Below are 56,445 nucleotides of genomic sequence, written 5' to 3'. Positions count from 1 at the left end.
GTCGCCAAACGAGCTTTTGGCTTCGTTCTTGGACGATTGAAAACCCTCGCGCGCTTCCGCCTCGTTCCAGGCGATGCGCATGCCCTTGCCGCCGCCACCGGCGGACGCCTTGATCATCACGGGATAGCCGATCCCCGAGGAAATCTTCACCGCCTCGTCCGCATCGGCAATCAGGCCCATATGGCCCGGCACGGTCGAAACGCCCGCTTCGGCAGCGATCTTCTTCGATGTGATCTTGTCGCCCATCGCCTCGATCGCGCCGACCGGCGGACCGATGAAGATGACGCCTTCCTTCTCCAGCCGTTCGGCAAAGCCGCGATTTTCTGAGAGGAAGCCATAGCCGGGATGGACAGCATCGGCGCCCGTCTGCTTGATCGCATCGATGATCTTGTCGATCACCAGATAGGACTGGGCGGAAGGGGCCGCACCGATATGGATGGCCTCGTCGGCCATTTTCACATGCATGGCGTCGCGGTCAGCATCGGAATAGACGGCGACGGTGGCAATGCCGAGCTTCTTCGCCGAGCGGATGACGCGGCAGGCGATTTCACCGCGATTGGCAATGAGGATCTTCTTAATCATCTTGGTCCTTCTCGCGCCTCGGCGCGAATTTTGATTCATACGGCATCAGCCAGATCGCGGACGCGGTCACCGCGCCGCCGAACAGGAGCGCCATTGGGAAGGCAATAAGCAGGATCGGCAGGATCGGATTTCGTGCATGGGCGATCAACGTGCCGATGCCACCGATATTGAACGCGATGATGAGTGCCGCCGCCGCGCAACCGATAATCACCCCGGCGATGGCGTTGATGCCCATGAATTTGAGCATCTGCCAATGGTCGCGCTTGGCGGCCTCTGGAGTCATTTCAGGTTTGGCGGCGGCCATCTCGGGTCTCACAGAGGCATCGTGTCGTGCTTGCGCCAGTGGCTGTCCTGCTTCTTCGAGCGGAGCATGGCGAAGGCCCGGGCAAGGCGTTTGCGCGAGGAATGCGGCCAGATCACCTCGTCGATGAAGCCGCGTTCGGCCGCGACGAAGGGGTTGGCGAAGCGGTCCTCATATTCCTTTGTGCGGGCGGCGATCTTTTCCGGATCCTTGAGTTCGGAGCGGTAGAGGATCTCGGTGGCGCCCTTGGCGCCCATCACAGCGATTTCAGCCGTCGGCCAAGCATAGTTGACATCGGCACCGATGTGCTTGGAGGCCATGACGTCATAGGCGCCGCCATAGGCCTTGCGGGTGATCAGCGTCACCATCGGCACCGTGGCCTGGCTATAGGCGAACAACAGCTTGGCGCCATGCTTGATGATGCCGCCGTATTCCTGCGATGTTCCCGGCAGGAAGCCCGGCACGTCGACCAGCGTCAGCAGCGGAATGTTGAAGGCATCGCAGAAGCGGACGAACTTTGCGGCCTTGCGCGAGGCATCGATATCGAGGCAGCCGGCTAGCACCATCGGCTGGTTGGCGACGACGCCGACCGTCTGGCCTTCCAGCCGGATGAAGCCGGTGAGGATGTTGCCTGCAAAGGCCTGCGCGATTTCGTGGAATTCGCCTTCATCAGCGATGGCGAGGATCAACTCGCGCATGTCGTAGGGCTTGTTGGCACTGTCAGGGATCAGGCTGTCGAGGCGTGCCTCAAGCCGATCCGGATCGTCGAAGAACGGTCGCACCGGAGCCTGCTCGCGATTGTTGAGCGGCAGGAAATCGAACAGGTCGCGGACTTTCAGCAGCGCTTCGATGTCATTGTCGAAAGCGCCGTCGGCGACCGAGGATTTTGTCGTGTGCGTTTTGGCCCCGCCGAGATCCTCGGCCGTGACGATCTCGTTGGTGACGGTTTTGACGACATCCGGGCCTGTCACGAACATGTAGGAGCTATCGCGCACCATGAAGATGAAGTCGGTCATGGCGGGGGAATAGACCGCGCCGCCGGCGCAGGGGCCCATGATCACCGAGATCTGCGGCACGACGCCAGAGACTTCGGCATTGCGGCGGAAGACCTCGGCGTAACCTGCAAGCGATGCGACGCCTTCCTGAATGCGGGCGCCGCCGGAATCGTTGAGCCCGATCACCGGGGCGCCATTGCGGGCGGCCATATCCATGATCTTGCAGATTTTCTGCGCGTGGGTTTCCGAAAGCGAGCCGCCGAGAACGGTAAAGTCCTGGGAGAAGACATAGACGAGGCGGCCGTTGATCGTGCCCCAGCCGGTCACCACGCCATCGCCCGGCACCTTTGTTTCTGCCATGCCGAAATCGGTTGCGCGGTGGGTGACATACATGTCGTATTCTTCAAACGAGCCCTCGTCGAGCAGCACGTCAAGTCGTTCGCGCGCCGTCAGCTTGCCTTTGGCATGCTGAGTGTCGATGCGGGTCTGGCCGCCGCCAAGGCGCGCCGCGGCGCGCCGGGATTCGAGTTGCTCGAGGATTTCTCGCATTTGTTTCCGCCCATGCAAAACAGCGGCTTTACGGCCGCATCGGATGGTTCAGGTTGTAACCCCGATCACGGGCGAAAAGAACTGTTGAATAGGCGAATGTGTGTTATTTACATAGACGACCAATGAATTTTGCGAAGTTGCGAAGATGGCTATCGGTAAGCTCTATATCGGCCGCAAGGTCCGTGATCTCCGGCAGGAAAACCGCGCCACGCAGGCGCAATTCGCCGAGCGGATCGGCATTTCGATCTCCTACCTCAACCAGATCGAGAACAATCAACGTCCAGTTTCGGCAGCGGTGCTGCTGGCGCTTGCGGAGAAATTCAAGATCGATCTCTCCGAATTGTCAGGCGGCGAGGGTGATCGGCTGATCTCGGCGCTTTCCGAAGCGCTGACGGATCCGCTGTTCGATTCCTATTCGCCGAGCCTGCAAGAACTGAAGCTCGTGGCGCAGAATGCGCCCGGCATTGCGCATGCGTTGATCGCGGCGCACCAGGCCTACCGGCATAATTCCGAACAACTCGCCAGTATCGACGACACGCTTGGACGCGGCGCGGGGCTGACGGAAAATACGCCCTACGAGGAGGTGCGCGACTTCTTTCACTTCGTCGACAACTATATCCATGAACTGGATACGATGGCCGAGAAGCTGGCGGAAGAGATCGGCATCGGCGACAACGATCCGAGTGCTGTGCTGTCCGCCTATCTCGAGCGCCAGCACGGCGTGCGGATCGTTAGAAATGTCAGCGACGACGATATCATCCGCTCTTACGACCATCAGGCGCGCGTCTTGATGCTCAACGCCTATCTGCCGGCACCGACACGCGATTTCCAGATCGCGCTGCAGATTGCCCAGTTGCATGCGGGCGAGCTTGTGGACCAGATCGCCAGCAATGCCGGTTTTCGCACAAGGGAAGCCTATGAGGTCTGCCGCATCGGGCTGCACAATTATTTCGCCGGGGCGCTGATCCTGCCCTATCGTCGATTCATGGATACCGCCCGCGACGTGCGCCATGATCTCGATCTGCTGTCGGCACGATTCGGCGCAAGCCTGGAGCAGGTCTGCCACCGGCTGTCGACATTGCAACGGCCGGGTATGAAGGGGGTGCCGATCTTCTTTGCTCGCCTCGACCGCGCCGGCAACATCACCAAGCGCCACAGCGCCGCCAAGCTGCAGTTTGCCCGCTTCGGCGCGGCCTGTCCGCTGTGGAACGCACATCAGGCCTTCGAGATGCCGGGCCGCATCAACCGCCAGCTCGCCGAAACCCCCGATGGCGCACGCTATCTCTGTCTTTCGATGCAGGTGTCAAAGGGCGGGCGCGGCTTTCGCCAATCCCAGCAGCACCATGCCTTGGCGCTCGGCTGCGAGGTCTCCTATGCCGACAATTTCGTCTATGCCGACGATATGGATCTGGGAAACCGCGCCGCCTTCGACCCGATCGGCATCTCCTGCCGCATCTGCGAGCGAACGAAATGCGCCAGCCGCGCCATGCCGCCGCTCAAGGGCAGGCTGGTGATCGACCATGAGAAGCGGGCCGTGCTGCCTTATGGGCTGAAGGAGAATTGACGGCAATTGCCCTACTGCCCTGCCTGGCATACCAGGAAACTGGCGTTCCTTTGAACAGATGAGTGTACAGCTTGCTCCCTCTTCTCCCCAGCGGGGAGAAGTGCCGAGCTTTGCGAGGCGATGAGGGGAGCGGCAACCGCCGAGCTGGCCCCCTCATCCGACCCTTCGGGCCACCTTCTCCCCGATGGGGAGAAGAGGAGGCTTGCGGCGATGCCCGCGATCTACCTCTCCCCTTGTGGGAGAGGATACGAAGGCCGGGTGAACGCAGTGAACCCCTGGCCGAAGTTGGTGAGGGGTAAGAGGTGAGCCTCTACCCCTCACTCCCCGTAGGGAATCCAGACATTCTTCACGTCCGTAGCCCGACGCAGGAACAGCGGGCCTTCGCCTTGGACGGGATCCATCCAGTCGAACGCCTTGCCATAGTCGGTAAAGACGCGCTTGAGATTGCCGGTCGAAGCCTTTTCTGCCATGGCAGACAGGGCCGGCGAGCCGAAGGCCCAGAGCGCGTCGACATCGTTGTGGCTGGCAAGCGCCTTGCCGAGTTCCACCGCCGAGCCGGTGACGATGTTGAGCACGCCGCCCGGAACGTCTGACGTTTCCAGCACGGTGTAGAAATCCGTGGCCGACAGCGGATAAGGCTCGCTGGGGACGGCAACGACGCGGTTGCCGACCGCGATCAGCGGCGCGACAAGGCTGATGAAGCCGAGCAGCGGCGCTTCCGGCGGGCAGATCACCCCGACGACGCCCTGCGGCTCAGGCAGCGCCAGCGCCACACCGCGCAGCGGTGGTGTGTGGACGAGGCCTTCATATTTGTCGGCCCAGGCGCCATAGGTGAAGAGGCGCGAAATCGACATGTCGACTTCAGCCTTGGATGAGGATGCCGAACGGCCAGTCTGTGCCATGATGCGGGCGGCGAATTCGTCCTCACGGGACGCCAGGTTTTCGGCAATGTAATAGAGGATCTGGGCGCGGTTGTGCGCCGTCGCACCCGCCCAGCTTGAGGCAGCCTGTGCTGCGGCCACCGCGTTGCGGATGTCCTTGCGGTTGCCCTCGCCAACTTCGCCGACGACCTTGCCCTTGGGTGACAGGATCGGACGGGAGTAATTGCCATCGGGCCGTGCCTGCTTGCCGCCGACATAGAGCTTGGCCGTGCGGTCAATCAGCGGTGCGGCGAAATCGCCGGCAGTGGTCTTGAGCTGCGGCGCCGCTATCTCTGCGCGCGGCTTCAAGTTGGCCCAGGCCTTCGGCTTGAGATATTCATAGGCGCCCTCTTTGCCGCCCTCGCGGCCGAAGCCGGATTCCTTTTTGCCGCCGAACCCGGCAGACGCATCGAAGAGATTGGTGGCATTGACCCAGACGACGCCGGCCTGCAGCTTGGCTGCAACATGCAGCGCAAGCCCGATCGTCTCGCTCCAGACCGATGCGGCCAAGCCGTAACGGGTGTGATTGGCGAGCTGTACAGCTTCTTCCGGCGTGCGGAAGGTCATGGACACGGCGACCGGTCCGAAGATTTCCTCGGTGGCGACGATCGAGGTCGGCTGTACATTGGCGAGCAGCGTCGGCTTGTAATAGGAGCCGACCTTGGGCAGTTCGATGTCGCTCTGATAGAGCTCGGCGCCTTCGCTCACACCCTGGTTGACCAACGCCTCGATGCGTTTCAGCTGCACGGGCGCGACGATGGCGCCCATGTCGATCGCCTTGTCCAGCGGATGGCCAACACGCAGCGTCTGCATGCGGCGGCGGAGGCGAGCGTGGAATTTGGGTGCTATACCTTCCTGGACGAGCACCCGGGAACCGGCGCAGCAGACCTGGCCCTGGTTGAACCAGATGGCATCGACCACGCCTTCGACCGCGCCATCGATATCGGCGTCATCGAAGACGATGAAGGGTGATTTGCCGCCGAGTTCGAGCGTCAGCGACTTGCCAGAGCCGGCGGTCTTTTCGCGGATGATGCGACCGACTTCCGTCGAGCCGGTAAAGGCGATCTTGTCGATGCCCGGATGGTCGACAACCAGCGCGCCGGTCTCGCCTTCGCCGGTGATGACGTTGAGAACACCCGGCGGCAGGCCGGCAGCGGCGGCAAGCTCGGCAAACAGCAGCGCCGTCAGCGAGGTGAATTCGGCGGGCTTCAGCACCACCGTGTTGCCGAGCGCCAGAGCAGGTGCGACCTTCCAGGCAAGCATCAGCAGCGGAAAATTCCACGGGATGATCTGGCCGACGACGCCGACGGGATTGTGGTCGGAAAACTCGGTTTCCTGCAGCTGCGCCCAACCGGCATGATGATAGAAGTGGCGGGCGGCGAGCGGGATGTCGATGTCGCGGGTTTCGCGCACCGGCTTGCCGTTGTCGATTGCTTCGACGACGGCGAGCAGGCGGCCGTGCCGCTGGATCATGCGGGCAAGCGCATAGAGGTGGCGGGCGCGCTGGTGGCCGGAAAGCTTGGACCATGGGCCTTGCGCCTTGCGGGCGGCAGCGACAGCCAGATCGACGTCTTCGGCAGAGCCGATGGCAAGGGTCGCCAGTTGCGCGCCGGTGGCCGGCTCATGAGTGACAAAGGTCTTGGCCGACGTCGACGGGCGGAAATCGCCGTTGATGAAATGGCCGAAGGAGGCGCCGTAGCGCTTCAGCCAGTCGCGGGCTTCGGTATCGGCTTCGGGTGCGGGTCCGTATGACATCTGGTCGAAATAGGTTGCTACTGACATGGTCATCATCCAATCGGGTGTCTGGCGAAGGAGGAGTAGGCTCCTGTCACGTGATGCTCGAGCTGGCGCTCGATGTCGGCGAGCAGGCTCGAAGCGCCGATGCGGAAAAGATCCGGCTCCAGCCATTCGCGGCCCAGCTCGTCCTTCATCAGGAACTGGTAGTTCAGCACGTCCTTGGCGGTCGAAATGCCGCCGGCAGGCTTGTACCCAACCTTGAAGCCGGTGCGTTCCTCGTATTCGCGGATCATGCGGATCATGATCAGGGTGACGAGCAGGGTGGCGTTGACGCCTTCCTTGCCGGTCGAGGTCTTGATGAAATCGGCGCCGGCCATCATGCAGACGAGCGAAGCGCGCGCCACGTTGCGCAGCGTCTTGAGGTCGCCGGTCGCCAGGATCGCCTTGACATGGGCCTCGCCGCAGGCGGCGCGATATTCCTGCATTTCCTTGTACAGCGCTTCCCAGTTGCCGGTCAGCACATGCTCGCGGGTGATGACGATATCGATTTCTTTCGCGCCATCGGCGACCGATGCTTCGATCTCCTTCAGCTTGGTCGCATGCGGCGAAAGGCCAGCGGGAAAGCCGGTGGAGACAGCGGCGACCGGAATGCCGGTGCCGTCCAGCGCCTCGACAGCGGTCGAAACAAAGCGGTGATAGACGCAGACTGCGCCGGTGGTGATCCTGCGGTTGCCCATGCCGAGCGCTTCGAGAATGTCGGGGCGAACCGGATTGGCGGCCTTGGCACAGAGACGCTTGACGCGTCCGGCCGTATCGTCGCCGTTCAGCGTCGTCAGGTCGATGCAGGTCAGCGCCTTCAGCAGCCAGGCGGCCTGCGCATCCTTCTTGACCGTGCGGCGGCCGGGTAGCGTCGCCACGCGGCGTTCGCCGGCAGAGAGATTGACCCGTTGGTCCATCACCCAGCCGAGATCGAGCTCCATGCCGGGATTGCGCGGCCAGCCGTGATTGGCGGTGTGCGCTGGGTTGTCGATTGCAGTCTTGTCCACGTCAGCCTCCCGGCCCTGTTCGAGCGGAACAGTGTTTGTTATCATTTTATCAGATTGTTGTTATTTTTGCACCAAAACGGTGATCCGTCAAGCGACATTCTCGTCGTGGACAAAGGCGTCAATGCGGCACTAGCCGAGATCTTCAGGCTGCCAGGCGCCGTCTTCGGTATAGATCGCGTCGAATTCCTCTGTCTTGGCAAAGAAGGCGGGGCGGATGCGGCCGATCTTGCTGGTGTCGAGCACAAGTACCTTTTTACGGGAGACGGCCATGGCCTTGCGCTTTATCTCCGCCTCGTGGAAATGCACGCAGGTTGCGCCGCGCTCTTCGTCCAGTCCCGCCGCCGACAGGAATGCGGTGTTGACGCCCAGTTGATCGAGCAGCTCCAGCGCAAAGGCGCCGGAAAACGAAGCCGAGGCGGGGTGATAGAACCCACCCAGCATGATCAGCCGCATGTTCGGCTTGGCGGCGATTTTTTCGGCGATGTTGAGGGCATAGCAAGCCACCGTCAGTGGCATCGAGTCCGGCAGCATGTCGGCCAGATGCATCAGCGTCGAGCCGCAATCGACGAAAATCGTATCCTCGGCGCGAAGGTGATCCAGCGCATGCGTGCAGGCCTGGCGCTTGGCCTGCGCATGCTTGTCGGACGCGATCGACAGTTCATAGGGCTGTTCGGGCTCGACGGCCTGGGCAGGCATGATGTGCCCGCCAAGGTAGGCGAAGCGGTCAGCCTCGCCGGATATGTCACGGCGGATGGTCATTTCGGAAACGCCCAGCGCCCTGGCTGCGTCCTTGAGGTGAACGACGCCGCGTTCGCCAATCAGCGCCGCAAGTGCATCGAGTCGTTCCGTGCTGCGTGCCATGTCGCGCATCCTCCGGCTGTGACGATAGCCGGAGCATGCAGGGATTTTTGTGAGACGTCAACGAAAAATGTTAACAACATAACAAATCCGTGTGATCGGACAGCGGTGTTCAGGAAAGCTTGTAGCGTGCGTTGAGCTCTTTGAGGCCGCGTGCAAGCACTGCAGCGTCGGAGCCGATGGCGATCATAGTCGCGCCGATTTCCAGATAGCGCTTCACATAGTCGGGATCGCCCATGTAGACGCCGGCGGCCTTGCCATGGGCGCGGATGCGGATGATGGCATCCTCGATCACTGCCTGGACTTCCGGTGCGAACGGGTTGCCGGGAAAGCCCATGTCGGCGGCCAGATCGGAGGGGCCTATGAACACGCAATCGACGCCGTCGGTGGTGGCGATCGCATCGAGCGCTGCCATGCCGGCGCGGCTTTCGATCTGCAGCATCAGGCAGATCTGGCTGTCGGCGGTCGCCATGTAATCGGTGATGTTGCCGAAGTTCGAGGCCCGCGCCCCTGATGCACCGACGCCGCGAATGCCATGCGGCGGATAGCGCACCGCCCGCACCAGCTTCTCGGCCTGCTCGCCGCTTTCGACCATCGGAATCAACAGCGACTGGGCGCCGATATCGAGCAACTGCTTGATGAGATGCGTCTCGCCAACCGGTGGGCGCACCGCAATCGAGGAAGACGATCCTTTCAGGACCTGCAGCTGCGCCATAATCGTCATGATGTCGTTGGGCGCATGTTCGCCATCGATCATCAGCCAGTCAAACCCGGTATATCCCGCAAGTTCGGCGACATAGGGACTGGTCAGCGACAGCCACAGGCCGGTGGTGGCCTGGCCGGCGTTCAGCATAGCCTTCAGGCGGTTTTCGGGAACGGGCATCGGAATACTCCTGGATCAGGAAAGCAGGGTCTTGAGACTCAGGCTGTGGTCGTCCGCCTGCGCCCGCGTCAGGGTCTTTCCACCTTCGAGCAGTCGGCGGCAGATCATGTAGGTTGCGCCGTCATTGAGGCAATCGGCGGCCAGAAACTCGTCGCCACGGAAATAAAAGTGCGATTTGGCGCCTTCGCGCGCGCCGGGCCGGCTGATGACATGGTCATAGCCGATGTTGAGGCCGGCAATCTGCAGCTTGAGATCGAACTGATCGGACCAGAACCACGGCACGGGCTTGTAGGCAACATTGCCTCCCATGATGTTTTCGGCTGCCGCAATGCCCATATCATGGGCATTCTGGACGGATTCGAGCCGGATCATCGTTCCCTTGTAGGGGAAGGAAGCGCAGTCGCCGATCGCATAGATGGAAGGATCGGAGGTTTCGAGCCGGCCGTTGACCACGATGCCGTTCTCGACCACCAGGCCTGCGGCTTCGGCAAGCGCGGTATCCGGAAACACGCCGATGCCGGTGACGACGAAATCGGCAGCGATGAACGAGCCGTCGGACAGTTCCAGACCGATTGCCTTGCCGTTTTCGCCGACGATGCGGGTAATGCTGGCATTTTCGAAAATGCGGACGCCGTGAGACTGGTGCAACGTGCGGACATCGTCTGCGGTTTCCGTACAAGCAACACGCTTGAGAATGCGGTCGGCGGCCTCGACGACGGTCACGGTGACGCCCTTCTTGGCGGCTTCCGAGGCAGCTTCCAGGCCGATATAGCCGCCGCCGATGACCACAAGGCGCGCGCCTTCGGTCATCCGGTCCATCAGCGTCAGAGCGTCCTCCAGATCGCGCATGACGAAGACGTTTTCGAGGTTGCCACCGATTGCTTCTGGCAGGCGCCGGGGCCTGGCCCCAGTCGCCAGCACCAGATTGTCGTAGGTGAGCACCGTGCCATCAGACAGATCGACGGTCTTTGCGAGGCGGTGGATTGTTTTGACGGTCGTGCCGGAGCGAAGCCCGATCTTGTTGGTTTCGTACCAGTCATCGGGCCGCAGCAGGATTTGCTCGAGCGTAACCTTCTTCGACATGAATGCCTTGGAAAGCGGAGGCCGCTGATAGGGCAGGCCGCGGTCGCTGCTGACGACGGCAATCTCCGCATCCGGCGAAAGCTTGCGGAGGTCGGCGGCCAGTGACAGTGCGGCATGGCTGCCGCCGATGATAAGAGTTTTCATAAGCCCCCCGAATTCCCTTCACGAACAAGCCTTCGCTTGAACATGATTTCCGGCTTGTTGGCAAGAAGTGCGTCTTGGCGCGACAGTCTATGTATCGCTTTGCGGCGAGTGTTTGGCGCCGGCGATCGTCAGGGCGATTTCGTTTGCCGTCAGCATGGCGGCGATATCGGCAGGCGGGGCTGCATTGGTGACAAGTCGCGTATAGGTCCGCGGATCGTCGATGATGATCGGTGCGGTATGCCCGAACTTGCCGGCATCCGCGACGACAACGCGCTGCTCGGCCTGTCGCGCCGCTGCGCGCGAAAACTCGGCCTCCTCCATATCCTGCAGCATAAAGCCGTTCTTTGCGTCAATCGCCGTGACCGACAGGATGGCGTAGCGCACATTGAAGCGCCTGACGAAACTGACGGCTTCGATGCCGAATGCTCCGCCATCGTGGGAGCGAAGCGCACCGCCGGCAAAGAACACCCGATTGTTGTTGCGCGCCGCGAGCGCGTTGGCAACCGACAGCGAGTTGGTGACGACGAACAGGTTCTGATGTTTCTGCAATGCGACGGCAATAAAGGCGGTCGTCGATCCGACGTCGAGGAAAAGCGAATCTCCGTTGGCGATCATCGAGGCCACTTCGGCGGCGATCACCCGTTTTGCCTCGGGGTTTTCGTTCATGCGGAAATGCAGCGGCTGCTCGCTTGCATGGCCCTTGAGATGCACGCCCCCATGCACCTTGGTCACCAGCCCGGCCTCCTCCATCAGCTTCAGATTGCGTCTGATGGTTTCCTCGGAAACGTTCAGCCGCTCGGCGAGGAACTGGATGCGGCTCGAGCCACCTGAGAGCCTGAGTTCATCGAGTATTTCCCGTTCTCTATGATTGGCATGCTGGTTCGTTCGTTCGGTTGTTTGCATGCCCCCTCCAGTCGCGGGCTTCAGCAAATGCCTGCCTGCATACGTTTCTAGAATTATTCTAAATACAACAAATTACCAAGAATACGCATCTTTATGTGGTTATTGCTTGACGCGAATTTGGAATTCGGGGAATCTATAGGCCTGATCGTCGAAGCCGCAAGAATAGCTTAATGCAAGCCTTACTTAAAGCTTAACGCCGACAGTTGCATTTGCATCTTTGTGCCGGGGAGGGGTCTGATGAATGCACCGGAAGATCGGATACGCAATCTTGGCATCTGGCAGGGGGCGATTTCGATCGAGCCGCTTTCGGGCGGCATGACAAACCGCAATTATCTGGTGAAGGATCATGCCCGCACCGTCGCCGTGCGTTTCGGCGAGGATATCCCTGTCCACATGATCAACAGGGCAAACGAGCTTGCCGCAAGTCGGGCGGCGCATGCGGCGGGCATCTCGCCTGCCATCCTGCATCATGCGCCGGGAATCCTGGTGATGGAGTATCTGCAGGCGAAAACGCTCACGCCCGCCGACATCGACGATCCGGCCATGCTCGGGCGTATCGTCAAACTGATACGCGCCTGCCACCTCGACATTCCCAAGCATTTCCGCGGTCCGGCCATGATCTTCTGGGTGTTCCAGGTGATCCGCGATTACGCCAACACGCTGAAAGACGGGCAAAGCCCCTATGTGTCTGACCTGCGCTTCCTGCTCGAGAAGACAGAGGCCCTGGAAGCGGCGGCTGGGCCGTTCAGCATCGTTTATGGCCACAACGATCTGCTGGCGGCCAACATTCTCGACGATGGAAAACGGCTGTGGCTGATCGACTGGGATTATGCCGGCTTCAATTCGCCGCTGTTCGATCTCGGCGGCCTCGCCTCGAACAATTCGCTTGGCGAAGACCGGGAGATTTCGCTGCTGGAAGCCTATTTCGAGGTGCCGGTCAACGACGCGCTCTGGCGGCGTTATCAGGCAATGAAATGCGCCTCGCTGCTGCGCGAGACGATGTGGAGCATGGTGTCGGAAATCCATTCGACAATCGGCTTCGACTACAAGAGCTACACGGCTGAAAACCGCTCGCGCTTCGACGGCGCTTGGGCCTCCTTTCAAGAACTTTGAGGATATGTGATGAAGGAACTTCCTTCCAGTGCAAAGGTCGTCGTCATTGGCGGCGGTATTATCGGGTGTTCGACCGCCTACCACCTCGGCAAGCTCGGGCTGACCGACACGGTGCTGCTCGAACGCAAGAAGCTGACATCGGGCACGACGTTCCATGCGGCCGGCCTTGTCGGGCAGTTGCGCACCAGCGCCAACATCACCCAGTTGCTCGGCCATTCGGTCAGCCTTTACAAGATGCTGGAAGCCGAAACCGGGCTCGGTACCGGCTGGAGGATGAATGGCGGGCTGAGGCTGGCCTGCAACAGCGAGCGCTGGACCGAGGTCAAACGGCAGGCGACGACGGCCCATTCCTTTGGACTGGAAATGCATCTGCTGACGCCAAAGGAAGCGCAGGACCTCTGGCCGCTGATGCAGGTCGATGACGTCGTCGGCGCCGCCTTCCTGCCGACCGATGGACAGGCCAATCCATCTGACATTACCCAGGCGCTGGCCAAGGGCGCGCGGATGGCGGGCGTTTCGATTTTCGAGGACACCGAGGTCATCGATCTGGAGATCGACAAGGGGAAAATCCGCGCCGTCATCACCGAGCGCGGCCGGATCGAGTGCGAAAAGGTCGTGGTTTGCGCCGGACAATGGACGCGGGCGTTTGGTGCCCGGTTCGGCGTCAATGTGCCGCTGGTTTCGGTGCAGCATCAGTACATGATCACCGAGGCCTTCGGCGTGCCTTCCAACCTGCCGACACTGCGCGACCCGGACCGGCTGACCTATTACAAGGAAGAGGTCGGTGGCCTGGTGATGGGCGGCTATGAGCCCAACCCGATCGGCTGGGCCGAGAACGGTATTCCGGAAGGCTTCCACTATACCTTGCTCGACAGCAATTTCGATCATTTCGAGCCGATCATGGAACTGGCGCTCGGCCGCGTGCCGGCGCTCGAGACCGCCGGCATCAAGCAGCTGCTCAACGGACCCGAAAGCTTTACGCCCGATGGCAACTTCATCCTCGGCGAGGCGCCGGAACTGAAGAACTTCTTCGTCGGTGCGGGCTTCAACGCCTTCGGCATCGCCTCGGGCGGCGGCGCGGGCATGGCGCTTGCCGAATGGGCGGTGAAGGGCGAGGCGCCTTACGATCTCTGGCCTGTCGATATCAGGCGCTTCGGCCGGCCGCATTTCGACACCGACTGGGTGCGCACCCGCACTTACGAGGCCTATGGCAAGCACTATACGCTGGCCTGGCCGTTCGAGGAAAACCAGTCCGGTCGGCCGGCGCGCAAGTCGCCGCTTTACGCTAGCCTGAAGGCACAGGGCGCATGCTTCGGCGAAAAGCTCGGCTGGGAGCGGCCCAACTGGTTTGCCGACCTGTCGACGGGTGAGAAGGCCGAGGATGTCTATTCCTTCGGCCGGCAGAACTGGTTCGATGCCGTCGGCCGCGAACACCGGGCGGCGCGCGAAGCCGCCGTGCTTTTCGACCAGACGTCGTTTGCGAAATTCGCATTGAAGGGGCGCGATGCGGAAGCCGCGTTGCAATGGATCGCCGCCAACAATGTCGGCAGAAAGCACGGCACGCTCACCTATACCCAGATGCTCAACGACAAGGGCGGCATCGAGTGCGACCTGACCTGCGCGCGGATCGCCGAGGACGAGTATTACATCGTCACCGGCACCGGCTTTGCGACGCACGACTTCGACTGGATCGCCCGTAACATCCCGGATGGCCTGAACGCCTCGCTGGTCGATGTCACGTCGGCATGGACGGTGTTGTCGCTGATGGGACCGAAGGCGCGCGATATTCTGGCGTCGGTCACGTCGGCCGATGTGTCCAGTTCTGCCTTGCCGTTCGGTCAGTTCCGGACAATCGGCATAGCGGGTGCCCCGGTCAGGGCGCTGCGCATCACCTATGTCGGCGAACTAGGCTACGAATTGCATCTGCCGGTCGAATATGCAGGGGCGGTCTACGCACTGCTGATGGAGAAGGGTGCGGCGGCCGGATTGGTCAATGGCGGCTATCGGGCGATCGAGAGCCTGCGGCTGGAGAAATTCTATCGCGCCTGGGGCTCCGATATCGGCCCGGATCATACGCCGGTCGAGGCCGGGCTGTCCTGGGCGGTGAAGATGAAATCCGGCATCGCCTTCCGGGGGCGCGAGGCAATCGAGAGGCAGCTAAAAAGCGGCGTGAAGAAATTCCTCGCCTGCTTCACGGTCGAGGATCCCGATGTCGTGCTGCTCGGTCGCGAGACGATCTACCGCAATGGCCAGCGGGCCGGCTGGCTGACCTCGGGCGGTTTCGGCTACACGATCGGCAAGTCGATCGGTATCGGCTATGTCAGGGATCCGAATGGGGTTACGGCCGAGCACGTGCTCTCCGGCGACTACGAGCTGGAAGTCGCCACCGAGCGGGTCAAGGCAAAGGTTTCGATCCAGCCGCTCTATGACGCGGAAAGCGGGCGGGTGAAGATGTAGGCGGCGCCTATGCCATGCCGAGGATATCGCTGCGGTGTTCCTGCATTTTCAGGAACACCCGATAATCGCGGTCATGGGCGGTGAAACGCTGCGGATCCGGTTTGACGACGGTTGCCTGGCGGGCCATTGCGCCGCAGGCATCCACCAGCGACGGATACCAGTCGGCCGCACTCGCTGCGGTCATGGCGGTGCCCAGCAGCATCGCTTCCTCGCCTGCCGATATCGCAACGTTGCGTCCAGTGACATCCGCATAGAGTTTGATGAGGTGGGCGTTCTTCGCATGGCCGCCACCCAGACACAGGGTGTTCATTGCGGGCTCGGAACCGTCAAGCATGTCGAGAACCTGTCTGACGCCGAACGCAATCGATAGCATCGTGCGATAATAGAGTGCGCAGAAACCGTCGAACGAGCCGTCGAGGGTCAGGCCGTGGATTACGCCGAGGCCACGGGCGTCGCCGATCGGCGTGCGGTTGCCGTGAAAATCTGGAAGGATATGGATGCCGCTTCCGAGTGACAGGCCATGTGTTTCCTGAAGCTCGGTGATGCGGCAAAGGATTGTCTCATGCAGATCGGCAGCCGGTTCCTTTCCCAGGTGGGTGCGGACGATGTGATCGAGCAGCGCGCCCGTCGCCGACTGGCCGCCTTCAAGGACCCACCACCCTTCCAGCGCCGCGCCGAAATACGGGCCCCAGAACGAACGAAGGAACTGCGGCTTACGCGCCATGCGCATGACGCAGCTTGAAGTTCCGCCGATCAGGCCGACCGCAGACGCATCGTCCGGTCGGGCGCCAGTCAGCGCTAGCAGGCCCGCGAAGGCATCGACCATTCCGGCGCTTACCCTGCAGGTTTTCGGCAAGCCGAACTGCGCTGCCGCTTGGCCCGAGAGTGTGGCAATGGACTTGCCCGGTGCAATGTTTTCTGCAGGGATTGCTGCCTTTGTCGCCAGATCGGCTAACCCGGCGCTGGCGAGAAGATCGGTGTCCCAGCCGTTTTCGGCATGGGCGAGATAGTTCCATTTGGTCGCGAGCGTCGATGTGGAACGCGTCTTCTTGCCTGTGGCGCGAAAGGTCAGATAATCGGCGAGATCGAGGATCGTGCCTGCTTTTGCCCATATCCCGGGCAGATGCGTCTTGACCCACATGATCTTGGGCAGTTGCATTTCGGGGGAGACAATCTCGCCTGAATAGGCAAGCGCGGGCTGGCCGCTTGCCGTGAGCTGATCGGCTTCAGCCGTCGCGCGATGATCGAGCCAGGCAATGGTGTCCCATCCGGCTGCGCCATTTGCGGCGATGCTTAGCGACTGATCCTTGTCGTCCAGAAACACCAGAGAGCATGTCGCGTCAAAGCCGATGGCATCGACCGCGCGCCGGTCAATTGCAGATTGGTCGAGCGCTTCTTGCACGCTGCCGACAACCGCGCGCCAGATGTCTTCGGAACTATGCTCGGCGTTGGCAGGTGTTTGCCGGTTCATAAGGATGGGTCGGGCGGCGCGCGCCCGCAGTTTTCCCGAGCGGTCATAGACGCCCGCCCGTGCGCTGCCGGTGCCGACATCGACTGCGACGACGAATTCCCCCATGTCTCCTCAGGCCCTCAGCGTATCGATCAATCCGGGTAGAGCGGTCATATCATCAAAAATCGCTGCTGGCTCTAGGGACACGACCATTTCGCGGAGATTGGAGATTTCGGCATGCGATCCGCCGGTGAAGGCGAACACATGCATGCCGGCTGCATGTGCCGCCTTGATCCCGGCGGGGCTGTCTTCGATGACGATGCACTGCGACGGCGCAAAGCCCATGCTTTGCGCCGCATGCAGAAACAGATCCGGTGCCGGCTTGCCCTTGCTGACCATGGTCGCACTGAAGATATTGGGTTCGAAGAAATCGATCAGGCCAGTCTTTTTGAGGGAAAGGCGGATACGTTCGGGCTGGCTGGAAGAGGCGACGCAACGGGTATAGGGGGAATTTTCCAGAAGCTCCCTGATCCCGCGTATTGGCTGCAATTCCGCCTGGAAGCGCGCAAACAGCTCGCGGCGCATCGCTTCTATGTGCTCCTGGCCGAGCGAGATCGAGAATTCATCGGCGATCAGCCGGGTAATTGTCGCCATGCTCTTGCCGAGAAACTGTTGATAGGCCCGGCTTTCTGAAACGTTGACGCCGGCATTTGCCAGGGTATCGCGCAACACGCTGAACGAGATCGGCTCGCTGTCAACCAGCACGCCATCGCAATCGAAGATGATGAGATGAGAGGCGGGGGCGGCCATAGCTCAGCCCATCGCCAGCGGCTTGGCCATCGATGGATACACCCGGGGCCCTATCCTGTTTCCGTACCTCGACTGCATGTCATACTCCCAGACTTCCTTCCAGATAGGCAGACAAAGTCTCTCTCGTTCCCCTGTCCCACAGAGAGGTCAGGGCACGGGTGAATCGCTTCTGGAAAATTTCAGCTTTGCCAACATCACCGAAGATCTCGCCGAGTTCAAGGAAGGCGAGGGGGTAATCTTTTGCCCGTAGCGCAGCCGCGTGCAGTCGGTCGGCGCTGGCATCGTTGAACTCGATCTTTTGGCCGCTATCGGAGGTGCCGGCGAAATACCGGCACCAGAGCGCCGAGACCAGTGAAAGGCCGGTGATGTCGCCGCCGCGCTTCAGCCGGTCGGCTGTCGAGGGCAAAATGAATTTCGGCTGGCGGTTCGATCCATCCTGACAAAGCCGGGGAATCGTGTCGCCGATCTTGGGGTTGGCGAAGCGGCGTTCGATCAGACTGAAATAGTCGTTGAGGTCGGTTTCGGGCACCGGCGGCACGCAGGGGATGATCTCCGACATTTCGAGCTTGCCGAGAAAATCGCGGATCAGGGGCTCCTGCATCGCTTCATGAACGAAATGGATGTCGAGTAGTGCCGCCGGATAGGCGATGGCGGCATGGCCGCCGTTGAGGATGCGGATCTTCATCAGCTCAAACGGGGCGACATCATCGACAAAGGTGACGCCGACCTTTTCGAGCGCCGGGCGTCCGGCGGTGAACTTGTCCTCCATCACCCATTGCTTGAATTCCTCGCAATAAACCGGCCAGTGGTCGGCGATATTGAAGACCTCCTCGCAATGATCGATTTCGCGACTACCAGTCGCAGGCGTGATGCGATCGACCATGGAGTTGGGGAAAGCGACGGTTTTCTCGATCCAGTCGGCAAAGGATGGATCGGAGAGCTTTGCAAGGCCGACCACGGCATGTTCCGTTACATGGCCATTGCCGGGAATGTTGTCGCAGGACATGACGGTGAAGGGAACAATACCGCGCTCGCTGCGCAGTTTGAGGCCGGCGAGAATAATGCCGAACACCGTCTTCGGATTGGCCGGGTTGGCGGCATCGGCGACGATAGCCTGATGTGCGGGGTCGAATGTGCCGGAGGCCGGGTTGATGAAATAGCCGCCTTCGGTGATCGTCATCGAGACGATGCGGATGGCGGGATCGGCGAGCTTCTCGATTGTCGCCCTGGGATTGGCGGGATCGAGGAAGTCGATCATGGCGCCGGTAACGCGCGCCTCGGATCTGCCGACATCCTGTTCGACCACGGTCGTGAGATAATCCTGTGCCATGAGCTTGTCGCGCATTGCGCTGTCGTAGCTGGTGACGCCCGCGCCGATGATCGCCCAGTCGTGATCGACGCCGAGATTGAACAGGTCATCGAGATAGACAGCTTGATGTGACCGGTGAAAATTGCCAATTCCGAAATGGACAATGCCGGCTTTCATATCGCTGCGCTGGTAGTTGGGGATCGCAGCCTTGGCCTGGATATGGCGGAGGTTGTCTAGCGATAGGGCGTTGCTCATGGCATCTTTTCCTGTGTGCTGCGGACGAGGTCAGCTCATCCAGTTGCCGCCATCGACATTGTAGGTCTGGGCGACGATGTAGTCGGCTTCGCGGGAGGCCAGGAAAATGGCCATGCCGGCGAGATCCTCGGCCGTTCCCATGCGTCCGAAGGGCACGGCCTCGCCGACAAGCTTCTTCTTTTCGCCGAGCGGGCGGTTTTCGTATTTGGCAAACAGCGCATCAACCCCTTCCCAGTGCTCGCCATCGACGACACCCGGGGCAATGGCGTTGACGTTGATCCTGTGCTTGATGAGGTCGAGCCCTGCCGACTGGGTCAGCGAGATGACTGCGGCCTTGGTCGCGCAGTAGACTGCCACCAAAGCTTCGCCGCGCCGTCCGGCCTGGCTGGCCATGTTGATGATCTTGCCGCCATTGCCGCGCCGGATCATCGATCGCGCCGCTGCCTGCATCGTAAACAGCGCGCCGGAGACGTTGATGGCAAACAGCGTGTCAAAACTCTTGCGAGTGATCTCGACGATTGGCGCCAGATCGAACAGGGCGGCGTTGTTGATGAGAATGTCCAAGCCGCCAGTACGTGCCTCTACCGCTGCGATTGCCGCATCAATCGATGCTTGATCAGTTACGTCAAGCCGGACGGCATAAGCCGATGATCCAAGTTCGGATGCCGTTTTTTCCGCTCGTTCGAAGTCGATATCGGCGATGGCGACGGTGGCGCCCTCGTGGATATAGGCCTCCGCAAACGCACGCCCGATGCCGCGCGCCGATCCGGTGATCAGCGCCGATTTCCCTTTTAGCCGGTTCATCGGATGGCCAAGCCTTTCTCATCAAACCTGTGGATCCGGCTGGGATCCGGCGTGATGTAGACCTTGTCTCCAAAGCGTATGTCGGTATCGCCGGGCGCGCGCACGGTTATCATGCCTGCACCGTCGGTCCTTACGTGAATGAACGTGTCCGAGCCGAGATGCTCGGTGACCCCGGCTGTGCCGCTCAGTTTTCCTTCGGTCTTGGAAACGGTCAGATGCTCTGGGCGAAGGCCGATGGTCGCAGCGCCATATGGCTTTGCGATTTCCCCCGACACCAGGTTCATTTTCGGCGAACCGATAAAGCCGGCGACGAACAGGTTATCAGGCTTGTGGTAAAGCTCCATCGGCGAACCGACCTGCTCGATATTGCCGGCATTCAGCACGACGATCTTGTCGGCCATGGTCATGGCTTCGACCTGGTCGTGGGTGACGTAGATCATCGTCGTCTTCAGCTGATGATGCAATTCGCTGATTTCCAGCCGCATGTTGCCTCTCAGGGCGGCATCGAGGTTGGACAGGGGTTCGTCGAACAGGAAGGCGGACGGCTCGCGGACGATGGCACGCCCGATTGCGACGCGCTGGCGCTGGCCGCCGGAAAGCTGGCCCGGACGGCGGTCGAGATAGCTGGTGAGGTTGAGGACGCGCGCGGCGTCCTGCACCTTCTTGTCGATCGCCGCAGGCGCCATCTTTGCCATCTTCAGGGGAAAGGCAATGTTCTTGTAGACGCTCATATGCGGATAGAGCGCGTAGGACTGGAACACCATTGCCAGCCTGCGCTTGGCGGGTGCCGCGCCGGTCACGTCTCGCCCGTCGATCTCGATCGTGCCCGAAGTCGTGTCCTCGAGGCCGGCGATCAGGCGCAGCAATGTCGACTTGCCGCATCCGGACGGACCGACGAAGACCACGAACTCGCCGTTGTTGATCGTCAGGTCGATGCGGGGAATGACCGCGACATTGCCGAAGGACTTGTTGACATTCTTGAGCTGGATATTTCCCATATTTCCCTCCCGTCCGACCTCGGTCGGCGCTTGATTACTTGACGGCGCCGAATGTCAGGCCACGCACCAGCTGCTTCTGCGAGAACCACCCCATGATCAGGATCGGGGCGATCGCGAGCGTCGAGGCCGCGGACAATTTCGCCCAGAACAGGCCCTGTGGGCTCGAGAACGAGGCGATGAAGGCCGTTAGAGGTGCGGCGTTGGTGGTCGTCAGACGGATCGTCCAGAATGCTTCGTTCCAGGCAAGGATGATGTTGAGCAACATGGTCGAGGCGATGCCCGGCACGGCCATGGGGGTCAGGACGTAGACGATCTCGCCCCAGAGGGATGCGCCGTCCATCCGCGCTGCTTCCAGGATCTCGCCCGGAATTTCGCGGAAATACGTGTAGAGCATCCAGACGACGATCGGCAGGTTGATCAAGGTCAGCATCACCATCAGGCCGATGCGGCTGTCGAGCAGGCCGAAATCGCGAAACAGCAGGTATATCGGCACAAGCACGGCGACCGCCGGCATCATCTTGGTGGAGAGCATCCACATCAGGATGTCCTTGGTCTTCTTGGTCGGCGAAAAGGCCATCGACCAGGCCGCCGGCACCGAGATCAGCAGCGCCAGCAGCGTCGAGCCGACCGACAGGATCACTGAATTCATGAAGGGTTTGAAGTAATCCTTCTGGGTCTGCACCTCGACATAGCTTTCGAACGTCCCCGAGGGGATCAGTTTGAAGCCCTGGATCGCCTCGGTTTCGGACTTAAAGCTGGTGATGATCGTGTAGAGGATCGGAAAAAAGATCACGAGTGCGATGATCCATGCGGCGATCGTGAAGGCTGCAGTCCTTCTGACTGAGGTGGCGCGGGCCATGGTTTTCCCCCTATTTGTCCAGGTTCTTGCCAACGGCGCGCATCAAGAAGAAGGCAACGATGTTGGCGAGGATGACGGCGATGATGCCCCCGGCTGAAGCGCCGCCGATGTCGTAGCCGAGAAGCGCGGTGCGGTAGATCAGGAAGGGCAGGTTGGTGGAGGCATAGCCGGGGCCGCCATTGGTGGTGACGAGGATCTCGGCATAGATGCTCAGCAGGAAGATCGTCTGAATCAGGATCACCACGGTGATCGACCGCGCCAGATGTGGCACCGTCAGGTAGATGAACCTGTTAACGAAGCCCGCGCCATCCATCTCGGCGGCTTCCTTTTGCTCGCCATCAAGCGATTGCAGTGCGGTCAGAAGGATCAGGGTGGCGAACGGCAGCCACTGCCAGGAGACAATGATGATGATCGAAAGCAGCGGGTACTGACCGAACCAGTCAACCGGGTTGAGGCCGAGCGCACGGTTGATATCGGCAAGCACGCCATATTGTGGGTGCATGATCATGTTCTTCCACACCAGCGCCGCAACCGGCGGCATGACGAAGAAGGGCGAGATGATCATGATCCGCACGATGCCCTGTCCCCACATCGGCTGGTCGAGCAGCAGCGCGATGGCGATACCGCCGATCACTGTGATGAACAGAACGCCGACGACGATGACCAGCGTGTTCCAGATGGACTGGAAAAAGGCCGGATCGGTGTAGAAGAACTTGTAGTTGAAGAGGCCGGCGAAGCTGACATTGGCCGGATTGAGGAGGTTGTAGTTCTGAAACGAGAACCACAGCGTCATCGCCAGTGGTACGATCATCCAGATCAGAAGCAGGCCAACCGATGGCGCCATCATGAAGCGGGCCAGTGTTCGCGTCTGTTGTGTTGCCATTGAATTGCTCCTCCCCCTGATGCTGGGCGAGCGCGTCCCGCCAAAGGCAGGCCAGCGCACCAGCGTATTTTTAGGCGCATGCTCGAAAGTCGGCGGGAAGGGCTGCCCGGACCAGGCCGGGCAGCCAAGTTGGCCTTGGGAGCCTTACTTTATGTAGCCGGCGCGGGTCATCTCGCGCACGGATACCTGCTGGGCCTGGGCCAGTGCGTCGTCGACGCTCATCTGGCCGGCCAGAGCTGCTGAGAAGAGCTGCCCGACTGTCGTGCCGAGGCCCTGGAATTCCGGGATCGCCACGAACTGCACGCCGACATAGGGAACCGGCTTGACGGACGGCTTTGTCGGATCGGCGGAGTTGATGCTGGCGAGCGTCATCTTCGCGAAGGGAGCTGCCTTCTGGTATTCCGGGTTGTTGTAGAGCGAGGTGCGCGTACCCGGAGGAACGTTGGCCCAACCTTCCTTGGCGGCGACGAGATCGAGATAGCCCTTGCCGGTTGCCCAGGCGACGAACTTCTCCGCACTCGCTGCTTTCTGCGTGCCAGCCGGAATGGCGAGCGACCAGGCCCAGAGCCAGTTGCCGCGCTTGCCCAGGCCGGTGTCGGGCGCCAGCGCATAGCCGACCTTGTCGGCCACCGTCGAATCCTTCGGGTTGGACACGACTGAGGCGGCCACCGTGGCATCGATCCACATGCCGCATTTGCCCTGCTGGAACAGCGCCAGATTCTCGTTGAAACCGTTGGACGAAGCACCCTGCGGGCCGGCATCGTTCATCAGTTTCACATAGGTATCGAGCGTGTTCTTCCATTCCGGCTGGTCGAACTGCGGCATCCATTTTTCATCGAACCAGCGCGCACCGAAGGAGTTCGACATGGCAGTGAGGAAGGCCATGTTCTCACCCCAGCCGGCCTTGCCGCGCAGGCAGACGCCGTTGATGCCGGCACTGCGGTCGGTCATCTTGCGGGCGGCTTCGCCGATGAACTCCCACGTCGGGGCATCCGGCATGGTCAGCCCGGCTTTTTCCATGAGGTCCTTGCGGTACATCACCATGGAGCTTTCGCCATAGAAGGGTGCGGCAAACAGCTTGCCGTCCATGGACAGGCCGCCGCGGATAGCCGGCAGAATGTCATCGACGTCATAGTCGGCGCCGAGCTTGTCGAGCGGCAGAAGCCAGCCCTGCTTGGCCCAGATCGGAGCTTCATAGGTGCCGATCGTCATGACGTCATACTGGCCGCCCTTGGTGGCGATGTCGGTCGTGACGCGTTCGCGCAGCACGTTTTCTTCCAGGGTGACCCATTCCAGCTGAATATCGGGATTCTTGGTGGTGAAGTCATCGGTCAGCTTCTGCATGCGGACCATGTCACTATTGTTGACGGTCGCGATCGTTATCGTTTCGGCGCTTGCCATGCCGAACATGGCGATTGCCGAGCATGCACCCAGCAAAATCGTTCTCAATGTCATGATCTTCCTCCCAGAAGAAAAATGAGCAAATGCTATGCTCTTGGGCATTTATTCGCCTGTCGTTGCAATCTGTCAAGCAGGAATCGTTTTTGCGCCGCAGCAATGGACTGCAGGGCAGGGGCGATTGCGCGGTGAAACAGGGGAACAACGGAATGCCGCGGACAGGGGCTGGAAGCCACTGTCAGGCGCTAAGTATAGGAAATAGCCTAGATATCAGGCGGCCGCGGAAAGCAGCTTTTCCGCTGTCTCTTCGTCGGTTATCAGACCGTTGATCAGCCCGCCGCGGATTGCGCCGCGGATGCCGGCAAGCTTGCGCGGGCCCTTGGCGGCGGCGATGACCAGCGAGCGGTCGCGAGGCGGGATGGGAGCGGACGCCACCCGGCCGTTGGTCAGTCCCTCGAGCATTCGGCCGGCGGCATCGAAAGACCATCCAACGATCTCGCCGGCGGCGCCGGCATTCTGCAGCGCGGTCAGTTCCGATTTGGTGATGAAGCCGTCGACGAACAGCGGCGCGTCGTCGGAAAAATCGCCGATGCCGACAAAGGTGACATCGGCCTTCTTGGCGAGTTCCAGCGTCGGCCGCACCATGGCCTGGGCATGCAGCATCTCGCGTTCGCCCGCCGAGGAGGCGATGACCGGAAGCGGCATCGGGAAGGACCGGACATTGACCGAGTCCGACATGGTAAAGACGACGTTGTAGAAGGCGGCGGAGCCGTCCGGGGCGATATTGCCGGTCAGTGACACGACCTTATGCTGGCGGCAATCCATGCGTGGCAGCAGTTCCACCGCTGCCTTCAGCGTTCGGCCCGTGCCGACGGCAATCAGGACAGGTTCCTCGCGGCGCAGCCAGCGCTCCAGTTCCGCGCTTGCCGATTCGGCAACGCCGGTAATTGTCGAGTCGGAGCCCGGATCGGTGGGGACCACGTCGACGAATTTCAGCTCGAAGCGTTCGCGCAGGCGATTGGAGAGTTCGAGGCAGTTGGCGATCGGATGGTCGATCTGCACCCGCACCAGCCCTTCGGAACGGGCCAGCGACACAAGACGCTGCGCGGTCTGCCTGCTAACGCCGAGTTTCGAAGCGATCTGGTCCTGGGTATTTCCTGCCACGTAATAGAGCCATCCCGCGCGTGCGGCATCGTCGAGGCGGCTGGATCTCTTGGTCATGGGGGCGGGCAGGCTCCGGTTATGCGCTTGCGATATTATGGGTCTCTCCGACTTTCTGCCAGAGGGACACCAAAAATTCCTGCCGGGCGCTTGGAATCGGCGAAGGAAACCGTAACCTGAGCCAGGGGAATCACCAACGGAAAGCCAGTTGCATGCGGGTTCTGATTGTAGAGAATTTCGGTGCCACCGACCACGGCCAGGTCGGGGTGGCACTGGGGGAAGCCGGTGCGGAAATCGATGTCCGCAAGCCCTATGAAGGCGAAGCATTGCCGGATGGGCCGGATGAGCACGATGCGATCGTGGTCTTCGGCGGCGAACAGAGCGCCATGGATGATCATATCCATCCGTATCTGCCTGCCCTTGCAACATTGATGCGCGATTTCGGCGAAGCGGACAAATCCGTGCTCGGCATTTGTCTCGGAAGTCAGGTTCTGGCGCGCGCCTATGGTGCGAAGAATCTGCTCGGCGCGGCGCCGGAGTTCGGTTGGCATTTGATCGAAGTTAACGAAACAGCAAAAAGCGACCCTGTGCTCGGCGGTATTGCTACCGGTTTTCCGATCTTCCAGTGGCACAGCGATACGTTCACGCTGCCGGAGGGCGCGGTGCTGCTTGCTTCAAACAGTGCCACGCCCAATCAGTGCTTCCGGATTGGCCGCGCCTCCTACGGCACGCAATTTCACTTCGAGGCAAACCAGGAGGTGGTGGCCGCGTGGAAATCGGGATTTGCCGCGACGATCGAAAGAACCGCACCCGGCTGGCTTGCGGATTATCCCGATCATGCCGAAAAGCATGGCGCTGAAGCCGATGCGACGGGCCTCGCCATCGCCCGTGCCTGGGTCGCGACGATCGGCGGTCGCTAGGTTCAGACTGGGCCGGGCCTCAGGTGTCAATCGGGTATATGCTCGGGCGGGCCGCCAAAATTGCATTGGCTCCGGCATTTCAGTGCCATGCTGATAGAGTTCCGTGTTTTGCACGTCTTTCGGCAGACGTCGTTTTCCGATTTCCTTCAGGAGATGCTATGCAATCCGGACGATTCTCTTAAGAGCCGACCCAACAAGTCCGGAAAGTCCGTCCAGCCTTTATGCCCCAGAAAGTCACCATAAACCGTCTGACCCTCAGCGCATTCCGCAACTACGACCATGCCTCGCTCAATCTCGACGGCCGTCATGTTGTGCTGACGGGCGAGAACGGTGCGGGCAAGACGAATCTGCTGGAGGCAATTTCTTTCTTTTCGCCGGGGCGTGGCCTGCGCCGTGCGGTCTACGCGGATGTCGGCAAGCAGGGCGCGGATGCCGGCTTTTCGATTTTTGCCGAGGTCGACGGCATGGATGGCACTGTCGAGATCGGCACCGGGCTGTTGCCTGGTTCGGAAACAGCATCGCGCCGGGTGCGGATCAACGCAACAGACGCTAAGTCGGCCGACGAGTTGCTCGATCACCTGCGTATCCTGTGGCTGACACCGGCCATGGATGGGTTGTTCACCGGCGGGGCATCGGACAGACGACGCTTCATCGACAGGCTTGTCCTGTCGCTCGACCCCACCCATGGCCGTCGCGCCTCGGATTTCGAGCGCAGCATGAAGATGCGCAACAAGCTTCTCGAGGAAGGGCGCTACGACGCGGACTGGATCGGTGCGATCGAAAAACAGATGGCTGGTCTCGGCGTGGCCATGAAGATGGCGCGCAGCGAACTTGTTTCCCTGCTTGCCCATTTGGCCGATCGCGACGGATCGGGCTCGGCATTTCCGTCCGCCGACCTGTCATTGACGGGGTTTCTGGATGGAATGGAGGGATTGCCTGCGCTCGACCTGGAGGATCAATATATCGAGCTTCTGCAGCAGGGACGCTATCGTGACCAGGCGGCCGGCCGTACGCTAGAGGGGCCTCACAGGACGGACCTGAATGTCCTGCACCGGGACAAGAAGATCGAAGCCGGCCTTTGTTCCACCGGCGAACAGAAGGCGTTGCTGACGGGCCTGGTGCTTGCCCATGCGCAATTGACCGCCAACCTGACAGGCGCTGCGCCCATCCTGTTGCTCGATGAAATCGCCGCCCATTTCGATATGCGACGCAGGGCCTCGCTCTTCGATCTCATAGACCAGCTTGGCGGGCAGGCCTTCATGACCGGCACCGACCGGCACCTTTTTGAAGCGCTCGGCGAACGGGCTTTGCAGCTGACGGTTTCGAACGGATCGATCAACGTTTCGTCCTGATTGTCAGGGTCTTTAATGCGCTGGACGCATGATGCCACTTCGCGATGAAGGGCCTTGAATAACAAATTCCTACATTAGGAAATTTAAATTCACCTGCAGGTGGGCCCTTCATTGAAAAGCCACATTTGCATCGCCAGATGCTGTTTATCGGTAGCCGGTGCCCCTTTGGCTACCTTTCTCCGGGATCTGGCAAGTCCCCCGCCGACCCGGAACGCGAGCAAGGACGCCCCTTATCTTTGTTCGCCTTAAATGAGACCGTCATGGCGCTGCCCTCCGGCCATGACGGTCTTCTCGTTTCCAGGTTGCATTTTCGTTCAAAAAAGCGTGGTGCCATAGCCGACAATTTTTCCGCTTTCGACAATCGGCGCGGGTAGGATTCCATCTGAAACGGCAAGGATCGGCAGCAGGATAGGCCCGATTTTCAGGTAGCCGACGGGTTCGCCTCTACGCACTGCGCGAGGAAATACGGGGGTGCTGCGATCGAGCGGGTGTCGGCTCAGAAATACGCCGGCCTGAGGGCAAGTGATTACCGGATGCAGTGGAATTTTCTGGTCGAGCACAAGCGCGATGCTGGCCGACGCATCCGCATAGTCGAACTCGGCGATGCCGTGACGTGCCATAAGACGCAGCAATCGATTCTCATCCGCCATCGTCATTTCAATCCGGCTCGATGTCGAAAAGCTGCGTTCCCGGTTCGACCGAGCCGCCATCCTCGACACGGATCGCGACAATCGTCCCATCCCGGTCGGCTTCGACTGGGTTCAGCATCTTCATCGCCTCGATTATGGCGAGCTGATCGCCTTCACGAACGTTTTGGCCGATAGTGACGAACGGGTCTGCTCCCGGTGCCGGTGACCGGTAGAAGGTGCCGGCGATGCCTGCGCAGAGAGTCTGATCTGTCGACGGGGCAACGTCATTGGCAGCTTGCTCGAGGGTTTCGGCTGGCGACACCATGTTCGTCGTCGCATCGCTCGTCTGTTTTGCCAGCCGGACCCGCAAGCCTGCCTCGCTCACATCGAGTTCGCTCAGGCTGGACGATTCCAGCATTCGCATCAACCGTTCGATCAGCGCGAAATCCATGGTCACTTCCTCATGCTGCGGCAAACGGCCGGATTGTGATACCGGCGGTTTCCAGTGCGACACGCAACCGCCGGGCAATATCGACTGCCGACGGAGTGTCGGAGTGGACGCAGATGGAATGGATCGGTGTCGGCAGCTTCTTGCCGCTGACGCTTTCGATGGCGCCATTCCGCAGCATCGACAGGATCCTTCGAGCGATTTCTACGGGTTCATGGATCACGGCGCCCGGCAGCTTGCGATCGACCAGATAGCCGTCATCGGTATAGGCGCGGTCGGCAAATATCTCGGAACGGATTTCGAGCCCCATGTCGGGCGCGATCTTCTCCATCTCGCCCAGAGCGATGGTCAGGCATACGAGATTTGGATTGACAGCCTTGATGGCGCGGCAGGCGGCGAGCGCGACGTCCCTGTTCTGCTGGCCGAGATTGCCGAGTGCGCCGTGCAGTTTCACATGGGTAATCTTGTGGCCCGCATAGGTCGCCATCGCTTCGGCTGCGCCGATTTGGTAGGCGATCAGCCGCTCTGTCTCGCCCATGGTGAAAGGAATATTGCGCCGTCCGAAGCCCCAGAGATCGGGGTAGCCGGGATGGGCGCCAACCGAAACGCCCTTTTCCTGTGCCTTGGCAAATGTATTGGCCATTACTTCCGGGTCGCCGGCATGCATGCCGCAGGCTACGTTGGCCGAGCTGACAATGTCGAGCATGGCACTGTCGTCGCCCATTCTCCAGGCGCCGAAGCCTTCGCCCATATCGGAGTTGAGATCCACAACCAGCCCGGTGCGTTCCGTCGCCATGTCTTGTTCCTCCGCAATATGAAGCGGTTATACAGAATATTGGTGTGGCGCCACAATTGCGCGACAGGGCGATAGGAGATTATTTTGTACTGGCGGTATGCAATCGCCCCAGTCTGATAATCAACTGGCCTCAATCGACAGCTGGATGAAGCATGGTGTCACGGTCGCACGACTATGTTCTTTCCCATGAGGGCCCCGGAGCTCTGCTGCTGGATGCGGCAGAATCGACGTTCAGCGATGCAGTTCAGGAAAAGGTCTGGCGCGTCGCAGCGGACTTGTCACGGTTTAGCGGCGTTCTCGAAACCGTTCCCGGCATGAACAATTTGATGGTCGTCTTCGATCCGCTCGTGGCCGATGACATGGCGCTTTCACAAGCGATCCGCGGTCTTTGGGAAGAAGCCGACCTGCAACTCCCACCCGGCCGGATTGTCGATGTGCCGGTGATCTACGGCGGTGAGGACGGTATCGATCTGGCCGATTTTGCCTTGGCAAAGGCCATGCCGGTTGAGGAAATCATCCGGCGTCATACAGCGCCACTCTATTCGGTGGCGGCTGTGGGGGCCATGCCCGGCTTCGTCTATCTCTCGGGCCTCGATCCCGTACTGGCCGCACCCCGCCTCGCCAATCCGCGTAACGGGGTGCCGAAGGGGTCCGTGATCATTGGCGGCACGCAAGCGGGTATCATGCCGGTGACCGCACCGTCCGGCTGGCATATCCTCGGCCGCACGTCCTTGGACCTCTTCGACCCGCATCGGGCGCGGCCTGCCTACTTCAAGCCCGGCGATCGCATCCGGTTCGTTCCGGAGCTGTCGCAATGATTGAGATCCTGACATCTGGCCTGATGAACTCCGTGCAGGACCTAGGCCGCCCGGGATACCTCGATCAAGGCATCGGCATGGGCGGGATGATGGACGCGCCCGCCTTGCGTATTGCAAACCTTCTCTTAGGCAATGCTGACGATGCAGCTGGGATCGAAGTGACTATTTTTCCGTTCCGTTTGCGGTTTCTTCAGGCGGGGCGTTTCGCGGTGACCGGTGCAATCTGCAATGCGGCGCTGAATGGTGGCAAGGTCTTGCCGCCATGGTGGGCAGGCGATGCGGAGGCAGGCGACGAGCTTCGCATCGATCCGCCGACCCGTGGTGCGCGCGCGGTGGTGGCGTTTTCAGGCGGCATCGTTGTGCCTGAGGTTTTGGGTTCGCGGTCGACCGATCTAAAGAGCGGCTTCGGCGGCTGTCAGGGTCGGGCGCTGAAGCGCGGCGATCGGTTGCAACTGGGAGCTGGCTCGGAGGGCGGCGGCCATACTGGTAGCCATGGGGTCGATCCTTCGGAGTTTCGCGATATGGAGGCAGCCGGCAATGTGCTTCATATCATGCAAGGGGCGGAGTTCAACGCCTTCACCGAAGACGCCAGGCAGGCGCTTTTTGGCTCGCCGTTCGTGGTATCGAAGGAAAACAACCGGCAGGGCGTCCGGCTCGACGGACCGGGCCTTGCTCTCGTGCGGAAGCTCGAGCTCTTCTCGCATGGCATCATGCCGGGCACGGTACAGGTGCCGCCATCAGGTCAGCCGGTGATTCAGCTTGCCGAGGCCAATACTTGTGGTGGTTATCCGAAGATAGGCCACGTCATTCCAACCGACCTGTGGAAACTGGCACAGGCCGCGGTCGGAACGGAGTTTCGCTTAGAAGAGGTTTCACGCGATTGGGCGGTCAAGGAAATCCGCAAACAGGAGCTGAAGTTCAGCCAATTTCGAAACCTGCTGCCAATTGTGAAGAAAGTTCAGCAGGGGCACGGCAAGTTGTTGTAAGGATATAAATATTCCGCGATAGCAACCGGTGCGGTTCCGATCCGGAGGTCTTTTGGGGATGTGGGCATGCAGGCCTGGGGTCTCCGGCAGGTTCGACGATGCAGCCGACTGTTCCCGGAGGAACTTGCAAGGCGCAATTACGCGTTCATATTGGCCGGTGCTTGAGGCGAGGCGGTTGTGGCCGGCGTCTTTCAAATGCGCATCAGTTGGAATAGACTTTTGCCAAAGGCTTTCAGGAGGCTCTGCCATGCATGACAAGGTATTCTATATCAATAAGGGTTTGACGCGCCGGCAGACGCTCGGGCTCGCGGGTGCACTTGTACTCTCTCCGGGCTTGTCTGCTTTTGCCGAAGAGATGATCGGCAAGGTGCTCGAGGCCCAGGGAGCCGTGTCCAAGGTTCAGAACAACGTGGAAACACGCATAAAGACTGGCGCGCCGCTGTCCAACAACGATCTTCTGTCTACCGGAGACCGCAGCTTCGCCTCCGTAGTCCTGGGCTCAGACACAAAAATCACCATGGGTTCGAACACCGAGGTGTTGCTCGACAGTTTCCTCGCCGAACAGGGCGGGACGCTCGAGCTGGTGTCGGGGGATATGGTTTTCGACCGTCCCGAGGGTACACCGAAGATCGACCTGACGATCCGGACGACATTTGGCCAGATCGGCGTGCGCGGGACAAAATTCTTCACCGGCCGTAGCCGGGGCAATTTTGCCGTGTTTGTCGAACACGGGCTGGTGGAAGTCAGGAGCGGTGCAACCATCCGCAAGGTCGCGTCAGGCGAGGGTGTCGATATCGCCTCCGACGCAAAGACGCGCTCGCTGTTCGGCGCCGAGGTGTCGGAGACCAAGAAGTGGGGCAAGGGCCGTATCGAGGAAGCCTACAAGAGCGTGGGGCTGATGTAGGCTGAGAGGCCAACGCAGCTAGATATCTGACCCCTTGTCGTTCTCAGGCAGCGTGGTTGCGTCGTTTTCCGGTTCGCCATCCTCGCGGATCTGCCTCCGGCGCGCAGGCGCCCGCTTGCGGGCGATCCTGACTTTCTTGATACGCCGCGCATCGGCATCCAGCACATGAAATTCGAAGCCGGGTACGGCCTGCACCACTTCTCCGCGGGCAGGGATGCGGCCAAGCTCGGCGAAGATCAGGCCGCCCAGGGTATCCACCTCGTTGACCTGGCCAGACACGTCGAAATCGGGGCCGATCGCGGCTGAAATTTCTTCGAGATCCACACGCGCATCGGCGACGAAGACGTCGTCCGACTGACGGGTGAACATTGCCTCTTCGTCATCGTGCTCGTCTTCGATATCGCCGACCAGCATCTCGACGATATCCTCGAGCGAGGCAAGGCCGTCGGTCCCGCCGTATTCATCGATCACCAGCGCCATCTGGGTGCGCTCGGCCTGCATCTTGGCCATCAGTTCCGAGGCCAGCATCGATGGCGGCACGAAAAGCACCGGGCGGATGATGCCGGCTTCGGCGATTGTCGTGTCTGGATTGACCCGTGAAAGATCGAACGGTTTTGCGCCTCTTGCCGATGGCTTCGGGGTCGGCGACGAAGCTGCGCCGTCCACGGACGCTGCAGCAGGCTTGGAAGCCGTCTTGCGCTTGTTACGCCCTTCCTTGATCATGTAGCCCAGAAGGTCGCGGATGTGCACCATGCCTCTGGGATCGTCCAGCGTTTCGGAGTAAACGGGCATGCGCGAGCGGCCGGTGTCATAGAACAGCAGCATCAGTTCGCCGATTCTGGTGTCCTGGTCGACCGCCTCGATTTCGGCGCGCGGCACCATCACGTCCTCGACGCGGACTTCGCGGAACCGGAGGATGTTGTTGAGCATCGAGCGTTCGACCGGAGAAAAGCCGATCGAGGCACTTTCCTCGGTTGCCAGCACATCGGCGAGATCCTCGCGCAGGCTGGACGCATTCTGAGGCCGGAGCAACCGCGCCACCTTTGCCCAGAACGATTGTCTGGGCGCGGTGGTACTCTCACCTTTGGGTGAATTGCCGCCGTCATCGGCACTCTTGTGCGCCGAAGCCTCGTTTGCCGCTTCGTGCGGCCGTGTGGAAAATTCGTTCATTGCCTCAAACTGTCATTTCGTCATCGTCCCCGTAGGGATTTTCGAGGCCGAGTTCCGCTAGGATGCGGATTTCCAGACCTTCCATGACCTCAGCTTCCTCGTCCGTCATATGATCGTAGCCGAACAGGTGCAGGAAGCCGTGCACCAGCAGATGTGTCAGATGATCATCAAATGACTTGCCAAGGTCAAGTGCCTCGCGGCGCAAAGTTTCCTCGGCAAGAATGATATCACCCAGCATGGGACCCGGTTTGCCACCGGGAGTCAGCGGAAAAGCAGGGAAAGACAACACGTTCGTCGGCTTGTCCTGCCCACGCCATTCCGCGTTGATGCCTCTTATATCTTCATCATCGGTGAAGACCAGAGAAATTTCAACCGGCTGTTTGAGGAAGGGTTGCTTCTCGCTCGTTGCGAGAAAAGTCGCGGCATTTTCGAGAACGCGCTTTGAGAAATCGGTGAGCGCGTCCTCACTGGGCCATTGTCCGGCTTCGACGCCGAGCTGGATATCCAGCATTTCAGTCTTGTCAGGCATCGTGGCGGTTGTCGCTCGCGCCTTCGGCGTCATAGGCACGGACGATGCGGGCCACCAAAGGATGGCGTACGACGTCCACGTCCCTGAAGCGGACGACGGTAATTCCCTCGACGCCGTTGAGGATGTGCAACGCTTCCACAAGCCCGGATTTGGTGCCGCGCGGCAGGTCCACCTGGCTGGGGTCACCGGTGATGATCATGCGGCCATTCTCGCCAAGGCGGGTCAGGAACATTTTCATCTGCATCGCGGTGGTGTTTTGCGCTTCGTCGAGAATAACAGCGGCATTGCCCAGCGTGCGGCCGCGCATGAATGCCAGAGGCGCGATTTCGATGACCCCTGCGGCGATGGCGCGTTCGACCTTGTCGCCGGGCATCATGTCGTAAAGCGCATCATAGAGTGGACGGAGATAGGGATCGACCTTCTCCTTCATGTCGCCGGGCAGAAAGCCGAGCCGCTCGCCTGCTTCGACGGCGGGACGGGACAGGATGATCCGGTCAACGGCCCCCCGTTCCAGAAGCTGGGCGGCATGCGCTACGGCAAGATAGGTCTTGCCGGTGCCTGCCGGCCCCACTCCGAACACAAGTTCGGACCGTTCCATGGCCCGCATATAGGTATCCTGGGTGGGCGTGCGTGCGACAATGGTCTTCTTGCGGGTGGAGATCTGGCCCATCGAAAGCTTGGCTTTCCTTTCGAGCGCGGGAAAGACGAGCTGGTCGTCAGCGGCTTGCGCCATACGGATCGCGCCCTCGACATCGGAGGTTTCGATGGGGCTGCCTTTTTGCAGGCGGTCGTAGAGGTAATCCAGCGTTCTCCGGGCAAGATTGGTGGCTGCGACGTCGCCGGTTATCGATACGGTATTGCCGCGCGCACGCGCATCAATGTTGAGCCGGTCCTCGATGAGCTTGAGATTCTGGTCGAACTGGCCAAAAAGCTCGCTGGCGAGCCGGTTGTTCTCAAAGGTTAGAACGAAGTGATTGGCGTCTGCCGGAGTCCGGGTTGGCTGGCGCTCATGCGAAGGCATCAACTCGGGTCTGTTCAAACCATCCTGCTCCTGTTGATCGACCGGTAGGTCTGTCATGCGATTTCCGCGTGGAGACTATTGGTCCCGGTCTTGCTGATTCGTGCCTGTATAATGTCACCGATTTTTATGTCTTTTGCATCAATTATCACAGGCAGCAGCCAAGGGGAACGACCTACGACCTGATCGGCGAAACGGCCGGGCTTTTCAACAAGAACATCGGTGGTCTGCCCCACCAAGGATTGCTGGAACTCCGTCTGCTGACGGAATAGTAGTGCCTGGAGTCGCTCGAGCCGCTCAGCCTTCACATCCTCAGGCACGTGGTCCTTCAATTCGGCGCCCGGGGTGCCCGGTCGGGCCGAATATTTGAACGAGAAAGCCTGGGCATACCGAACTTCTTCGACCAAGCGCATCGTGGCTTCGAAATCCTCGTCGGTTTCGCCGGGAAAGCCGGTGATGAAGTCGCCGGACAACGCGATGTCGGGCCGCACGTTCCGGATGCGATCGATCAGCGCCATATAGTCGGCGGCGGTGTGACGTCGGTTCATGGCCTTTAGAATGCGATCCGATCCCGCCTGTACCGGCAGGTGCAGGTAAGGCATCAGCTTGCGAAGGTCGCGGTGCGCATTGATCAGCGTCTCATCCATGTCGCGAGGATGGCTGGTCGTATAGCGAAGCCGGGCGATCCCGGGAATTTCAGCCAGATGATAGAGCAGGTCGCCGAGGCTCCAGGAACGGCCGTCGGGGCCTTCGCCGTGCCAGGCATTGACGTTCTGACCGAGCAGGGTGATTTCGCGGACGCCGGCTTCGACCAGACGGTGCGCTTCCGTCAGGATCTGGGCAACCGGGCGAGAGACTTCCGAGCCGCGCGTATACGGTACCACGCAGAAGGTGCAGAACTTGTCGCAGCCTTCCTGCACGGTCAGGAACGCGGACACGCCGCGCGCAAGCGTCTTTTCGCGGTTGATCTGCGGCAGATACTCGAACTTGTCTTCGACGGCGTATTCCGTCTCGATCACACGTTCGCCGCCACGTGCACGGGCAATAGCCTCGGGCAGACGGTGATAGGTTGTCGGTCCGATGATCACGTCGACGACCGGCGCGCGCCGGGCGATCTCGGCACCTTCGGCCTGAGCGACGCAACCGGCGACCCCCACCATCAACTCGCGGCCGTTGGCGGCACGGGCCTTCTTCATCTTCTGCAGGCGGCCGAGCTGCGAGTAGACCTTTTCGGCGGCCTTTTCCCTGATGTGGCAGGTGTTGATCAGCACCAGGTCGGCATCGTCGACAGTGTCGGTCGATTCATAGCCGCTCTCCGACAGCGCATCTGTCATGCGCTGGGAGTCGTAGACATTCATCTGGCAGCCATAGGTCTTGACGAAAACCTTCTTGGAGTTCGGGCGCTGTTCGATGTCTTTGTTGGGTGCAATCTGGTCCATGCCCGGCTCTTTAGAGCATGTTGGCCTGCAATTCAATGATGGCGTCCCCTCAGCATGGTCTCCATCATCTGGCGGATTTCCTCGACGGCAACTGACGCCAATTCCTTGCGACTTGAGGTGGGCGTTGCGGCGACAGGTGCGCCAAAGGCGATCTCGACATCCAGCGCACCCTCTTTGAGCACGCCCAGGAGGTGCGGAAGCAACTCGACGTCGCCCGGCCAGGCAGCGATCGGCCGGTGGTAGTGCCCCATCGGCATGCCGTGGATCCTTGTATAGGCGATGGCCACCGGCTGTACGTGGACAACACCGGCATCGGCCGCCACAGCCGCTGCCGTTGCGGCGCCGAACAGGGAGGACTTGATCAGCAGAAGCCGGTTTCCGTCCGATGTTGTGCCCTCGGGAAACAGCACCACGATCTCGCCGGCATTCAGTCGATCGGCCATCTCATTGGTCTGCTGTTGCGTGCGGCTGCGCTGCTGCCGCTCGATGAAGATAGAGCGCTGCAGTCGCGCAAGCAGCCCGAACACAGGCCAGTTGTGCACCTCGGCCTTGGCGACATAGGCAACATCGGCGACGGAGGCGAGCGCCAGGATATCGAGCCATGACGAATGATTGGCGACGATCAGCAACGGCCTGCCGATGCCGGGCGTCCCATGCGTTCTGACATGAACGCCGAGCGCAAGGAGTGCCGCCTTGTGCCAGTAGCGTGGCAACCGGTTGCGCCAGCGATGTTTCAGTGCCAGGAAGGCGAGGTGGAATGGCAGGAGTGCCAGCGTTACGATCGCAACGAAAATGATCGCCAGTATGATCCGCGCAGACGCGATCATTGCATCACTGCTTGTCGTCTCGTGAAAGTGGAATCCCGTAGAGTTCCAGGCGGTGATCGACGAGCTTGAAGCCGTGCTCGCGGGCGATCTTTTCCTGTAGCGCCTCGATCTCGGCGGAGTGGAACTCGATGACCTGTCCGCTCTTGAGGTCGATCAGATGATCGTGGTGCTCGTCCGGTACGGTCTCGTAGCGCGAGCGACCTTCGCGGAAATCGTGGCGCTCGATGATGCCGGCGTCCTCGAACAGCTTTACGGTGCGATACACCGTGGCGATGGAAATCTTCGAATCGACCTCGGAGGAGCGACGATAGAGCTCTTCGACATCTGGGTGATCGGTGGATTCCTGCAGGATACGCGCGATCACGCGACGCTGGTCGGTCATCCTCAGGCCGCGTTCGGCGCAAAGCTCCTCGAGCGTGCGGGTAATATCCGCCATTCCGGTCATTCCTTTGGACGTCAATTCAATAGATCTGACGAACTAGCGGAGATCAAGCCGCATGACAAGCGCCGTGGCTTTCTCGCCGGTCGGACCAGCAAAGTAGCCCTTGCGCTCGGCAACCTGCTTGAAGCCAAGTTTCCGGTAGAGGCCGATGGCCGCCGCATTGCCTTCATCGACCTCCAGAAACATCGTTTCCCCGCCGCGCGCCTTGGTTTCGCGAATCGCTGCCAACATCAGGCGCCAGCCGAGGCCCCTGCGCGGATACTTGCCGGACACGGCAATGGTCAGGATTTCGGCTTCGCCTGCGACCTCCCGGGCCAGGACAAAACCGCCCAGAGAGGCCGGATTGCCGCTGGTGATGCGGGCTGAAAAGCCGAAGACGTTCGATTGTGTCATCAAGGAGTGAAACTCGCCATCGCCCCATCGGCGAAAGAACCGTTCGCCATGCAGGATGGAGAAGTCCAGGCAATCGTCGGCGCCGGCGGGAAAGACATCGAACTCCGCCTTGCGAGCGAACAGACTTTCGAGCAGCGTTACCGGATTCATTGTATTTCCATCCCAACAAGCAATTTTATAGCATAATCGACCGAAAAGATTGAGAAAACTCTACATTTCCTGAGAGAATCACGCGTGCGGGACAGCAAAACCCGTCTGCGGCCGCGCATCCGCGCCCCGGATGTAAAGTGGCTGAGCCTTGCGACTTTTCGGCAGGCGTGCGGCAATCCTGCCGATGGTGGCAAGCGGGAAGGCATCAAGCTGAGGCGATGGCGCGCCGGCGAGAACCGCCGCTCCCGAGCCTTCGACAGCAGCGCCTTTTGCGTGCGCCAGCGCACGCAATTCATCATAGTGGTAAGCGGAGGCCTCAGTGATCGCAGTCCCGTCGGTGTCGAACAACTGTCCGTAGAGCTCGTCGCGCCGGGCATCGATTGCTGCGAAAACCGGCTTGTCGCGGGCGGCAAGTCGTCCCTCCGCCACGACTTCCAGCGTCGTCACACCGACAACGGGGATCTGAAGCGCCAGCCCCAGCCCGCGGGCGAGCGCCACGCCCACCCGGATGCCGGTGAAGGAACCCGGCCCGATAGTGACAGCAATGCGTTCGAGGTCTGCAAACGCCAAGCCGCTTTCGGCCATGGTCGCTTCGATCATGCCGGGCAGGATTTCGGCGTGGCCTTTACCGATCGTCTCCGAACGGAATGAAACCACGTCGCCGCGCTCGGTATCGTAGACACCTGCGGCGCATTCGGGGCCAGATGTATCGATGACGAGAAGTCGCATGCGAGATCAGACGGCTTCCACTTCCTGCACTTCCGGAACGAAGTGGCGCAGAAGGTTCTGCACACCATGCTTGAGGGTGGCGGTCGACGACGGGCAACCAGCACAGGAGCCCTTCATGTTGAGATAGACCTTGCCATCGCGGAAGCCTCGGAAGGTGATGTCGCCGCCGTCCTGGGCCACGGCCGGACGAACGCGCGATTCCAGCAGTTCCTTGATGGTGTTGACGATGTTGATGTCGCCTTCGTCGAAAAACTCGCCCTGCTGATCGGCATCTGCCGCATCCTTGGCGGTCCCCATGATCGGGGCGCCCGACATGTAGTGCTCCATGATTGCGCCAAGGATCGCCGGCTTCAAGTGCTGCCAATCGGAGTCGTCCTTGCTGACAGTGACGAAATCGTAGCCGAAGTAAACGCCGGTCACGCCGCGAATGGCAAACAAGCGTTCAGCCAGCGGGGACTCTGCCGCATCCTCGGCGGAACGGAAATCCGCGGTGCCGCTGTCAAGCACGACCTTGCCGGGCAGGAATTTCAGCGATTGCGGATTGGGCGTGGCTTCAGTCTGAATGAACATCGGTTTCTCCATCGGTCCAGCGGGTCAAGGCCGCGGATTTTAGAATTATTCCAAACAAAATAGGCGGTTTGCGTTCCTGCTGCAAGCGATATGATGCGTTGCCGCAAAGAAAACAAGTGGTTGAAACTCAGGAATTACGCAGTTGCCAGTGCGCTCTGGCGGCTGTTGCGCATTGCCTTTTCCACCTTCAGCCCCGGCTGGCTGGCAAGCTTTCGGTAGTGATCCGATTCCATCGGATAGATAGCGATCCTGCCTTGCTGGTCGTAATGAGCGCCGAACCCATAGGTTTTGGTCAGTGGCGATGCCCGCATGCAGGCATGCCCCCGCGCGTAAAACTCATCGCGGATCTCCTGCCGCTCATCGTCGCCGAGCCGCTGTTTGCGGCAATGGATCTCGAACAGGAAGTCCATCAGGTTGTAGCGGTAGGGTTCTGCGGTCAGCAGATCGTATTGCAGCTTGGCCAGTGTCGGTGCGTCCGGCCGGTCAGGCGGTCTGCGCGACTGCAGTGCCTTGGTATCGTCGGCGACCAGGATGAATGTATCAACAACCTGCATCATCGTGCTTCCTCAGCTTAGTGCGTCGATGTCTTCGTCGCTGAGCGTTTCCGGAACGATTGTTACCGGTATCGGGAAGGCTGCGCCCCGGCCGGCAATGGACGATACCAGCGGACCGGGGCCCTCTTTGGCGGAGCTCGCCGCCAGAACGAGGATGGCGATATCGCGATCCTCCTCGATCAGTTGGAGAATCTGTTCCGCCGGTTTTCCCTCGCGGATGACCAGTTCGGGCTCGGCACCAATGGCTTCGCGAACTTCCTGGGCGACCTTCGCCATGATCGCTTCGGCTTCTTCGCGCGCTTCGGCACGCATGATGTCACCAACGCCGATCCATTGATTGAAGTCGTCGTCGGAAACAACATAGATCAGAACGAGGCCGCCGCCCGAATTTTTCGCGCGCATTCCGGCATAGTGCACGGCGCGACCGCATTCGGGCGTATTGTCGATCACCGCCATGAATTTACGGCGATGACCTTCCAGTCGCGATTGCCTCTTGGATACCATCGGCCGCTTACCTTTTTCTGCAATATCCGAATTCTTATCGCAGAAAACCGATGATGTCGCGCACTTCGTTCATGGTTTTTTCCGCACGAACACGAGCCCGTTCGCCGCCCTTTTTGAGGATCGCATCAATGTGGCTGGTATCCTCCATCAGGCGACGCATTTCACCGGTGATCGGCGAAAGAACGTTGACGGCGAGATCGACGAGTGCCGGCTTGAACACCGAGAACTGCTGGCCTCCGAATTCGGCAAGGACCTCTGTCTTGGACTTGTCGGCGAGCGCGGCATAGATTCCGACGAGGTTATCGGCCTCGGGCCGACCTTTCAGGCCTTCAGTCTCGCTCGGCAAGCCGTCCGGGTCAGTCTTGGCCTTGCGGATCTTCTTGGAGATGGCGTCCTCGTCATCCATCAGATTGATGCGCGACAGATCGGACGGATCGGACTTCGACATTTTCTTGGTGCCGTCGCGAAGGCTCATGACGCGTGGCGCGGGGCCATCGATCAAGGGTTCGACCATCGGGAAGAAGGCGTGCACTGGTTCTTCACCGACGACAATATCGGTGCCGAGGCCTGACGTGCGGATATTGTCCTGATAGTCGAGATTGAACTTCATGGCGATGTCGCGGGCAAGCTCGAGATGCTGCTTCTGGTCGTCACCGACTGGAACGTGCGTGCCGCGATAGATCAGAATGTCGGCTGCCATCAGCGAGGGGTAGGCGAGCAGACCGAGCGAGGCGTTCTCGCGGTCCTTGCCGGCCTTGTCCTTGAACTGGGTCATGCGGTTCATCCAGCCGATGCGGGCGACGCAATTGAAAACCCAAGCCAACTCGGCGTGCTGCGGCACGGCCGACTGGTTGAAAACGATGTGTTTTTCCGGATCGATGCCGGAGGCGATGAAGGCGGCGGCGATCGAACGGATCTGCCCGCGCAGATCCTCGTGCACAAGCTGCGCCGTGATCGCATGCAGGTCGACGACGCAATAGATGCAGTCGTTGCCTTCCTGCAGGGCGACGAACTTGCGGATCGCGCCAAGATAGTTGCCGAGATGGAGATTGCCTGTCGGCTGAACGCCGGAGAATACCAGTTTGTTGAATTCGCTCATCATGTCCTCGATTAGGCTTGTGGAGGGCCCCAGGGCCAACGGCCCATGTTGCTAACGTCGGCGCTTATGCACGCCGCCGTATGTTCAATCAAGGGGGATTCTCGGCGTGGTTATTCTTCCGCTGGAACCTTGGACGGTTGCTGCGCCGAGAGGAAGTTGCCAAAAGGCTTGAGCGTTTCGAAATGGTCGCAGACGACCTTGATGACCACGAGAAGCGGTACCGCCAGCAGAGCTCCGACAAAGCCCCATATCCACGACCAGAATGAAATCGACAGGAAGACGGCGACGGGATTGAGTTCCAGTCTGCGACCGAGCAGCAACGGTGTAACGAACTGGCCTTCCACAATGTTGCAACAGAGCACGAAGGCAGGCGCGAGCAGGCTGAAGACGATATTCTCGAAGGTCACGAGCGAGATGATCGCGACAAGGACGATGGTCGCCAGCGCGCCGACATAGGGCAGGAAATTCAGCACTGCGGCGGCCACGCCCCAGACCATGGCATTCGGTATGCCGAGCAGCCAGAGGCCACCGCCGACCGCAATGCCGAGGCCGGCATTGATGAGGGTAATCGTGAAGAGGTAACGGGAGATCTCCCGCTCCACGCTGTAGACCACCCGCAGCGCACGCTTCTTGTCGCTCATTAGGCTGAAGCTCTGGATGAGTTTTTCGTAGAACAACGTTCCTGAAGACAGCAGAAACAGTGACAGGACGAGCGTGATTGCCAGTGTCGTGCCGATGGAAAGAAGGCTGCCGGCGGCACGGGACAAGATTCCGGGCTGGGCCACAACCACTTTTTGCACATTGCCGTCAGTGATCGTTTCCGTGGCGCTGTCGATTTGGGAGGTCGCTTCCACGGCCTTGTCTACCGTCCTCCGGATGGAATGGATGCGCTCTTGCAGCTTGGCGCTGATTTGCGGGGCGTCAGCGACCAACTGGCTGACCGGGCCGCTTGTCACATATGCGAGGATGGTGATCGCTCCTGCGGAGACGACAATCAGAATTGTGGCGGACAGCGCGGGCGGCACGGCCCACTTTGACAGGAAGCGGACGATTGGCGTCAGTGTCAGTGCGAGCAGGAAAGCCAGAATTACCGGCGTCAGGAAATCGCGCCCGATGTACAGCCCATAGACAAGCAGCAACAGGAAGATACCGGCGAGGTAGCGCGAGATCCGCTTGGAGAAATCGACGGGTTTCGCGGCAATGACCGTTTCTTCCGTGTCGGACTGGGCCATACGTTCCTCGCAGGATAGCTGGAAAACACGATGCGATGATGCGGGTGGATAATGGCATCGGCACCGCGCCTGCGCAGGAAATCACTCAGCGCCGGCATTCTTTAATGCTTCAGAAGCCTCGCGGTTCCCTGCCGCGGAATTTAGTACTCCGAATGGCTTAGCCACCGGTCAAAATAGCCCGATGGAGTAGGCGAGAGTAGGCGGATTACCCAGCTTCCGCCAAAGAGATGAACCTCGACTCTAGTGCTGAGCAAAAAAATCCTCAAAAATGCCGCTTTTAGGAATTCTTTGCCCTTTCCAGCGCGCCGGCCTTCCGTCAGCTCGCCAATGAAGTAAAAAAGGAGAGGTGTTATGCGAAATGCCTTTATCGTGGCGCTCGCGAGCCTGCTCACGCTGTCCAGTTTCTTCAGCACCGAGGCGCAGGCCGGATCCAGGAAGAAAGCCTTTCATCGAAATGAAAAAGCTCGCGTCATTCTCGCCTACGCCGTCCAGACGCCGCGGGTCAATTCCGGCTGCTTTCCAGCCAAGCTCAGGGGTGTCCTCGCCCATATCGCCGCACGAACCGGCAAGCGCCCGTTGGTGACATCAGGAAGCCGACAGAAAGCGCGGCGCGGTTCCTATCACCTCAAATGTCTGGCGGCTGATATCAGAGTCCCGGGTGTGTCCGTCGGCAAAATCGTCGCGGCTGCGCAATCGGCGCCCGGCATCGGTGGCATCGGCACCTATTGCAACGGCATCGTTCACGTGGATATCGGGCCGCAGCGCCGATGGCGCCATTGTTGAGCGACATTCGGCAACGACAGCCCGCAGCTGCCCGGCCTGATGGTTTAACTAGCTATTGATATCGTTGATGTTCTTGCGATCCCCCGACGCCGCACGGTATTGTTCGGTATAAGTGGAGCCTGTCCAAAGGACTGAGGTGAACGGCAGGTGGATTAATCGAAAATTTACCATGTTTACCTAGGTTTGCGTCGAGGATTCTCGAATTCAACATTCCGGGGTGGAACAGAATGGCTGCACATGCCTTGCGCAACGATAACGTATTTCAAATCGAGCCCGAATACAGGTCTCTCGAAGAGAAGTATGCCCGCTTCGACAAGTTCCTGAAGGGTCTATGGTCTGACGTTTATCCTGAATATACTTCGACTCTTCATGACCAGATCACCGCATCTGTCTGGCAGCGCGTCAAGGAAACCTATCCGATCCCCGCTGGTGCCAAGGTGCTCGATGTCGGTTGCGGGCAGGGCGTTGCGCTGAAGCATTTCGCTGCCGACAATCTGGATGCCATCGGTATCGCCATCGGCGAGGATGTGAATATCTGCCGTCAGCAGGGATTCAACGCGGTGGAAATGGACCTGTCGTTCCTCGAATTCGCCGATGAAAGCTTCGACTTGGTCTGGTGCCGCCATGTGCTCGAGCACAGTGTTTTTCCGCTTTTCTCGCTGGCCGAGACCTATCGGGTGCTGAAGCCGGGCGGCGTGCTCTATATGGAAGTGCCGGCCCCGGATACGGCGAGCCGCCATCAGACCAATCCGAACCACTATTCGGTGCTCGGCAAGTCCATGTGGCAACAGCTTCTCAAGCGTGCAGGCTATTCCAAGGTTACCATTGCGGATGTGACCTTCAATGTGCCCGCCGGCCCGGATGCCTATTGGAGCTTCATCGTCAAGAAAGACGACTGAATGATCCGTGCACCCGGCCTCCGGGCGGGTTGATGTTACCGCGAAGCGAGTGTGTGGCGCGGGCTACACACTCGGCGCAGGTTCGATGAGATCCCACATATTGCCGAAAGCATCGCGAAACACCGCCACCGTGCCGTAGTCCTCGTGGCGTGGCTCTTCCATGAATTCGACGCCGCGCGACCGATAGAGCGCGTGGTCGCGGTCGAAATCGTCGGTTTGCAGAAAAAAGCTGACGCGGCCACCGGTCTGGTTGCCGATGGCCTGGACTTGCCGGTCGCCTTTTGCCTTGGCAAGCAGCAGGCCCGCGCCATTCGTTTCGTCCGGTTTGACCACGACCCAGCGCTTGCCGCCGCCCAGCGGCGTGTCGGCGGCAAGGGTAAAGCCAAGTATGTCGCGATAGTACTCTATGGCCCGATCGTAATCGGGAACGACGATCGTTGCCAGGAAGAGGTTGCGGGTCATTCGTCTCCCGCCACGGGCGCTGAAGGTGCCGCCGCGCCGCGTTTCATGTTGCGCCGGATCATGCCCAGGCTCGCGCCGCCAATGGCGAAGGCGACGCCGAAATAGACCACCATGGCGATGCCGATCAGGGCAAGCACCGCGGCGATCTCTTCGAGCAGTCCGGAGCTCGGCGAGATGTGGGGTGCGGCATGGACCGAGGCATATTCAAGCACGCCGGCCATGATCGCCGCCGCGGCGAGAAGCCGGATGACACGGCTGACGAAAGCCTTGTCGATGTCCATGTGCCCTCGACGGATCAGCGTCGCAAACAGCAGGGTTGTCGAGATCCAGCCGGAGACGACTTCGGCGGTGGCAATGCCGCGTTCAGCGAAGAATGGAAAGAGCGACAGCGCCAGCGCGCAATTGACCGCGACCGCCACAAATGTGAAGCGCATGGGCGTCTTGGTGTCCTCGCGTGCGAAGAAGCCGGGATTGAGCGCCTTTATCATCACGAAGCCCGGCAGCCCCAGGCCATAGATTGCCAAGATGCCGGCGACGGTTGACGTCATGGATTGATTGAAGGCGCCGTGCTCATAGACGACCCGGATGATCTCGTCGGAAAGCACCCAGATTGCGGCCGCAGCCGGCAGCGTCAGGAACAACACGAATTCCAGCGAGCGGTTCTGGATGTTAGCGGCTTCCTTGATTTGGCCGCCGCGCAAGGCCCGCGACAGTTCGGGCAGTAGCACAACGCCAACGGCAATGCCAACAACGCCGAGCGGCAGCTGGTAGATGCGATCGGCGAACTGCAGGGCAGCGATGGCGCCATCCTTGGTGGAGGCGATCATCTGGCCGATGAGCTGGTTGATCTGAGTGATGCCGCCGGTGATGGCAGCTGGAAAGGCCAGGATCAGCAGGCGCTTTACATTGGGTGTCATGCGTGGGCGCTTGAAGCCGATCGACATGCCCGCATGTCGAACACCCGCATAAAGCACCGCCATCTGCAACAGGCCCGCGACAAGCACGCCCCAGGAGAGATACCAGGCGGTGGCGAGCGGATCGGCTCCCGTATAGAGGCCGTAGAACAGTGCCACGATCATGGCCAGATTGAGAAAGATCGGGGCGACGGCCGCAGCAAAGAAATGATGCAGCGAGTTCAGCATGCCCGACAGCATCGCCGTCAGCGACATGCACATGAGATAGGGGAACATGACGACCGCAAGCTTGACCGTCACCTCGTATTTTTCGGTGCCGACGTCGAAACCCGGAGCGATGATCGTCCGCACGATCAACGGCATCGCCAGTTCCATGGCGATGGTGATGATCAGCAGCACGGTAAACAGAACGCCGAAGACTTCCTCGGAGAAACGCCGCGCCGCATCCTTGCCGCCGGCCTCGATCTCCCTGGCAAACAATGGCACGAAGGCGGCGTTGAATGCGCCTTCGGCAAACAGTCGCCGAAACAGATTGGGAAAGCGGAAGGCAGCGTAGAAAGCGTCGGCCATCGGACCGGTGCCCAGTGCAGCGGCCATCAGTGTTTCGCGTGCGAAGCCGAAGAAACGGCTGCCGAGGGTGGCTCCACCCACTGTCATGAATTTGCGGACCAGGCTCATGGATTGGCTGCCGGTTTCTTGACCAGCACACCCTTGGGCGCAAGAGGCGTGACCACGCCGGGTGCGACGCGTGTTTTTCCGGCCTCTTCCTCATCGGGCATGATGGCCTTCAGCCGCGCCGCAATCAGCGCCTGGCGATTTTCGGTGGTGATCTTTTCGCCGGTCAGATCTGTAACGTAGAAAGTATCGATGACCTTTTCCCCGAATGTGGTGATGCGGGCGGAGGCAATGTCGAGCGACAGGTCGGCCAGCATTGAGGTGATGTCGGACAACAGTCCCGGACGGTCGAGGCATTCGATCTCGATGACCGTAAACCGGTTCGACAGCATGTTGGAAATCGTCACGCTCGGCGTGATGACGAAGGTCTTGTCCTTCTTCTTGCCCTTGGTGCGTGTGGCGATCACATCGGGCAGGCGGCGCTTGCCCGAAAGCACGTCCTCGATCATCTTGGTGATCGTGCCGGCCCGCCTGAGCTCGTCGTCATCGTTTTTGAACTGCCGGCTGACATGGATCGTATCGAGTGCGCGGCCCGACGCGGTGGTGAAGATCTGCGCGTTGACGATGTTGGCGCCCGCAGCGGCGCACGCGCCGGCGATGACCGCGAGCAAACGGGGATGGTCAGGCGCAAACACCGTGATCTCGGTGATGGCGTGGAAACTGTCGGTGCGCACCATGGTGGCGAGCGCCTTGTTTTCACGGTCGGCCTCGCGGATGAAGGCGGTGTGGCGGACCTGATCTTCCAGCGGCACCGATAGCAGGTAGGGCGCGTAATGCATCCGCACATAGGTGTTGCGCTCGGCTTCCGGCCAGTCCGCCAGCGCTTCCGAAAGCTTGTCACGGGCATTCTGCACGCGTTCGGTGCGTGTCGCCTCGGAAAAGCCGCCGGCCAGCAGCAGTTCGGTTTCATAATAGAGGATGCGCAGAAGCTGGCCTTTCCAGCCATTCCACACGCCGGGACCCACAGCCCTGATATCGACGACCGTCAGGATCAGCAGCATCTTGAGCCGCTCGAGCGACTGAACGCGGCCGGCGAAATCGGAAATGGTCTTCCAGTCGTTGAGGTCGCGCGTCTGGGCCACCATCGACATTGTCAGGTGCTCATCTATCAGCCAGGCGACCATCTCGGTCTGCTTCGGCGTCATGCCGAAGCGCGGGCAGAGCTTGCGTGCCACCTTGGCGCCGGCCACGGAATGATCTTCCGGCCTGCCCTTGGCGATGTCGTGCAACAGCACGGCGACATAGAGCGCCTCGCGGTCCTCGATGGTCTTGATCAGGCCGTCGATCAGCGGATGGGAATCGGTTTCCTGTCCCTTCTCGATACTCGACAGGATGCCCACGGCGCGAATGAGGTGCTCGTCCACCGTGTAGTGATGGTACATCGAGAACTGCATCATCGAGACGATCTTGCCGAATTCCGGGATGAAGCGCCCAAGGACGCCGGACTCGTTCATTCGCCGCAGCATCAGCGAGGGATCGCGGCGAGAGGTCAGGATAGCGAGAAACAGCCTGTTGGCTTCCTCGTCGGTCCTCAATGCATCGTCAATGAGATGCAACGACCGCGTCACATTCTTCAGGGCGTCGGGGTGGAATTCCAGTCCATTGAGGTCGGCGACGTGAAACAGGCGGATCAGATTGACCGGGTCGCGGCGAAAGACTTCGGCGCTTGCAACGTCCAGCCTGCCCTTGTCCTCGACGAAATCGGCGGCGCCGGCAATCTTGCGGCGGCGATTGGCAAACCGGCTGAGAACATTGGTCAGCCCCGGCTGGGCTTTTGCCTGCTGATCCTCCAGAGCGGCGCAGAGGATGCGCGTCAGGTCGCCGGTGTTCTTGGCGATCAGGAAGTAGTGCTTCATGAACCGCTCGACGGCCGACAGGCCCGGGCGCGACTGATAGCCAAGTGCTTCGGCGACCTCCCGCTGAAGATCGAACGACAAGCGGTCCTCGGCCTTGCCGGTATTGAAATGCATGTGGCAGCGCACTGCCCAGAGAAAATCCTCGGCCTTCTCGAAGGTGCGATACTCGGCCTTTGACAGCACGCCGAGCCGGACGAGATCGGCAGTATCGCGCACGCGGTAGAAGTATTTGGTGATCCAGAACAGCGTGTGCAGATCGCGGATGCCGCCCTTGCCTTCTTTCACATTGGGTTCGACCAGATAACGGGTATTGCCGGAGCGCTGGTGGCGCTCATCGCGCTCGGCAAGCTTGGCGGCGACGAATTCGGGCCCGGTCGTCTTGACCAGTTCGTTGTCGAAGCGGGTCAGCAGTTCCTGCTCCAGCACGGTGCTTCCGCAGATATAGCGCGTTTCCAGGATCGCGGTACGGATCGTCATATCGCTCTTGGAGAGCTTGATGCATTCATCGACGGTGCGTGTTGCGTGGCCGACCTTCTGGCCCATGTCCCAGAGGATATAGAGGATGAACTCGACGACCTTCTGGCTCCATTCGGTCTGCTTGCCCGGCAAAAGGAAGAGCAGGTCGATATCGGAGCCGGGCGCGAGCGTGGCGCGGCCATAGCCGCCGACGGCGGTGATGCACAGGCTCGTCGCGCCTGAGGCGAATACGTAACGCGTGGCATAATCGTAAGCCTGCAGGAGGATCTGGTCCTGCAGCCAGGAGATGCGCCGTGCGCAACCCATGCCGCTGCCGTCCGCATTCAGGATATCGTGGGCTTTCTGGCGTCCCTGCTGGTTGACCAGCCGAAAATAGGCGAGCAGTGTGGCGCGCGCGCTCACAGGATCGGCGTTGTGGCTTTCGGCAATCGCGCGGACTCCCGCGGCGAATTCCTCTACATTGAGAATCTCGGGATAGCCCATATCGGGCTTTGCGGCCAAGGCCGGTGTATGCTGCATCGACTGACACCTTTCCAGCCACGCGCCGGACGCCGGGCGCTATAGCGCGATAGCCCGGCGAAATACAGGAAATTGTTTGCCTAGTATTTAATAGATAGGCGATTCGGCCGAAAAATCGACGCGTCTCTTTCAGGCCCGCTTGGCGGCGGCACCCGAGAGTTCCTCGCCGAGTGCGGAGATGCGGTCGACTGCGGTCTTCAGCGTTTCATCAGGTACTGTCAGCGACAGCCGGACGAAGTCGCTTGCGCCGTTGCCAAAGGACGAACCCGGCATCACAGCCACGTGCTTCTCCTTCAGCAGCTGCCAGGCAAAGTCTTCGCCGCCCAGTCCGGTGCCGGAGACATCCAGCAGGATGAACATGCCGCCCTCCGGCATCAGCGGCGTGATGGTGTTGGAGCCGGCAATCTGCTCGGCCACGATTGTGGCACGGCGGGCATAGTTGGCACGCATCACGGATGCCGTGTCAAACTGCTGTGATACCGCCATGGCCGTCATGTCGGCGATGAAGGGCTGAACGCCGAACAGCATGGTCTCGGAGACCGGTAGCAGCCGTTCGCAGAATTCCGCCGGGGCGGCGGCCCAGCCGCTGCGGAAACCGGGTGCAGCATGCGATTTGGAAATCGAAGACACGGCGATGGTGCGCTCCGCCAGAGCAGGATCGTCGAACGGAGAGGCGAAATCACGGTCGAATATCAGCTCTTCATAGACTTCGTCGGACACGATCCAAAGATCGTGCTTGCGGCAAACCTCGCCGATCGCGGCTATTTCCTCGCGGCTGAGGACGGCGCCGGACGGATTGTGCGGATTGTTGAGCAACAGGACGCGGGTTTCGGGCGTGATCGCCCTTTCAAGGTCCTCTGCCTGCATATGGAAGCGCTGGCTGGCCCGCAGAGGCACTGTTTTGATGCTTGCGCCGGTGGACGCGACCACGCCTTCGTAGGTGGCGTATAGCGGGTCGCCGACCAGTACGGTGTCACCGGCCTCTACCAGGCCGAGCATGACAGCAAATAGCGCCGTCTGCGTGCCGGGAAAGCAGAGGATGTTGTCGGCCGTCACATCGGCGCGGCGCTTCCGGTATTTCTCAACGAGTGCGGCGACCACGGCCGGTTCGCCGCGGCCGTTGGAATAGCGGGTGCGACCGGCATACATGGCGCGGGCGCATTCATCGAGCAGGCGCTTGTCCGGGGCGACGTCGGGTTCGCCGATCGTCAGTTCGATCACCGGCGCACCGCGGCTGGCCATCTCGCGAGCTTCGAGATGCACGGCCCATTTCCCGGAGCCGAGGCCGGAAAGCCTGTTGGTGATCGAGGCGTAACGCATGGTGAATTCCTTGCTATGAGTTCAATTGTTGGCGTCGAGCGCCAGGCCAGTCAGTGTTTCGACGGAATTGAGAGCGATCCGCCCGAGTTCGCCGGCGTCGAACAGGTCTCCCGCCATGCAGCCTTCCAGCCACAAGCCGTCGATCAGGCCGTTGATGGCGATGGCCAGCGGGCGGCCCTCGGCGGCGCTCAATGTCCTGCCGGTGGCGGCCATGGCATCCGCCAGCAGTTGCTCCAGCGTGTCACGATAGGAGAGGTAGCTTTCCCGGTGAATGGCGGCAAGCGCGGGGTCGACGCCGATTTGCGAGATGAATGTCGCCCAGAGCGATAACATGCGCGCGTCGATGATCGGCGCCTGGAAGTTCGACAGGACAAACGTCTTCAGGCGGAACATCGGATCGGCTGCGTGCTCGTCGGCCGCCTTGCTCGCCGTTTCGAACATCGTATTGACGACTTCACGATAGGCGGCCTGGAACATCAATTCCTTGCTGAGAAAATAGTGTCTGATCAGGCCAGGGGTCACGCCCGCACGTTCCGCGATCTGGCGGACGGTGGCTCCCTGCAGGCCGAACTCGGCAATGCAGTCCAGCGTCGCGCCAACAAGATCCTGACGCCGGACGTCCTCGCTTTCGTGGTGAAACGTCCTTCTGCCCATCAGCCGTTCCTCCGAGCTGAAGGGGTCAGAGCAAGCCGGATGACCGTGCATTGGAGCGCAGCCGAATACCGGAAAAATGTCAAAGCCGGCGGTGCCGGCGGATTCCCAAAGTATTGGTTGTACGGCACTCTGGTATTCATTGCTCGGTGCTTTTCCTAGATTGGCAGCAAGAAATATTCTTCGTTATACACTTGTGCAATTGCAAAACAAGTGCTTTACTCATTTTTAACGCCCGGGCAGCCAAGCCAACAGCAGCCACGGGAACGGTAAAAACCGGGGAAGAGAGTTGGTGTTTCGGGCGGCAATGCCCGGCAATGGCGGTATTCATGGCAGAGACGGCGCAAGCCATCCAGATTGTAGGCCTGCACAAAAAATTCGGTCCGCTCGAAGTCCTGAAGGGGGTCTCTTTGTCTGCCCGGCAGGGAGACGTGATCGCCATCATCGGCGGTAGCGGGTCCGGCAAATCTACCTTTCTACGCTGCATCAACATGCTGGAAATGCCCAGCGCCGGCACGATCACCATCCATGGCGAAACCATCGACATGAAGAAGGATGGTCGAGGCGGCATGCAGCCCGCCAATCGCAAGCAGGTCCAGCGTATCCGCTCCCAGCTCGCCATGGTCTTTCAGAATTTCAATCTTTGGCAGCATATGACGGTGCTGCAAAACGTCATCGAAGCGCCGGTGCATGTGCTTGGCCTGTCGAAGGGTGAGGCAATCGCTCGTGCCGAGACGCTGTTGCGGCGCGTCGGGCTGTACGAAAAGCGTGACATTTATCCGGCCTTCCTCTCCGGTGGTCAGCAACAGCGCGCGGCGATTGCGCGTGCGCTGGCGATGGATCCGCTGGCCATGCTGTTTGACGAACCCACCTCGGCGCTCGATCCGGAACTGGTCGGCGAGGTGCTTGCCGTCATCGGCGACCTCGCGAAGGAAAACCGGACCATGATCCTGGTGACCCACGAGATGAAGTTCGCGCGCAATGTCGCCAACCATATCGTGTTTCTCCACAACGGCGTCATCGAAGAACAGGGACCGCCCGATCAGGTTTTCGGCGATCCGAAATCGGAACGCCTCAAGAAGTTCATCAGCTCCGTTCACTGACATAAGCAACCTTAAAAACAACAGGGGAATAGCATGAAAAACGGAATGAAAATCGCAGCTCTGGCTCTGGCGATCGGTCTGACCGGTGCGGTTCAGGCTTCTGCCGAGCAAATCAAGGTCGGCTTTGCTGCGGAACCCTATCCGCCATTTACCTCGCTGGATGCTTCCGGCAAATGGGTTGGCTGGGAAGTCGAGCTTGCCGATGCTGTCTGCAAGGAAGCCAAGCTGGATTGCGTGATCACGCCGGTGGCCTGGGACGGTATCATTCCGGCGCTGACGTCCAAGAAAATCGACGTGATCGTCGGGTCGATGTCGATCACAGAGGAGCGGCTGAAGACCATCGATTTCTCCGACAAGTACTACAACACCCCGACCGGTATCATCGGCCGCAAGGACGACAAGTTCGACGCGACGCCCGAAGGCCTGGCCGGCAAGATCGTCGGTGTGCAGGTTTCCACCATCCATCAGGATTACGCCACCAAGCATTTTGGCGATAAGGCGGGCGAGATCAAGGAATACCAGACGCAAGATGAGGCCAACCAGGACCTGGCGGCCGGTCGTGTCGATGCTGTGCAGGCCGACGCTATTGCGCTCGATGCCTTCCTAAAGTCGGAAGCCGGCGCTTGCTGCGACCACAAGGGCAATGTTGCAGACGATCAGGCGATTCTCGGCAAGGGCGTCGGCATCGGCCTTCGCAAGGACGACGGTGCGCTCAAGGAAAAGTTGAACGCTGCGATCAAGGCGATCCGCGCCAACGGCAGCTATGACACGTTCTCGAAGAAGTATTTCGACTTCGATATCTATGGCGGCTGATTTGCCGGCATAACGGGTGGCGGCAGCTGATGCCGCCACCGCCCATGCTCCATCGACGGGAAACCCGGCCGTATGAATGAATCGCTTTATCAGCTCGCCAATCTTGGGCTGCTCGCGCTTGAGCCTCCGGGCTGGGGTGCGATTTTGCTGAAAGGCTTCCTTGCCTCGATCCAGATCGCGGTTGGCAGTTATATACTTGGCCTGATCATCGGCATCTTCGGCGCCACCGGCAAGCTCTACGGCGGAGTGGTCGCTCGCGACCTCTGGGAGATCTACACAACGCTGGTGCGCGCTGTGCCGGAGCTCGTTCTGATCCTGCTTCTCTATTATGCCGGTACCGATGGACTGAACCGGCTGCTCGGCCTGCTCGGCTACGGGTCACTCGACATCAACGGACTGCTCGCCGGCATAATCGTGCTGGGCGTCGTGCAAGGGGCCTATTCCACCGAGGTACTGCGCGGCGCGATCAAAGCCATTCCGGGCGGACAGATCGAAGCCGCGCGTGCCTATGGCATGTCGCCGTTCATGATCCTGCGGCGCATCACCCTTCCGGCGATGCTGCCCTATGCGCTGCCGGGGCTGGGAAATCTTTGGATGGTCGCCACCAAGGATACAGCGCTTCTGGCGGTCGTCGGCTTTACCGAATTGACGCTGGCGACACGCCAGGCTGCCGGCGCGACCAAGGCCTACATGACCTTCTTTCTCGCCGCCGGCCTCCTCTACCTGATGCTTTCTTTCTTCTCGGGCGTTGTCATTCGACTTATCGAGCGGCGGGCGCGGCGTGGCATGGCGGGGCCGGTGTAATATGAGCGAACAGATACTTGCGCCTGTCGCACCTGAGCCTGAAATTGCCCGCGAGTCGCTGCTGATGCCGCACCGCATCGTCCTGATGCTGGTATTCGCGGCAATCCTGTTCTGCGTAATCTACTTCATGCGCTGGGACTGGGTTGCCCAGTACCAGGGCAGGCTGATCGCAGGCATCGGGCGAACCCTTGCGATGCTGTTTTCGTCAGCGGCCGTCGGATTTGTCTTTGCGGTGCTGCTGGGCATCGCGCAGGTTGCCGGTCCATGGTGGCTGAAATGGCTCGCCAACGGCTTCTGTTCGATCATTCGTGGCACGCCGCTGCTGCTGCAGCTCTGGCTTCTCTATTACGGTCTGGGTTCGATTTTCGCCCAGTTTCCCGAGATCCGCAGTTCCTTCCTCTGGCCGTATCTGCGGCAGGCTTGGCCCTACGGGTTTGCCGCTTTGACCATTTCCTTCGCAGCCTATGAGGGCGAGGTCATGCGCGGCGCCTTCGCCGGTGTGCCGCGCGGCGAGCTGGAGGCGGCGCGCGCCTACGGAATGGGGAGCTGGACGACGTTCCGGCGCATCTGGCTGCCGCGTGCCGTGCAACGTGCACTGCCGACGCTGAACGGCGAAACGGTGCTGCAGCTCAAGGCGACGCCGCTCGTCGCGACGATCACCGTCGTCGATGTCTATGGGGTCATCTCAAAGGTCAAGCAGGATACGTTCCTGACCTACGAGCCGCTTTTGCTGCTTGCGCTGATCTACATCATCCTGACCGGCCTGCTGGTCGTGGTGTTCCGCTATTTCGAGAACAAGATACCTGTAAAGATGTAGCACGTCTGGCGAGGATTGCCGTTAAAGGTCAGTTCCTCGCCAGAAATCCCGAATCAAGCCGGATTGTTGGCCGCCGGCATGGGCTTCAGCACGCTCATCAGTGCGCCATAGGGAAGCAGCATCACCAGCGCCACCACCAGCTTGACCGAAAGGTCACCCAGCGCCCAGGAGACCCAGCGAGGTGCTTCCGTCGCAAGCACGCCGAAGATGGGCGCGGTGCCGATGGCGAAATCGTCGTTGGGGCCGAAGATCGAGAAGGCTGGCGCGAAGGCGAGCGAGAAGAAGATCGCCGTATCGAGAATCGATCCGAAGACCGACGCGATCAGCGGTGCCCGCCACCAGGCTTGCCGACGCAGCTTGTTGAAAACCGAGATGTCGAGCAACTGGCCGATCAGGAAAGCCGAGCCGGATGCGATCGCGATTCGCGGCATCGAGGCAAACCACGAAAAGCCGATGCCGACGACGAAACCGAAAGCCACCACGATCCGGGCGTATTTCGGCCCGAACTGGCGGTTGGTGAGATCGGTGATCAAGAAGGCGACTGGATAGGTGAAAGCACCCCAAGTCAGCAGATCGGCAAGATTGATGCCGAACAGCGTGCCGTTGACCGGGTACTGGACCAGCACGTTGGAAGCGACGACGATGAGCGTCATCAGGATTATGTAGATCAGGGTATAGCGTTGCGCCTGCATTTTTTTATCCTGGGGTATGCCACCAGTTAGAGGGACGTTGATTGTGATTTGCACTCAAAGACAAAAGGCCTGAACGGAGACCCGGTCAAGCCTTCATCTTCAATGCGGAGCCGCTGAAATCAGGCAGCTGCCTTCTTGGCGATCTGGCGCTTCAGAAGACGGGCGCGGATCGAAAGTTCGTTCTCGTTCGCCTTCGAGAGGAAAGCGTCGAGGCCGCCACGGTGTTCAACCGAACGCAGAGCGTGTGCAGAAACGCGAAGACGGAAACGCTGGCCTAGGGCATCGGAGATCAGCGTGACGTTGCACAGGTTCGGCAGGAACTTGCGCCTGGTCCTGTTGTTCGCATGGCTGACATTGTTTCCAGACTGGACGGCTTTGCCGGTCAATTCGCAACAACGGGACATGTTATCACCTATTTCTTTACATAGGGCTGGCAACGCAAGAACATGACCCACTGGGGGCCTGCAAGCTGCTGGCCTGTTTTGGAAGTTGCGGTTCAATAGTCAGCGATACGGAGCCTGTCAAGCCAAACGTTGGTTTTCCGCCAAAAATCTCGACTCTTGCTGTTTCGCATTTGCGCAGAAAAACCACAATGAACCACTATCGCGATGGGCTTATATCGCGGGATTTGTTGCATGCAGAAGCGCTATTTTACTTTCTTTCTCGCCATGGTGTTCTGCGCCGCGCAATATCCAGCCAGCGCCGCGGATGTGGAAAACCGCACGAACTATACGATCGCGCTTGCCGGTCTACCGCTTGCCAATGCAACCTTCAGGACCCGCAAGGGTGAGTCAGACTACAGCATCGACGCGCAGATCGCCTCCGCGGGCGTTGCGCGCTTGATCGTCGACACCAAGGCCGAAATGTCTTCGGTGGGCGTTATCAGCGATAGCGAATTCAAGCCGGAAAGGTTCTCCTTTCGCTACAAGTACGGAAAGCGCATCCGCCAGTTCCATACCACCTTTGCAGGCGGTAACGTGACGGAAACGCTCATGGAGCCCAAGCAGAAGAAGCGCAAAAACTGGATTCCGATTCGCCCGCAGGATCTGCTGTCGGTCACCGATCCGGTTTCCGGGCTTGTCATGCCTG

The 56,445-nt window shown here is 60.3% G+C and carries 56 protein-coding genes (2 of these 56 only partly in view); 15 read left to right on the top strand and 41 right to left on the bottom strand.

Annotated elements, in window-relative coordinates; genetic code table 11:
* The 3 genes in view from JJB09_RS11730 to JJB09_RS11720 are tightly spaced (at most 8 nt apart) and all read right to left on the bottom strand, a layout consistent with a single transcriptional unit that may run on beyond the window.
* Window positions 1-582, bottom strand: the 5' portion of a protein-coding gene (locus JJB09_RS11730) for an acetyl-CoA carboxylase biotin carboxylase subunit (RefSeq protein ID WP_201657849.1). Its footprint begins 1,422 nt before the window's first position; the window shows 582 of its 2,004 coding nt (coding positions 1-582); it begins with the start codon at window positions 580-582; its stop codon lies off the left edge, out of view.
* Window positions 575-886, bottom strand: coding sequence for a hypothetical protein (locus JJB09_RS11725; RefSeq protein WP_246748674.1), 312 nt, complete (start codon window positions 884-886; stop codon window positions 575-577). The genes JJB09_RS11730 and JJB09_RS11725 overlap by 8 nt, the downstream gene beginning before the upstream one ends.
* Before the next feature lie 8 nt (window positions 887-894).
* Complete coding sequence (locus JJB09_RS11720) at window positions 895-2,427, bottom strand: acyl-CoA carboxylase subunit beta (RefSeq protein ID WP_201657846.1); 1,533 nt, start codon at window positions 2,425-2,427, stop codon at window positions 895-897.
* 145 nt (window positions 2,428-2,572) lie between these two features.
* Here JJB09_RS11720 and JJB09_RS11715 point away from each other — a divergent pair, with 145 nt between their 5' ends.
* A complete protein-coding gene (locus tag JJB09_RS11715) occupies window positions 2,573-3,991 on the top strand; it encodes a helix-turn-helix domain-containing protein (protein ID WP_201657843.1) in 1,419 nt (472 codons plus the stop codon).
* Between the two features lie 317 nt (window positions 3,992-4,308).
* On the opposite strand, the gene JJB09_RS11710 is transcribed toward JJB09_RS11715, so the two are convergent.
* The 6 genes from JJB09_RS11710 to JJB09_RS11685 all read right to left on the bottom strand — a co-directional run bounded on the left by JJB09_RS11710 (window position 4,309) and on the right by JJB09_RS11685 (window position 11,565).
* Window positions 4,309-6,693, bottom strand: coding sequence for an aldehyde dehydrogenase family protein (locus JJB09_RS11710; protein ID WP_201657840.1), 2,385 nt, complete (start codon window positions 6,691-6,693; stop codon window positions 4,309-4,311).
* Between the two features lie 5 nt (window positions 6,694-6,698).
* The gene (deoC, locus tag JJB09_RS11705; RefSeq protein ID WP_425523710.1) at window positions 6,699-7,694 is read right to left on the bottom strand and encodes a deoxyribose-phosphate aldolase; all 996 of its coding nucleotides are present in this window, start codon (window positions 7,692-7,694) and stop codon (window positions 6,699-6,701) included.
* 129 nt (window positions 7,695-7,823) lie between these two features.
* Window positions 7,824-8,555, bottom strand: coding sequence for a DeoR/GlpR family DNA-binding transcription regulator (locus tag JJB09_RS11700; protein WP_201657834.1), 732 nt, complete (start codon window positions 8,553-8,555; stop codon window positions 7,824-7,826).
* 109 nt (window positions 8,556-8,664) lie between these two features.
* Complete coding sequence (locus JJB09_RS11695; RefSeq protein ID WP_201657831.1) at window positions 8,665-9,435, bottom strand: aldolase/citrate lyase family protein; 771 nt, start codon at window positions 9,433-9,435, stop codon at window positions 8,665-8,667.
* Window positions 9,436-9,450: 15 nt separating this feature from the next.
* Window positions 9,451-10,662: an NAD(P)/FAD-dependent oxidoreductase gene (locus JJB09_RS11690; protein ID WP_201657828.1), complete on the bottom strand. Its 1,212-nt coding sequence runs from the start codon at window positions 10,660-10,662 to the stop codon at window positions 9,451-9,453.
* Between the two features lie 87 nt (window positions 10,663-10,749).
* Entirely contained in the window at window positions 10,750-11,565 is an 816-nt protein-coding gene (locus tag JJB09_RS11685) for a DeoR/GlpR family DNA-binding transcription regulator (RefSeq protein WP_201657825.1), read from the bottom strand.
* A 237-nt stretch (window positions 11,566-11,802) separates the two neighbouring features.
* On the opposite strand from JJB09_RS11685, the gene JJB09_RS11680 reads away from it, so the two are divergent.
* Together JJB09_RS11680 and JJB09_RS11675 are read left to right on the top strand one after the other, a co-directional pair.
* Window positions 11,803-12,678, top strand: a complete 876-nt coding sequence (locus tag JJB09_RS11680; RefSeq protein WP_201657822.1) for a choline/ethanolamine kinase family protein — start codon at window positions 11,803-11,805, stop codon at window positions 12,676-12,678.
* Between the two features lie 6 nt (window positions 12,679-12,684).
* Complete coding sequence (locus tag JJB09_RS11675; RefSeq protein ID WP_201657819.1) at window positions 12,685-15,135, top strand: FAD-dependent oxidoreductase; 2,451 nt, start codon at window positions 12,685-12,687, stop codon at window positions 15,133-15,135.
* 7 nt (window positions 15,136-15,142) lie between these two features.
* Here the strand turns inward: JJB09_RS11675 and JJB09_RS11670 are convergent, their stop codons facing one another.
* From JJB09_RS11670 to JJB09_RS11630, 9 genes are all read right to left on the bottom strand, one after another.
* Window positions 15,143-16,711: an FGGY-family carbohydrate kinase gene (locus JJB09_RS11670; protein WP_201657816.1), complete on the bottom strand. Its 1,569-nt coding sequence runs from the start codon at window positions 16,709-16,711 to the stop codon at window positions 15,143-15,145.
* 6 nt (window positions 16,712-16,717) lie between these two features.
* Entirely contained in the window at window positions 16,718-17,395 is a 678-nt protein-coding gene (locus JJB09_RS11665; protein ID WP_201657814.1) for an HAD family hydrolase, read from the bottom strand.
* A 79-nt stretch (window positions 17,396-17,474) separates the two neighbouring features.
* Entirely contained in the window at window positions 17,475-18,959 is a 1,485-nt protein-coding gene (locus JJB09_RS11660; RefSeq protein WP_201657811.1) for a mannitol dehydrogenase family protein, read from the bottom strand.
* A gap of 30 nt (window positions 18,960-18,989) precedes the next feature.
* Window positions 18,990-19,763: an L-iditol 2-dehydrogenase gene (locus JJB09_RS11655; RefSeq protein WP_201657808.1), complete on the bottom strand. Its 774-nt coding sequence runs from the start codon at window positions 19,761-19,763 to the stop codon at window positions 18,990-18,992.
* Window positions 19,760-20,761, bottom strand: a complete 1,002-nt coding sequence (locus JJB09_RS11650; RefSeq protein ID WP_201657806.1) for an ABC transporter ATP-binding protein — start codon at window positions 20,759-20,761, stop codon at window positions 19,760-19,762. Before JJB09_RS11650 ends, JJB09_RS11655 begins: the two co-directional genes overlap by 4 nt.
* Before the next feature lie 34 nt (window positions 20,762-20,795).
* Window positions 20,796-21,620 (bottom strand): carbohydrate ABC transporter permease, encoded by an 825-nt coding sequence (locus JJB09_RS11645; RefSeq protein WP_201657803.1) that lies wholly within the window; start codon window positions 21,618-21,620, stop codon window positions 20,796-20,798.
* Window positions 21,621-21,630: 10 nt separating this feature from the next.
* Window positions 21,631-22,503, bottom strand: coding sequence for a carbohydrate ABC transporter permease (locus tag JJB09_RS11640; protein WP_201657800.1), 873 nt, complete (start codon window positions 22,501-22,503; stop codon window positions 21,631-21,633).
* Window positions 22,504-22,647: 144 nt separating this feature from the next.
* A complete protein-coding gene (locus tag JJB09_RS11635; RefSeq protein ID WP_201657797.1) occupies window positions 22,648-23,958 on the bottom strand; it encodes an ABC transporter substrate-binding protein in 1,311 nt (436 codons plus the stop codon).
* Between the two features lie 213 nt (window positions 23,959-24,171).
* Window positions 24,172-25,122, bottom strand: coding sequence for a sugar-binding transcriptional regulator (locus tag JJB09_RS11630; protein WP_201657794.1), 951 nt, complete (start codon window positions 25,120-25,122; stop codon window positions 24,172-24,174).
* 152 nt (window positions 25,123-25,274) lie between these two features.
* On the opposite strand from JJB09_RS11630, the gene JJB09_RS11625 reads away from it, so the two are divergent.
* Together JJB09_RS11625 and recF are read left to right on the top strand one after the other, a co-directional pair.
* Window positions 25,275-25,982: a type 1 glutamine amidotransferase gene (locus JJB09_RS11625; RefSeq protein ID WP_201657791.1), complete on the top strand. Its 708-nt coding sequence runs from the start codon at window positions 25,275-25,277 to the stop codon at window positions 25,980-25,982.
* 221 nt (window positions 25,983-26,203) lie between these two features.
* Window positions 26,204-27,334 (top strand): DNA replication/repair protein RecF, encoded by a 1,131-nt coding sequence (gene recF, locus JJB09_RS11620; protein WP_201657788.1) that lies wholly within the window; start codon window positions 26,204-26,206, stop codon window positions 27,332-27,334.
* Between the two features lie 314 nt (window positions 27,335-27,648).
* Here recF and JJB09_RS11615 read toward each other — a convergent pair whose 3' ends face one another.
* The 3 genes from JJB09_RS11615 to JJB09_RS11605 are packed head-to-tail and all read right to left on the bottom strand — an operon-like array spanning window position 27,649 to window position 29,207.
* Window positions 27,649-27,990: a hypothetical protein gene (locus JJB09_RS11615; protein ID WP_201657786.1), complete on the bottom strand. Its 342-nt coding sequence runs from the start codon at window positions 27,988-27,990 to the stop codon at window positions 27,649-27,651.
* A 1-nt stretch (window position 27,991) separates the two neighbouring features.
* Window positions 27,992-28,414 (bottom strand): acetyl-CoA carboxylase biotin carboxyl carrier protein, encoded by a 423-nt coding sequence (locus JJB09_RS11610; protein ID WP_201657784.1) that lies wholly within the window; start codon window positions 28,412-28,414, stop codon window positions 27,992-27,994.
* 10 nt (window positions 28,415-28,424) lie between these two features.
* Complete coding sequence (locus tag JJB09_RS11605; protein ID WP_201657781.1) at window positions 28,425-29,207, bottom strand: LamB/YcsF family protein; 783 nt, start codon at window positions 29,205-29,207, stop codon at window positions 28,425-28,427.
* 152 nt (window positions 29,208-29,359) lie between these two features.
* Here JJB09_RS11605 and pxpB point away from each other — a divergent pair, with 152 nt between their 5' ends.
* The 3 genes from pxpB to JJB09_RS11590 all read left to right on the top strand — a co-directional run bounded on the left by pxpB (window position 29,360) and on the right by JJB09_RS11590 (window position 31,915).
* A complete protein-coding gene (gene pxpB / locus JJB09_RS11600; protein ID WP_201657778.1) occupies window positions 29,360-30,025 on the top strand; it encodes a 5-oxoprolinase subunit PxpB in 666 nt (221 codons plus the stop codon).
* Window positions 30,022-31,011, top strand: coding sequence for a 5-oxoprolinase subunit C family protein (locus JJB09_RS11595; protein WP_201657775.1), 990 nt, complete (start codon window positions 30,022-30,024; stop codon window positions 31,009-31,011). Before pxpB ends, JJB09_RS11595 begins: the two co-directional genes overlap by 4 nt.
* Window positions 31,012-31,258: 247 nt before the next feature.
* The gene (locus JJB09_RS11590; protein ID WP_201657772.1) at window positions 31,259-31,915 is read left to right on the top strand and encodes a FecR family protein; all 657 of its coding nucleotides are present in this window, start codon (window positions 31,259-31,261) and stop codon (window positions 31,913-31,915) included.
* Window positions 31,916-31,933: 18 nt separating this feature from the next.
* Here JJB09_RS11590 and JJB09_RS11585 read toward each other — a convergent pair whose 3' ends face one another.
* The 13 genes from JJB09_RS11585 to JJB09_RS11525 form a co-directional block, all read right to left on the bottom strand.
* Window positions 31,934-33,085, bottom strand: coding sequence for a hemolysin family protein (locus tag JJB09_RS11585; RefSeq protein ID WP_201657770.1), 1,152 nt, complete (start codon window positions 33,083-33,085; stop codon window positions 31,934-31,936).
* A gap of 4 nt (window positions 33,086-33,089) precedes the next feature.
* The gene (gene ybeY / locus JJB09_RS11580; protein WP_246748673.1) at window positions 33,090-33,614 is read right to left on the bottom strand and encodes an rRNA maturation RNase YbeY; all 525 of its coding nucleotides are present in this window, start codon (window positions 33,612-33,614) and stop codon (window positions 33,090-33,092) included.
* Window positions 33,607-34,653 carry a PhoH family protein gene (locus JJB09_RS11575; RefSeq protein WP_201657958.1) on the bottom strand — a complete coding sequence of 349 codons (1,047 nt, stop codon included), beginning with the start codon at window positions 34,651-34,653 and terminating at the stop codon, window positions 33,607-33,609. Before JJB09_RS11575 ends, ybeY begins: the two co-directional genes overlap by 8 nt.
* 35 nt (window positions 34,654-34,688) lie before the next feature.
* Window positions 34,689-36,071 (bottom strand): tRNA (N6-isopentenyl adenosine(37)-C2)-methylthiotransferase MiaB, encoded by a 1,383-nt coding sequence (miaB, locus tag JJB09_RS11570; protein WP_201657767.1) that lies wholly within the window; start codon window positions 36,069-36,071, stop codon window positions 34,689-34,691.
* A 32-nt stretch (window positions 36,072-36,103) separates the two neighbouring features.
* Complete coding sequence (gene olsA / locus JJB09_RS11565) at window positions 36,104-36,898, bottom strand: lyso-ornithine lipid O-acyltransferase (RefSeq protein WP_201657764.1); 795 nt, start codon at window positions 36,896-36,898, stop codon at window positions 36,104-36,106.
* Window positions 36,899-36,902: 4 nt separating this feature from the next.
* Entirely contained in the window at window positions 36,903-37,334 is a 432-nt protein-coding gene (locus JJB09_RS11560) for a Fur family transcriptional regulator (protein WP_201657761.1), read from the bottom strand.
* Between the two features lie 42 nt (window positions 37,335-37,376).
* On the bottom strand, window positions 37,377-37,868 hold the full coding sequence (locus tag JJB09_RS11555; protein WP_425523715.1) for a GNAT family N-acetyltransferase: 492 nt from the start codon (window positions 37,866-37,868) through the stop codon (window positions 37,377-37,379).
* Between the two features lie 93 nt (window positions 37,869-37,961).
* On the bottom strand, window positions 37,962-38,612 hold the full coding sequence (gene tsaB / locus JJB09_RS11550; RefSeq protein WP_201657755.1) for a tRNA (adenosine(37)-N6)-threonylcarbamoyltransferase complex dimerization subunit type 1 TsaB: 651 nt from the start codon (window positions 38,610-38,612) through the stop codon (window positions 37,962-37,964).
* 6 nt (window positions 38,613-38,618) lie between these two features.
* Window positions 38,619-39,182: a NifU family protein gene (locus tag JJB09_RS11545; RefSeq protein ID WP_201657752.1), complete on the bottom strand. Its 564-nt coding sequence runs from the start codon at window positions 39,180-39,182 to the stop codon at window positions 38,619-38,621.
* Between the two features lie 134 nt (window positions 39,183-39,316).
* Complete coding sequence (locus tag JJB09_RS11540; RefSeq protein WP_201657749.1) at window positions 39,317-39,739, bottom strand: DUF6157 family protein; 423 nt, start codon at window positions 39,737-39,739, stop codon at window positions 39,317-39,319.
* Window positions 39,740-39,748: 9 nt separating this feature from the next.
* Window positions 39,749-40,240 carry a universal stress protein gene (locus JJB09_RS11535; protein WP_201657747.1) on the bottom strand — a complete coding sequence of 164 codons (492 nt, stop codon included), beginning with the start codon at window positions 40,238-40,240 and terminating at the stop codon, window positions 39,749-39,751.
* Window positions 40,241-40,274: 34 nt separating this feature from the next.
* The gene (trpS, locus tag JJB09_RS11530; RefSeq protein ID WP_201657745.1) at window positions 40,275-41,339 is read right to left on the bottom strand and encodes a tryptophan--tRNA ligase; all 1,065 of its coding nucleotides are present in this window, start codon (window positions 41,337-41,339) and stop codon (window positions 40,275-40,277) included.
* Window positions 41,340-41,449: 110 nt separating this feature from the next.
* Window positions 41,450-42,571 carry an AI-2E family transporter gene (locus JJB09_RS11525; protein ID WP_201657743.1) on the bottom strand — a complete coding sequence of 374 codons (1,122 nt, stop codon included), beginning with the start codon at window positions 42,569-42,571 and terminating at the stop codon, window positions 41,450-41,452.
* Window positions 42,572-42,922: 351 nt separating this feature from the next.
* Between JJB09_RS11525 and JJB09_RS11520 the strand changes: the two genes are divergently transcribed.
* Both JJB09_RS11520 and JJB09_RS11515 read left to right on the top strand, forming a co-directional pair.
* Window positions 42,923-43,354, top strand: coding sequence for a YcbK family protein (locus tag JJB09_RS11520; protein ID WP_201657741.1), 432 nt, complete (start codon window positions 42,923-42,925; stop codon window positions 43,352-43,354).
* Between the two features lie 227 nt (window positions 43,355-43,581).
* Entirely contained in the window at window positions 43,582-44,253 is a 672-nt protein-coding gene (locus JJB09_RS11515; RefSeq protein WP_201657739.1) for a class I SAM-dependent methyltransferase, read from the top strand.
* Between the two features lie 63 nt (window positions 44,254-44,316).
* Here the strand turns inward: JJB09_RS11515 and JJB09_RS11510 are convergent, their stop codons facing one another.
* From JJB09_RS11510 to JJB09_RS11490, 5 genes are all read right to left on the bottom strand, one after another.
* The gene (locus JJB09_RS11510) at window positions 44,317-44,715 is read right to left on the bottom strand and encodes a VOC family protein (RefSeq protein WP_201657735.1); all 399 of its coding nucleotides are present in this window, start codon (window positions 44,713-44,715) and stop codon (window positions 44,317-44,319) included.
* A complete protein-coding gene (gene murJ / locus JJB09_RS11505) occupies window positions 44,712-46,307 on the bottom strand; it encodes a murein biosynthesis integral membrane protein MurJ (RefSeq protein WP_201657732.1) in 1,596 nt (531 codons plus the stop codon). Before murJ ends, JJB09_RS11510 begins: the two co-directional genes overlap by 4 nt.
* Entirely contained in the window at window positions 46,304-49,156 is a 2,853-nt protein-coding gene (locus JJB09_RS11500; RefSeq protein ID WP_201657730.1) for a [protein-PII] uridylyltransferase, read from the bottom strand. Before JJB09_RS11500 ends, murJ begins: the two co-directional genes overlap by 4 nt.
* A gap of 129 nt (window positions 49,157-49,285) precedes the next feature.
* Window positions 49,286-50,476, bottom strand: coding sequence for a pyridoxal phosphate-dependent aminotransferase (locus JJB09_RS11495; protein ID WP_201657727.1), 1,191 nt, complete (start codon window positions 50,474-50,476; stop codon window positions 49,286-49,288).
* Between the two features lie 21 nt (window positions 50,477-50,497).
* On the bottom strand, window positions 50,498-51,130 hold the full coding sequence (locus JJB09_RS11490; protein ID WP_201657724.1) for a TetR family transcriptional regulator C-terminal domain-containing protein: 633 nt from the start codon (window positions 51,128-51,130) through the stop codon (window positions 50,498-50,500).
* 326 nt (window positions 51,131-51,456) lie between these two features.
* Here JJB09_RS11490 and JJB09_RS11485 point away from each other — a divergent pair, with 326 nt between their 5' ends.
* The 4 genes from JJB09_RS11485 (at window position 51,457) to JJB09_RS11470 (ending at window position 54,664) form a co-directional block, all read left to right on the top strand.
* Complete coding sequence (locus JJB09_RS11485) at window positions 51,457-52,230, top strand: ABC transporter ATP-binding protein (protein WP_201657721.1); 774 nt, start codon at window positions 51,457-51,459, stop codon at window positions 52,228-52,230.
* Between the two features lie 33 nt (window positions 52,231-52,263).
* Entirely contained in the window at window positions 52,264-53,043 is a 780-nt protein-coding gene (locus JJB09_RS11480; RefSeq protein ID WP_201657718.1) for a transporter substrate-binding domain-containing protein, read from the top strand.
* A gap of 72 nt (window positions 53,044-53,115) precedes the next feature.
* The gene (locus JJB09_RS11475; RefSeq protein WP_201657715.1) at window positions 53,116-53,847 is read left to right on the top strand and encodes an ABC transporter permease; all 732 of its coding nucleotides are present in this window, start codon (window positions 53,116-53,118) and stop codon (window positions 53,845-53,847) included.
* 1 nt (window position 53,848) lies between these two features.
* Complete coding sequence (locus tag JJB09_RS11470; RefSeq protein ID WP_201657712.1) at window positions 53,849-54,664, top strand: ABC transporter permease; 816 nt, start codon at window positions 53,849-53,851, stop codon at window positions 54,662-54,664.
* 53 nt (window positions 54,665-54,717) lie between these two features.
* On the opposite strand, the gene JJB09_RS11465 is transcribed toward JJB09_RS11470, so the two are convergent.
* Window positions 54,718-55,356, bottom strand: a complete 639-nt coding sequence (locus JJB09_RS11465) for a queuosine precursor transporter (protein WP_201657709.1) — start codon at window positions 55,354-55,356, stop codon at window positions 54,718-54,720.
* A 119-nt stretch (window positions 55,357-55,475) separates the two neighbouring features.
* Complete coding sequence (rpmB, locus tag JJB09_RS11460; protein WP_201657706.1) at window positions 55,476-55,760, bottom strand: 50S ribosomal protein L28; 285 nt, start codon at window positions 55,758-55,760, stop codon at window positions 55,476-55,478.
* A 231-nt stretch (window positions 55,761-55,991) separates the two neighbouring features.
* Here rpmB and JJB09_RS11455 point away from each other — a divergent pair, with 231 nt between their 5' ends.
* A protein-coding gene (locus JJB09_RS11455) for a DUF3108 domain-containing protein (protein ID WP_201657704.1) crosses the window boundary here: on the top strand, window positions 55,992-56,445 show its 5' portion. The gene runs 317 nt beyond the window's last position; the window shows 454 of its 771 coding nt (coding positions 1-454); the start codon lies at window positions 55,992-55,994; its stop codon lies beyond the right edge, outside the window.

The organism is Phytoamicus setariae (assembly GCF_016722925.1).
Classification (GTDB): domain Bacteria; phylum Pseudomonadota; class Alphaproteobacteria; order Rhizobiales; family Rhizobiaceae; genus Rhizobium_E; species Rhizobium_E setariae.
Note: the sequence above shows the minus strand (reverse complement) of the source record. Positions and strands in the feature narration are given on the sequence as shown.

Coding starts and splice junctions, on each gene's coding strand:
- JJB09_RS11725 (WP_246748674.1), bottom strand. CDS start 886: ATGGCCGCCGCCAAACCTGAAATGACTCCAGAGGCCGCCAAGCGCGAC.
- JJB09_RS11720 (WP_201657846.1), bottom strand. CDS start 2,427: ATGCGAGAAATCCTCGAGCAACTCGAATCCCGGCGCGCCGCGGCGCGC.
- JJB09_RS11715 (WP_201657843.1), top strand. CDS start 2,573: ATGGCTATCGGTAAGCTCTATATCGGCCGCAAGGTCCGTGATCTCCGG.
- JJB09_RS11710 (WP_201657840.1), bottom strand. CDS start 6,693: ATGTCAGTAGCAACCTATTTCGACCAGATGTCATACGGACCCGCACCC.
- JJB09_RS11700 (WP_201657834.1), bottom strand. CDS start 8,555: ATGGCACGCAGCACGGAACGACTCGATGCACTTGCGGCGCTGATTGGC.
- JJB09_RS11695 (WP_201657831.1), bottom strand. CDS start 9,435: ATGCCCGTTCCCGAAAACCGCCTGAAGGCTATGCTGAACGCCGGCCAG.
- JJB09_RS11690 (WP_201657828.1), bottom strand. CDS start 10,662: ATGAAAACTCTTATCATCGGCGGCAGCCATGCCGCACTGTCACTGGCC.
- JJB09_RS11685 (WP_201657825.1), bottom strand. CDS start 11,565: ATGCAAACAACCGAACGAACGAACCAGCATGCCAATCATAGAGAACGG.
- JJB09_RS11680 (WP_201657822.1), top strand. CDS start 11,803: ATGAATGCACCGGAAGATCGGATACGCAATCTTGGCATCTGGCAGGGG.
- JJB09_RS11670 (WP_201657816.1), bottom strand. CDS start 16,711: ATGGGGGAATTCGTCGTCGCAGTCGATGTCGGCACCGGCAGCGCACGG.
- JJB09_RS11665 (WP_201657814.1), bottom strand. CDS start 17,395: ATGGCCGCCCCCGCCTCTCATCTCATCATCTTCGATTGCGATGGCGTG.
- JJB09_RS11660 (WP_201657811.1), bottom strand. CDS start 18,959: ATGAGCAACGCCCTATCGCTAGACAACCTCCGCCATATCCAGGCCAAG.
- JJB09_RS11655 (WP_201657808.1), bottom strand. CDS start 19,763: ATGAACCGGCTAAAAGGGAAATCGGCGCTGATCACCGGATCGGCGCGC.
- JJB09_RS11650 (WP_201657806.1), bottom strand. CDS start 20,761: ATGGGAAATATCCAGCTCAAGAATGTCAACAAGTCCTTCGGCAATGTC.
- JJB09_RS11645 (WP_201657803.1), bottom strand. CDS start 21,620: ATGGCCCGCGCCACCTCAGTCAGAAGGACTGCAGCCTTCACGATCGCC.
- JJB09_RS11640 (WP_201657800.1), bottom strand. CDS start 22,503: ATGGCAACACAACAGACGCGAACACTGGCCCGCTTCATGATGGCGCCA.
- JJB09_RS11635 (WP_201657797.1), bottom strand. CDS start 23,958: ATGACATTGAGAACGATTTTGCTGGGTGCATGCTCGGCAATCGCCATG.
- JJB09_RS11630 (WP_201657794.1), bottom strand. CDS start 25,122: ATGACCAAGAGATCCAGCCGCCTCGACGATGCCGCACGCGCGGGATGG.
- JJB09_RS11625 (WP_201657791.1), top strand. CDS start 25,275: ATGCGGGTTCTGATTGTAGAGAATTTCGGTGCCACCGACCACGGCCAG.
- recF (WP_201657788.1), top strand. CDS start 26,204: ATGCCCCAGAAAGTCACCATAAACCGTCTGACCCTCAGCGCATTCCGC.
- JJB09_RS11615 (WP_201657786.1), bottom strand. CDS start 27,990: ATGACGATGGCGGATGAGAATCGATTGCTGCGTCTTATGGCACGTCAC.
- JJB09_RS11610 (WP_201657784.1), bottom strand. CDS start 28,414: ATGGATTTCGCGCTGATCGAACGGTTGATGCGAATGCTGGAATCGTCC.
- JJB09_RS11605 (WP_201657781.1), bottom strand. CDS start 29,207: ATGGCGACGGAACGCACCGGGCTGGTTGTGGATCTCAACTCCGATATG.
- pxpB (WP_201657778.1), top strand. CDS start 29,360: ATGGTGTCACGGTCGCACGACTATGTTCTTTCCCATGAGGGCCCCGGA.
- JJB09_RS11595 (WP_201657775.1), top strand. CDS start 30,022: ATGATTGAGATCCTGACATCTGGCCTGATGAACTCCGTGCAGGACCTA.
- JJB09_RS11590 (WP_201657772.1), top strand. CDS start 31,259: ATGCATGACAAGGTATTCTATATCAATAAGGGTTTGACGCGCCGGCAG.
- JJB09_RS11585 (WP_201657770.1), bottom strand. CDS start 33,085: ATGAACGAATTTTCCACACGGCCGCACGAAGCGGCAAACGAGGCTTCG.
- ybeY (WP_246748673.1), bottom strand. CDS start 33,614: ATGCCTGACAAGACTGAAATGCTGGATATCCAGCTCGGCGTCGAAGCC.
- miaB (WP_201657767.1), bottom strand. CDS start 36,071: ATGGACCAGATTGCACCCAACAAAGACATCGAACAGCGCCCGAACTCC.
- olsA (WP_201657764.1), bottom strand. CDS start 36,898: ATGATCGCGTCTGCGCGGATCATACTGGCGATCATTTTCGTTGCGATC.
- JJB09_RS11560 (WP_201657761.1), bottom strand. CDS start 37,334: ATGGCGGATATTACCCGCACGCTCGAGGAGCTTTGCGCCGAACGCGGC.
- tsaB (WP_201657755.1), bottom strand. CDS start 38,612: ATGCGACTTCTCGTCATCGATACATCTGGCCCCGAATGCGCCGCAGGT.
- JJB09_RS11545 (WP_201657752.1), bottom strand. CDS start 39,182: ATGTTCATTCAGACTGAAGCCACGCCCAATCCGCAATCGCTGAAATTC.
- JJB09_RS11540 (WP_201657749.1), bottom strand. CDS start 39,739: ATGATGCAGGTTGTTGATACATTCATCCTGGTCGCCGACGATACCAAG.
- JJB09_RS11535 (WP_201657747.1), bottom strand. CDS start 40,240: ATGGTATCCAAGAGGCAATCGCGACTGGAAGGTCATCGCCGTAAATTC.
- trpS (WP_201657745.1), bottom strand. CDS start 41,339: ATGAGCGAATTCAACAAACTGGTATTCTCCGGCGTTCAGCCGACAGGC.
- JJB09_RS11525 (WP_201657743.1), bottom strand. CDS start 42,571: ATGGCCCAGTCCGACACGGAAGAAACGGTCATTGCCGCGAAACCCGTC.
- JJB09_RS11520 (WP_201657741.1), top strand. CDS start 42,923: ATGCGAAATGCCTTTATCGTGGCGCTCGCGAGCCTGCTCACGCTGTCC.
- JJB09_RS11515 (WP_201657739.1), top strand. CDS start 43,582: ATGGCTGCACATGCCTTGCGCAACGATAACGTATTTCAAATCGAGCCC.
- JJB09_RS11510 (WP_201657735.1), bottom strand. CDS start 44,715: ATGACCCGCAACCTCTTCCTGGCAACGATCGTCGTTCCCGATTACGAT.
- murJ (WP_201657732.1), bottom strand. CDS start 46,307: ATGAGCCTGGTCCGCAAATTCATGACAGTGGGTGGAGCCACCCTCGGC.
- JJB09_RS11500 (WP_201657730.1), bottom strand. CDS start 49,156: ATGCAGCATACACCGGCCTTGGCCGCAAAGCCCGATATGGGCTATCCC.
- JJB09_RS11495 (WP_201657727.1), bottom strand. CDS start 50,476: ATGCGTTACGCCTCGATCACCAACAGGCTTTCCGGCCTCGGCTCCGGG.
- JJB09_RS11490 (WP_201657724.1), bottom strand. CDS start 51,130: ATGGGCAGAAGGACGTTTCACCACGAAAGCGAGGACGTCCGGCGTCAG.
- JJB09_RS11485 (WP_201657721.1), top strand. CDS start 51,457: ATGGCAGAGACGGCGCAAGCCATCCAGATTGTAGGCCTGCACAAAAAA.
- JJB09_RS11480 (WP_201657718.1), top strand. CDS start 52,264: ATGAAAAACGGAATGAAAATCGCAGCTCTGGCTCTGGCGATCGGTCTG.
- JJB09_RS11475 (WP_201657715.1), top strand. CDS start 53,116: ATGAATGAATCGCTTTATCAGCTCGCCAATCTTGGGCTGCTCGCGCTT.
- JJB09_RS11470 (WP_201657712.1), top strand. CDS start 53,849: ATGAGCGAACAGATACTTGCGCCTGTCGCACCTGAGCCTGAAATTGCC.
- JJB09_RS11465 (WP_201657709.1), bottom strand. CDS start 55,356: ATGCAGGCGCAACGCTATACCCTGATCTACATAATCCTGATGACGCTC.
- rpmB (WP_201657706.1), bottom strand. CDS start 55,760: ATGTCCCGTTGTTGCGAATTGACCGGCAAAGCCGTCCAGTCTGGAAAC.